At 71.9% G+C, this 55,478-nt stretch carries 52 protein-coding genes (1 of these 52 running past the window's edge); 16 read left to right on the plus strand and 36 right to left on the minus strand.

The features are described 5' to 3' along the window. From RBJ77_RS39690 to rimP, 4 genes are all read right to left on the minus strand, one after another. On the minus strand, positions 1–267 hold a 267-nt coding region (locus RBJ77_RS39690), incomplete at its 3' end, for a translation initiation factor IF-2 N-terminal domain-containing protein (protein ID WP_372349410.1). Between the two features lie 146 nt (positions 268–413). Continuing rightward, on the minus strand, positions 414–692 hold the full coding sequence (locus RBJ77_RS39695) for a YlxR family protein (protein ID WP_372349411.1): 279 nt from the start codon (positions 690–692) through the stop codon (positions 414–416). 100 nt (positions 693–792) lie between these two features. Beyond that, a complete protein-coding gene (gene nusA / locus RBJ77_RS39700; RefSeq protein ID WP_255981455.1) occupies positions 793–1,791 on the minus strand; it encodes a transcription termination factor NusA in 999 nt (332 codons plus the stop codon). 2 nt (positions 1,792–1,793) lie between these two features. Beyond that, a complete protein-coding gene (rimP, locus tag RBJ77_RS39705; RefSeq protein WP_372349412.1) occupies positions 1,794–2,303 on the minus strand; it encodes a ribosome maturation factor RimP in 510 nt (169 codons plus the stop codon). Between the two features lie 188 nt (positions 2,304–2,491). On the opposite strand from rimP, the gene RBJ77_RS39710 reads away from it, so the two are divergent. Genes RBJ77_RS39710 through RBJ77_RS39720 form a run of 3 tightly spaced genes read left to right on the plus strand, consistent with a single transcriptional unit; the run spans position 2,492 to position 4,419 of the window. Then, entirely contained in the window at positions 2,492–2,965 is a 474-nt protein-coding gene (locus tag RBJ77_RS39710; RefSeq protein ID WP_372349413.1) for a hypothetical protein, read from the plus strand. A 32-nt stretch (positions 2,966–2,997) separates the two neighbouring features. Continuing rightward, the gene (locus RBJ77_RS39715) at positions 2,998–3,489 is read left to right on the plus strand and encodes a ferritin-like domain-containing protein (RefSeq protein WP_372349414.1); all 492 of its coding nucleotides are present in this window, start codon (positions 2,998–3,000) and stop codon (positions 3,487–3,489) included. A 27-nt stretch (positions 3,490–3,516) separates the two neighbouring features. Beyond that, complete coding sequence (locus tag RBJ77_RS39720) at positions 3,517–4,419, plus strand: aminoglycoside phosphotransferase family protein (RefSeq protein ID WP_372349415.1); 903 nt, start codon at positions 3,517–3,519, stop codon at positions 4,417–4,419. Between the two features lie 138 nt (positions 4,420–4,557). Here the strand turns inward: RBJ77_RS39720 and RBJ77_RS39725 are convergent, their stop codons facing one another. The 13 genes from RBJ77_RS39725 to RBJ77_RS39785 form a co-directional block, all read right to left on the minus strand. Next, positions 4,558–6,258, minus strand: coding sequence for a proline--tRNA ligase (locus tag RBJ77_RS39725; RefSeq protein ID WP_372349416.1), 1,701 nt, complete (start codon positions 6,256–6,258; stop codon positions 4,558–4,560). Positions 6,259–6,331: 73 nt separating this feature from the next. Next, positions 6,332–6,895 carry a GNAT family N-acetyltransferase gene (locus RBJ77_RS39730; RefSeq protein WP_372349417.1) on the minus strand — a complete coding sequence of 188 codons (564 nt, stop codon included), beginning with the start codon at positions 6,893–6,895 and terminating at the stop codon, positions 6,332–6,334. 456 nt (positions 6,896–7,351) lie between these two features. Then, on the minus strand, positions 7,352–8,125 hold the full coding sequence (locus RBJ77_RS39735; protein ID WP_372349418.1) for an ABC transporter ATP-binding protein: 774 nt from the start codon (positions 8,123–8,125) through the stop codon (positions 7,352–7,354). After that, positions 8,122–8,934: an ATP-binding cassette domain-containing protein gene (locus RBJ77_RS39740; protein ID WP_372349419.1), complete on the minus strand. Its 813-nt coding sequence runs from the start codon at positions 8,932–8,934 to the stop codon at positions 8,122–8,124. Before RBJ77_RS39740 ends, RBJ77_RS39735 begins: the two co-directional genes overlap by 4 nt. After that, complete coding sequence (locus RBJ77_RS39745) at positions 8,931–9,758, minus strand: ABC transporter permease (RefSeq protein WP_372349420.1); 828 nt, start codon at positions 9,756–9,758, stop codon at positions 8,931–8,933. The genes RBJ77_RS39740 and RBJ77_RS39745 overlap by 4 nt, the downstream gene beginning before the upstream one ends. Continuing rightward, a complete protein-coding gene (locus tag RBJ77_RS39750; protein ID WP_372349421.1) occupies positions 9,755–10,723 on the minus strand; it encodes an ABC transporter permease in 969 nt (322 codons plus the stop codon). Before RBJ77_RS39750 ends, RBJ77_RS39745 begins: the two co-directional genes overlap by 4 nt. 10 nt (positions 10,724–10,733) lie before the next feature. Then, entirely contained in the window at positions 10,734–12,257 is a 1,524-nt protein-coding gene (locus RBJ77_RS39755; protein ID WP_372349422.1) for an ABC transporter substrate-binding protein, read from the minus strand. Positions 12,258–12,300: 43 nt separating this feature from the next. After that, entirely contained in the window at positions 12,301–13,014 is a 714-nt protein-coding gene (locus RBJ77_RS39760; RefSeq protein ID WP_372349423.1) for a DUF1684 domain-containing protein, read from the minus strand. A 123-nt stretch (positions 13,015–13,137) separates the two neighbouring features. Further along, the gene (locus tag RBJ77_RS39765) at positions 13,138–13,986 is read right to left on the minus strand and encodes a GNAT family N-acetyltransferase (protein WP_372349424.1); all 849 of its coding nucleotides are present in this window, start codon (positions 13,984–13,986) and stop codon (positions 13,138–13,140) included. Positions 13,987–14,311: 325 nt separating this feature from the next. Continuing rightward, complete coding sequence (ispG, locus tag RBJ77_RS39770; RefSeq protein WP_255981730.1) at positions 14,312–15,469, minus strand: flavodoxin-dependent (E)-4-hydroxy-3-methylbut-2-enyl-diphosphate synthase; 1,158 nt, start codon at positions 15,467–15,469, stop codon at positions 14,312–14,314. Positions 15,470–15,625: 156 nt separating this feature from the next. Further along, positions 15,626–16,927: an RIP metalloprotease gene (locus RBJ77_RS39775; protein WP_372349425.1), complete on the minus strand. Its 1,302-nt coding sequence runs from the start codon at positions 16,925–16,927 to the stop codon at positions 15,626–15,628. After that, a complete protein-coding gene (gene dxr, locus RBJ77_RS39780) occupies positions 16,924–18,210 on the minus strand; it encodes a 1-deoxy-D-xylulose-5-phosphate reductoisomerase (RefSeq protein WP_372349426.1) in 1,287 nt (428 codons plus the stop codon). Before dxr ends, RBJ77_RS39775 begins: the two co-directional genes overlap by 4 nt. Before the next feature lie 83 nt (positions 18,211–18,293). Next, on the minus strand, positions 18,294–19,178 hold the full coding sequence (locus RBJ77_RS39785) for an SDR family oxidoreductase (protein WP_372349427.1): 885 nt from the start codon (positions 19,176–19,178) through the stop codon (positions 18,294–18,296). 177 nt (positions 19,179–19,355) lie between these two features. On the opposite strand from RBJ77_RS39785, the gene RBJ77_RS39790 reads away from it, so the two are divergent. Next, on the plus strand, positions 19,356–20,282 hold the full coding sequence (locus tag RBJ77_RS39790) for a LysR family transcriptional regulator (protein WP_372349428.1): 927 nt from the start codon (positions 19,356–19,358) through the stop codon (positions 20,280–20,282). A 6-nt stretch (positions 20,283–20,288) separates the two neighbouring features. On the opposite strand, the gene RBJ77_RS39795 is transcribed toward RBJ77_RS39790, so the two are convergent. From RBJ77_RS39795 to RBJ77_RS39810, 4 genes are all read right to left on the minus strand, one after another. Continuing rightward, positions 20,289–22,238, minus strand: coding sequence for an acyl-CoA dehydrogenase family protein (locus RBJ77_RS39795; RefSeq protein ID WP_372349429.1), 1,950 nt, complete (start codon positions 22,236–22,238; stop codon positions 20,289–20,291). Positions 22,239–22,463: 225 nt separating this feature from the next. Then, positions 22,464–23,909 carry an aldehyde dehydrogenase family protein gene (locus tag RBJ77_RS39800; protein WP_372349430.1) on the minus strand — a complete coding sequence of 482 codons (1,446 nt, stop codon included), beginning with the start codon at positions 23,907–23,909 and terminating at the stop codon, positions 22,464–22,466. Between the two features lie 472 nt (positions 23,910–24,381). Beyond that, positions 24,382–26,040 carry a PucR family transcriptional regulator gene (locus RBJ77_RS39805; RefSeq protein ID WP_372349431.1) on the minus strand — a complete coding sequence of 553 codons (1,659 nt, stop codon included), beginning with the start codon at positions 26,038–26,040 and terminating at the stop codon, positions 24,382–24,384. Positions 26,041–26,210: 170 nt separating this feature from the next. Continuing rightward, complete coding sequence (locus RBJ77_RS39810) at positions 26,211–28,358, minus strand: ATP-binding protein (RefSeq protein ID WP_372349432.1); 2,148 nt, start codon at positions 28,356–28,358, stop codon at positions 26,211–26,213. Positions 28,359–28,624: 266 nt separating this feature from the next. Between RBJ77_RS39810 and gabT the strand changes: the two genes are divergently transcribed. Further along, entirely contained in the window at positions 28,625–29,959 is a 1,335-nt protein-coding gene (gabT, locus tag RBJ77_RS39815; RefSeq protein ID WP_372349433.1) for a 4-aminobutyrate--2-oxoglutarate transaminase, read from the plus strand. Positions 29,960–30,359: 400 nt separating this feature from the next. Next, positions 30,360–30,959, plus strand: coding sequence for a phosphatase PAP2 family protein (locus RBJ77_RS39820; RefSeq protein ID WP_372349434.1), 600 nt, complete (start codon positions 30,360–30,362; stop codon positions 30,957–30,959). On the opposite strand, the gene RBJ77_RS39825 is transcribed toward RBJ77_RS39820, so the two are convergent. From RBJ77_RS39825 to RBJ77_RS39860, 8 genes are all read right to left on the minus strand, one after another. Then, on the minus strand, positions 30,913–32,733 hold the full coding sequence (locus RBJ77_RS39825; protein ID WP_372349435.1) for a chitinase: 1,821 nt from the start codon (positions 32,731–32,733) through the stop codon (positions 30,913–30,915). The genes RBJ77_RS39820 and RBJ77_RS39825 overlap by 47 nt on opposite strands. 112 nt (positions 32,734–32,845) lie before the next feature. After that, the gene (locus RBJ77_RS39830) at positions 32,846–33,304 is read right to left on the minus strand and encodes a hypothetical protein (RefSeq protein ID WP_372349436.1); all 459 of its coding nucleotides are present in this window, start codon (positions 33,302–33,304) and stop codon (positions 32,846–32,848) included. 163 nt (positions 33,305–33,467) lie between these two features. After that, positions 33,468–34,886 (minus strand): NAD(P)/FAD-dependent oxidoreductase, encoded by a 1,419-nt coding sequence (locus RBJ77_RS39835; protein WP_372349437.1) that lies wholly within the window; start codon positions 34,884–34,886, stop codon positions 33,468–33,470. A gap of 13 nt (positions 34,887–34,899) precedes the next feature. Further along, positions 34,900–35,691: an ABC transporter permease gene (locus RBJ77_RS39840; protein ID WP_255975594.1), complete on the minus strand. Its 792-nt coding sequence runs from the start codon at positions 35,689–35,691 to the stop codon at positions 34,900–34,902. Then, complete coding sequence (locus tag RBJ77_RS39845; protein WP_372349438.1) at positions 35,691–36,626, minus strand: ABC transporter permease; 936 nt, start codon at positions 36,624–36,626, stop codon at positions 35,691–35,693. Before RBJ77_RS39845 ends, RBJ77_RS39840 begins: the two co-directional genes overlap by 1 nt. After that, complete coding sequence (locus RBJ77_RS39850; RefSeq protein ID WP_372349439.1) at positions 36,623–37,792, minus strand: ABC transporter ATP-binding protein; 1,170 nt, start codon at positions 37,790–37,792, stop codon at positions 36,623–36,625. The genes RBJ77_RS39845 and RBJ77_RS39850 overlap by 4 nt, the downstream gene beginning before the upstream one ends. A 49-nt stretch (positions 37,793–37,841) precedes the next feature. Continuing rightward, positions 37,842–39,101: a spermidine/putrescine ABC transporter substrate-binding protein gene (locus tag RBJ77_RS39855; protein WP_372349440.1), complete on the minus strand. Its 1,260-nt coding sequence runs from the start codon at positions 39,099–39,101 to the stop codon at positions 37,842–37,844. 57 nt (positions 39,102–39,158) lie between these two features. Next, entirely contained in the window at positions 39,159–40,664 is a 1,506-nt protein-coding gene (locus RBJ77_RS39860) for a gamma-aminobutyraldehyde dehydrogenase (RefSeq protein WP_372349441.1), read from the minus strand. Positions 40,665–40,882: 218 nt separating this feature from the next. Here RBJ77_RS39860 and RBJ77_RS39865 point away from each other — a divergent pair, with 218 nt between their 5' ends. Beyond that, positions 40,883–41,467 (plus strand): NADAR family protein, encoded by a 585-nt coding sequence (locus RBJ77_RS39865; RefSeq protein WP_372349442.1) that lies wholly within the window; start codon positions 40,883–40,885, stop codon positions 41,465–41,467. Positions 41,468–41,503: 36 nt separating this feature from the next. Here RBJ77_RS39865 and RBJ77_RS39870 read toward each other — a convergent pair whose 3' ends face one another. Next, positions 41,504–41,935, minus strand: coding sequence for a DUF4190 domain-containing protein (locus tag RBJ77_RS39870; RefSeq protein ID WP_372349443.1), 432 nt, complete (start codon positions 41,933–41,935; stop codon positions 41,504–41,506). 183 nt (positions 41,936–42,118) lie between these two features. Here RBJ77_RS39870 and RBJ77_RS39875 point away from each other — a divergent pair, with 183 nt between their 5' ends. Further along, positions 42,119–43,282, plus strand: a complete 1,164-nt coding sequence (locus RBJ77_RS39875; RefSeq protein ID WP_372349444.1) for an adenosine deaminase — start codon at positions 42,119–42,121, stop codon at positions 43,280–43,282. Positions 43,283–43,298: 16 nt separating this feature from the next. Continuing rightward, a complete protein-coding gene (locus RBJ77_RS39880; RefSeq protein ID WP_372349445.1) occupies positions 43,299–43,979 on the plus strand; it encodes a glycerophosphodiester phosphodiesterase in 681 nt (226 codons plus the stop codon). Here the strand turns inward: RBJ77_RS39880 and RBJ77_RS39885 are convergent. Next, positions 43,965–44,609: an NADPH-dependent F420 reductase gene (locus RBJ77_RS39885; RefSeq protein WP_372349446.1), complete on the minus strand. Its 645-nt coding sequence runs from the start codon at positions 44,607–44,609 to the stop codon at positions 43,965–43,967. The two genes, RBJ77_RS39880 and RBJ77_RS39885, sit on opposite strands and share 15 nt — an antisense overlap. A 40-nt stretch (positions 44,610–44,649) precedes the next feature. On the opposite strand from RBJ77_RS39885, the gene RBJ77_RS39890 reads away from it, so the two are divergent. Both RBJ77_RS39890 and RBJ77_RS39895 read left to right on the plus strand, forming a co-directional pair. Further along, complete coding sequence (locus RBJ77_RS39890) at positions 44,650–45,018, plus strand: winged helix-turn-helix transcriptional regulator (protein ID WP_372349447.1); 369 nt, start codon at positions 44,650–44,652, stop codon at positions 45,016–45,018. 156 nt (positions 45,019–45,174) lie between these two features. Beyond that, the gene (locus tag RBJ77_RS39895) at positions 45,175–46,335 is read left to right on the plus strand and encodes a serine hydrolase domain-containing protein (RefSeq protein ID WP_372349448.1); all 1,161 of its coding nucleotides are present in this window, start codon (positions 45,175–45,177) and stop codon (positions 46,333–46,335) included. Here RBJ77_RS39895 and RBJ77_RS39900 read toward each other — a convergent pair. From RBJ77_RS39900 to RBJ77_RS39910, 3 genes are all read right to left on the minus strand, one after another. Continuing rightward, positions 46,319–46,855: an HXXEE domain-containing protein gene (locus tag RBJ77_RS39900; RefSeq protein WP_372349449.1), complete on the minus strand. Its 537-nt coding sequence runs from the start codon at positions 46,853–46,855 to the stop codon at positions 46,319–46,321. The two genes, RBJ77_RS39895 and RBJ77_RS39900, sit on opposite strands and share 17 nt — an antisense overlap. 66 nt (positions 46,856–46,921) lie before the next feature. Beyond that, complete coding sequence (locus tag RBJ77_RS39905; protein WP_372349450.1) at positions 46,922–48,124, minus strand: spermidine/putrescine ABC transporter substrate-binding protein; 1,203 nt, start codon at positions 48,122–48,124, stop codon at positions 46,922–46,924. Positions 48,125–48,229: 105 nt separating this feature from the next. Beyond that, positions 48,230–49,171: a sensor histidine kinase gene (locus tag RBJ77_RS39910; RefSeq protein ID WP_372349451.1), complete on the minus strand. Its 942-nt coding sequence runs from the start codon at positions 49,169–49,171 to the stop codon at positions 48,230–48,232. Positions 49,172–49,205: 34 nt separating this feature from the next. Here RBJ77_RS39910 and RBJ77_RS39915 point away from each other — a divergent pair, with 34 nt between their 5' ends. Then, entirely contained in the window at positions 49,206–49,589 is a 384-nt protein-coding gene (locus RBJ77_RS39915) for a hypothetical protein (RefSeq protein WP_372349452.1), read from the plus strand. Between the two features lie 66 nt (positions 49,590–49,655). On the opposite strand, the gene RBJ77_RS39920 is transcribed toward RBJ77_RS39915, so the two are convergent. Beyond that, entirely contained in the window at positions 49,656–50,135 is a 480-nt protein-coding gene (locus RBJ77_RS39920) for a DUF1990 family protein (protein WP_372349453.1), read from the minus strand. Next, the gene (locus RBJ77_RS39925) at positions 50,132–51,574 is read right to left on the minus strand and encodes a gamma-aminobutyraldehyde dehydrogenase (RefSeq protein WP_372349454.1); all 1,443 of its coding nucleotides are present in this window, start codon (positions 51,572–51,574) and stop codon (positions 50,132–50,134) included. The genes RBJ77_RS39920 and RBJ77_RS39925 overlap by 4 nt, the downstream gene beginning before the upstream one ends. 162 nt (positions 51,575–51,736) lie before the next feature. Here RBJ77_RS39925 and RBJ77_RS39930 point away from each other — a divergent pair, with 162 nt between their 5' ends. From RBJ77_RS39930 to RBJ77_RS39945, 4 genes are all read left to right on the plus strand, one after another. Beyond that, a complete protein-coding gene (locus tag RBJ77_RS39930; protein WP_255975620.1) occupies positions 51,737–52,252 on the plus strand; it encodes an Lrp/AsnC family transcriptional regulator in 516 nt (171 codons plus the stop codon). Beyond that, positions 52,237–53,616: an aspartate aminotransferase family protein gene (locus RBJ77_RS39935; RefSeq protein WP_255975622.1), complete on the plus strand. Its 1,380-nt coding sequence runs from the start codon at positions 52,237–52,239 to the stop codon at positions 53,614–53,616. Before RBJ77_RS39930 ends, RBJ77_RS39935 begins: the two co-directional genes overlap by 16 nt. Before the next feature lie 184 nt (positions 53,617–53,800). Then, entirely contained in the window at positions 53,801–54,553 is a 753-nt protein-coding gene (locus tag RBJ77_RS39940; RefSeq protein ID WP_372349455.1) for an ABC transporter ATP-binding protein, read from the plus strand. Further along, positions 54,535–55,478, plus strand: partial view of a hypothetical protein gene (locus RBJ77_RS39945; protein WP_372349456.1) — the 5' portion only. 253 nt of this gene lie beyond the right edge of the window; 944 of the gene's 1,197 nt are visible here — the first part of the coding sequence; the start codon lies at positions 54,535–54,537; the stop codon falls past the right edge of the window. Before RBJ77_RS39940 ends, RBJ77_RS39945 begins: the two co-directional genes overlap by 19 nt.

Raw genomic sequence — 55,478 nt, forward strand, 5'->3', positions numbered from 1 at the left:
CGGCGGGCGCGGGGCGGCAGGCTTCGCGGCCTGCGCGGGGGAAGGGGTGGGGCGCGGCGCTGCGGGCTTCGCAGGCGCGGCCTTCTTCGCGGCGGACTTGCCGCCATTGCCCTGATTCAGGGCATCAGTCAACTTGCGTACAACCGGCGCCTCGATCGTCGAGGACGCCGAACGTACGAATTCACCGAGTTCTTGGAGCTTGGCCATGACGACCTTGCTCTCCACGCCGAACTCCTTGGCGAGTTCGTATACCCGGACCTTAGCCACTTCGCTCCTTTTAGGTCCGGGTTACGCCGGACCGTCGCTACTTCATGGGCGTACTCATCGCGTGCTCATCGAGTGCTCATCGCAATCTCGACCTACTTCCAACTCGCGGGGTACCAGGGCCGCACGGGGGTTCCGCACGGCGCTTCTTACGGTGTTGCCTGCTCGACTCGGTGGCGAAGCGCCTCCGTGTCGAACGGTCCAGGGGCCTTGAACGCCCGCTGGAACGCCCGGCGGCGGACCGCCAGGTCGAGACAGACCTGGGCGGGATGCACATAGGCACCCCGGCCGGGCAGCGTACCGCGATCATCGGGGACGCATTCGCCCTCGATCACCACGATCCGCAGCAGATCGCTCTTGGCCGCTCGCTCCCGGCAACCCACGCAGGTTCGCTCAGGGCAGGCGCGGGCGTGCGTCCGGCCAGACACGGTTTAGTCTACCTCCCCGCACCGACCTCACCCCTTTGGGGCAAAAATCGAACGGCCACTCGTTACATACTGTCGTGATCCAAGCGCACAGCGCCCGGATTTATTCCCCGGACCCGGACCCCGGCTGCTCGGTGTCCGGGCGGATGTCGATGCGCCAGCCGGTGAGGCGGGCGGCCAGGCGGGCGTTCTGCCCCTCCTTGCCGATGGCGAGCGACAGCTGGTAGTCGGGAACGGTCACGCGGGCGGACCGGGCACCGAGATCGACGATCTCGACCTTCGAGACGCGGGCCGGGGACAGCGCGTTCGCGACCATCTCCGCCGGGTCGTCCGACCAGTCGACGATGTCGATCTTCTCGCCGTTGAGCTCACCCATGACGTTGCGCACGCGCCCGCCCATGGGACCGATGCACGCGCCCTTGGCGTTGAGTCCGCTCCGGGTCGACCGGACCGCGATCTTGGTGCGGTGGCCGGCCTCGCGGGCGATGGCCGAGATCTCGACGCTGCCGTCGGCGATCTCCGGCACCTCGAGCGCGAAGAGCTTCTTCACCAGGTTCGGGTGGGTGCGGGACAGGGTCACGGACGGACCGCGGACGCCCTTGGCCACGCGCACCACGTACGAGCGCAGGCGCATCCCGTGCGGGTACTCCTCGCCCGGCACCTGCTCCTGCACCGGCAGGATGGCTTCCAGCTTGCCGATGTCGACCAGCACGTTCTTCGGGTCGCGGCCCTGCTGGACCACGCCCATGACGATGTCGCCCTCGCGGCCCGCGTACTCGCCGAGCGTCGCGTCGTCCTCGGCGTCGCGCAGCCGCTGCAGGATGACCTGCTTCGCGGTGGTGGCGGCGATCCGGCCGAAGTCGGACGGGGTGTCGTCGAACTCCTTGGGCTCCTGGCCCTCTTCGAGGTCCGCCGGGTCCTCCGTCGCCCACACCGTCACGTGGCCGCTCTCGCGGTCCAGCTTCACGCGGGCACGGCGGAAGCTGCCGTCGGTGCGGTGGTAGGCGATGAGGAGGGCCGACTCGATCGCCTCGACCAGCAGATCGAAGGAGATCTCCTTCTCCCGGACCAGACCCCGCAGGGCACTCATGTCGATGTCCACGGCTACGCCTCCTCTACTTCTTGAGCGTCGTTCTTGTTCTTGCGGTTGAACTCGACCTGGACGCGCGCCTTGGCGATGTCCGTGAAGTCGAGCCGGCGGGCGGTGGCCTTGCGGCCCTTCACGCCCGGTACTTCGAGGTCGAGACCGGCGTCGTCGACCGTGAGGATGCGCGCGACCAGCTCGGCGTCGTCCTTCAACGTGAACTTCACCAGGCGGTCGACGGCGCGGACGTAGTGGCGGTGCTCGCTCAGCGGGCGCTCGGCGCCCGGCGTGCCGACCTCCAGCTCGTACTCGCCGTCGCCCATGACGTCCGTCTCGTCGAGCTTCGCCGAGAGCGCGCGGCTCACATCGGCGATCGCGTCCAGGTCGGCACCCTCGTCGGAGTCCACGACGACACGCAGCACACGCTTGCGTCCTACCGAGGCCACTTCGATCTCTTCGAGATCGAGCCCCTGTGAGCTGACGAGCGGTTCCAGTAGTTCCCGCAGCCTCTCGTTCTGGGTGGTGCTCATCCGGGTGACTCCTCGGCCGCGTGTGCTGTTGTGGTTGCTGACTGTCCTTGCGCGTCAGGTCAAAGGGTATCCGGTCCAGGGGGGTGTTGCCGTCCACCCGGAAGGGGCCGACTGTACGGTGATCTTCGGTCACCCCCCGCTCATCCCGCTGAATCGTTTCCCGACCCTTTCTGCCGAGGACGTCCGCCGTGTCACTCACTTCCCGCAGGACCCTGCTCGCGTCGCTGGCCGGTGCCGCGCTCCTCACGGGCTGCTCGGGCGGCTCCGACGAGGGTGCCGAGGGCGGGCAGGGTGCGCCGTCCGTCTCCCAGGAGAAGCGGCTCAAGGCGCGGGAGGCGCGGGCGAGCGCGGATCTGCTCGGGCAGTACGACGAGGCGCTGGCGGCCGTGCCGTCCCTCGCGGCCCGGCTGAACCCGCTGCGGGACGAGGTCGAACGGCACGTGAAGGCGTTCGGCGGGGCGGCCAGGCCGTCCGCGTCGACGTCGCCCTCCACGCCGCCGGTGGCCGAGAAGGACGTGCTCAGGGCGCTGGCGGCGGCGGAGCGGACGCTGTCGGACCGGCGCATGACGACGCTGGTCGACGCGCCCGCCGAGGCGGCGCGGCTGCTCGCGTCGGTGGCGGCGGCCGGGGCCGGGCACGCGTATCTGCTGGCGGAGGACTGATCGAAGTGGCCGACAACATCGGTAGCACGGACATGACCAACATGGCTGACGGCACGGGCAACGCGCTGCTCGCCGCGGTGCAGGCGGCGCTGCGCGCCGAGCACGCGGCGGTCTACGGCTACGGGGTGGTCGGCGGCCGGATCCGCGAGGGCCGCAGGGACGAGGCGAAGACCGCCTACGACGCGCACCGGGCCCGCCGCGACGACCTGCGGCGCACCGTCCGCGACCTCGGCGGCACCCCGGAGGAGTCGGCGGGGGCGTACGCGCTGCCGTTCCCGGTGCCGGACTCGGCGGCGGCGGCGCGGCTCGCGGCCGACATCGAGGACAAGATCGGCGGGGCGTACTCGGATCTCGTGCGGGCGGCGAGCGGTGACCGGCGCCGGGCCGCGGCGGACGCGCTGCGGGAGGCCGCGGTGCGCGCGGTGCGGTGGCGCGGCGGCAGCGTAGCCTTCCCTGGGCTCACCGAACGGGCCGCGGTGCCGTCCGCATCGGCCTCGGCTTCCTCGGTGACGCCCCGCACGTAAGCAGTCTTCGGAAGGGAATCCTCGCGCATGGCTTTCGAACCGCCCACGCGTCTGGTGAACGCGCTCGGCGAGGTGCGCGACGACGGGGCGTCCGCGTGGCTCGGCCGGGTCGGTGCGCTGCTCGACGACGCGGCGGCCCGGCGCGAGGTGAGCGTCGAGCGGGTGCACGTGCCCGGCGGACGCAGCAGCCTGGTCGCCCACGTGCGGCGGGCGGACGGCTCCCCCGCGGTCCTGAAGCTGGCGCCCGAGCGGTTCCGGCCGGAGGCGGAGCGGGCGGCGCTGACGCACTGGGACGGGTTCGGGGCGGTCCGGCTGCTCGATCCGGGCGTGAACGACGGGGCGCTGCTCCTGGAGCGGCTGCACCCCGAGGTGTCCGTACGGACGCTGCCCGAGGCGAAGGCGCTCCTGGAGGCGGCGGGGACGCTGCGGCGGCTGTGGGTGGACCCGCCGGCCGGGCGCAACTGCGAGACGGTGCCGGAGCGGACGGGGCGGCAGGCCGTCGCCATGCGGGCGTCCGTCGAGTCCTTCCCCGACGTCGCGCCGCTGGTCGACGCGGCGCTCGAGGCGCGGGACGAGCTGGTGGCGGCGCCGCCCGAACTCCGGTTGCTGCACGGCACGTTCCGGCAGAGCAAGGTGCTGCAGGGCGAGCGGATGCCGTGGCTCGCGGTGGGGCCGGACCCGGTGGTGGGCGAGTGCGCGTTCGATCTGGCGCGGCTGGTGCGGGACCGGGTGGAGGATCTGATCGGGTCGCCGTCGGGGCCCGCGATCACGCGCAGGCGGGTCAAGCGGCTCGCGGAGTCGCTGGAGGTGGACCAGGCGCGGCTGCGGGGCTGGACGCTGTTCCGGGCCGTGGAGTCGGGGGTCAGGGCGCTGCGGGTGGGGCGTGAGCGGGACGGGGAGAACCTGCTGGAGTTCGCCGGCTGGCTGTAGCGGCGCCCCGGCGCGTCCCGTCGCGCGGAACCGGGCGAGAACCAGGCGCTAGGCCAGGCGAGAAAAGGGCGTCGCCCCGCAGCCGGGCTGCGGGGCGACCGTGAGAACCGTGAGCCGGCGGTGACGCCGGGACGGGCTCTAGGCGGTGAGGCGGGCCACGGCCTCCTCGACCGTGAGCTCCTCGCGCTCGCCGGTGCGGCGGTCCTTCAGTTCGAGGACGCGGTCGCCGCTGCGGCGGCCCGCCACCAGGATCTTCGGGACGCCGATCAGCTCGGAGTCGGTGAACTTCACGCCGGGCGAGATGCCCGGGCGGTCGTCGACCAGGACCCGGACGCCGGCCTCGGCCAGCAGGTCGGAGACCTCCAGGGCCAGCTCGGTCTGGAGGGCCTTGCCCGCGGCCACGACGTGGACGTCGGCGGGGGCGATCTCCTCGGGCCAGATCAGGCCCTTGTCGTCGGCGTGCTGCTCGGCGAGGGCGGCGACGGCGCGCGAGACGCCGATGCCGTACGAGCCCATGGTCACGCGGACCGGCTTGCCGTTCTGGCCGAGCACGTCGAGCTGGAAGGCGTCGGCGTACTTGCGGCCGAGCTGGAAGATGTGGCCGATCTCGATGGCGCGGTCCAGCTTGAGGCCGGTGCCGCAGTTCGGGCACGGGTCGCCCTCCTGGACGACGACGACGTCGACGTACGCGTCGACCTCGAAGTCGCGGCCCGCGACGACGTTCTTGGCGTGCAGGCCTTCCTTGTTGGCGCCGGTGATCCAGGCGGTGCCGGGGGCGACGCGCGGGTCGGCGATGTACTGGACCTTCTCCAGGCCCTGCGGACCGACGTAACCGCGGACCAGGTCGTCACGGCCCTCGAAGTCCTCGGCCGTCACCAGCTCGACGGCGGCCGGGGCGAAGTGGGCCTCGACCTTGTCCATGTCGACCTCGCGGTCGCCGGGGACGCCGACGGCGACGATCTCGCCGTCGACCTTCACAAGCAGGTTCTTCAGGGTCGCCGACGCCGGGACGTCGAGGTGCGCGGCGAGCGTCTCGATGGTCGGGGTGTCGGGGGTCGGGATCTCCTCGAGCGCGGGCACGTCCGTGGCGTCGACGGCCTTGAGCGCGAAGGAGACGGCCTCCGTGTTGGCGGCGTAGTCGCAGTTCGGGCAGTCGGCGAAGGTGTCCTCGCCGGCCGCGGCCGGGGCCAGGAACTCCTCGGACTTCGAGCCGCCCATGGCGCCCGCGGTGGCGGCGCAGATGCGGTAGTCGAGGCCGAGGCGGGCGAAGATCTTCTGGTACGCGGCGCGGTGCAGCGCGTAGGACTTGGCGAGGCCCTCGTCCTCCAGGTCGAAGGAGTACGAGTCCTTCATCAGGAACTCGCGGCCGCGCAGGATGCCGGCGCGGGGGCGGGCCTCGTCGCGGTACTTCGTCTGGATCTGGTAGAGGACGACCGGCAGGTCCTTGTAGGACGTGCACTGGTCCTTGACCAGGAGGGTGAAGATCTCCTCGTGGGTGGGGCCGAGGAGGTAGTCGCCGCCCTTGCGGTCGTTCAGGCGGAACAGCTCGGCGCCGTACTCGGTCCAGCGGTTGGTGGCCTCGTAGGGCTCCTTGGGCAGCAGGGCGGGGAGGGTGACCTCCTGGCCGCCCATCTCGTCCATCTCCTCGCGGACGATGCGCTCGACGTTGGCGAGGACCTTCTTGCCGAGCGGCAGCCAGGACCAGACGCCGGCGGCCGTGCGGCGCACGAAACCGGCGCGGACGAGGAGCTTGTGGCTGAGCACCTCGGCGTCCGCCGGGTCGTCGCGCAGCGTCTTCACCATCAAGCGGGACATGCGCTGGACCTGGACCTTGGCCATGATTGTTTGCTCCTGCTGCGAAAGGGTGATGTGCAGGAGGTTAGCCGGGTGGGCCGGGCGGCCGGAAATCGGTTCAGTGGTTGCGGCGCAGCGGGAGGGGTGCGCCCATCACCGCGTACGGCTTCGGGGCGCTGGGGAAGAGGACCTGGCGGGCCAGGTCGTCGTAGCCGAGGGAGCGGTACAGGCCGCGGGCCGGGCTCTCGAAGTCGATCGCGGAGAGGATCGAGCGGGGCTGGGCGGCGCCGTCGGTGATCGTGGTGATGAGGGTGCGGCCGATGCCGCGGTTCTGGTAGCCGGGGTGGACGTGCAGCTCCGTGATGACGAAGGAGTCGTCGAGCCAGTGGTCGGTGCCGCGGGCGCGCAGGTACGGCTCGACGACCGTGGACCACCAGTGGGTGCGGTCGTTCGGCATGCCGTAGACGAAGCCGACGAGGCGGCCGGTGTCGGTGGTGGCGCCCAGGGAGCGGGCTCCCGGGTAGGTGATGTGCCGCAGCACGATCTGCCGCCGTACCGCGATCTCGTCGTCACTGAGCCCGAAGGCGTACGCCTGGACGGCGAGGGCCTCGTCCACGCGGGTGCGCAGGTCGAGGGGGCCGATGGTGACGGCGTTGTCGTCCATCCGGTTCGGGTGCGGCATGCGGGGAGGGTACCCCGGGGCGCCCGGTCGGCTGTACGGGTGGCCGGGGCCGGGGTCAACGGTTCCCGTGGCGCTGGGCCGTGGGCCGGCCTGGGCCACCGGGGTGTGCGACCGCACTGTGGGGTGCGCGGGACCGGGCTCTCGCCACGGGTGCCGTGGCCGACGACGCATCGACGGTTGCGCGGCACCGGGGGCCGCCTTGCCCACCCTGCCGCCCCAGGCGGCAGATTGCCCAAGGCGGGGGCGGGGCGGGGGTCGGCCGCTGCTGGCGGGGGGCATGCCCGGCGGCAGGCGGCAGGGCGGTGTGGGATGCGCCGCGGTCCCGACGGGGTCGAGGGGGCGGAGTCTCCTCGGTCGGGAGGGGGCGGGCGGCGGGCACGGCGCGTCGTTCAGCGGGTGCCGACCGGCGCGGCGCGTCAGGTCGGTGGCCCCTGCGGGCCCGGCCCCGCCCGACGTTCAGGTCGCCGCGGGCAGTCTCGGGACGCTGGACAGCAGGCGGCGGGTGTACGGGTGGGCGGGGGCGCCCAGGACCTTCGGGGTGGGGCCCGATTCGACGACCCGGCCACGGTCCAGTACGGCGGTGCGTTCGCACAGGGCGGCGACGACCGACAGGTCGTGGGAGACCATCACGATGGTCAGGCCCGCCGTCTCCTTGAGTTCGGCGAGGAGGTCGACGACCTTGACGCGCGTCGTGACGTCGAGCGCCGAGACGGGTTCGTCGGCGAGCAGTACGCGCGGGTCGCACACGGTCGCCCGCGCGATGGCGATGCGCTGGCGCTGGCCGCCGGAGAACTCGTGCGGGTAGCGCTCCCCCGCGTCGGCCGGGAGCCCGACGCGTTCGAGGGCGTCGGCGACCCGCCGGCCGGCGTCGTCGCCGGTCGCGACGCCGAGCGAGCGCAGCGGTTCGGCGACGATCCGCCGCACCCGCTGGCGCGGGTCCAGCGAGGCGTACGGGTCCTGGAAGACGCACTGCACGCTCCGCCGGAACGCCTTCATCTGCGTACGGTCGCGCGGCCGCAGCTCGTCCCCGTCGAAGCGGACGGCGCCGGACGTCGGCCGGGCGAGCCCGAGCAGCATCCGCAGCAGCGTCGTCTTGCCCGCGCCGGACTCGCCGACGAGGGCCAGGCTCTGGCCGGTCCCGACCGCCACCGAGACGTCCGTGACGACGGGGGCGGCGGCGCCCCGGTACGCGTAGGACACGGTGTCCAGTTCCAGTACAGGGCTCGTCATCGCGCACCTCCGAGGTCCAGGTCGAGCGCCGCTTCCAGTTGCCGCGCGCTGTCCACCAGCGCCCGCGTGTACGCCTCGCGCGGCGCCCGTACGACGTCGGTGACGGCGCCGGACTCGACGGCGCGGCCGTCCTTCATGACGAGCACCCGGTCGGTCACCCGGGCCACCACGGCCAGGTCGTGGCTGACGAAGAGCACGGCCATGCCGCGTTCGCGCACCAGCCCGTCGATGAGTTCGAGCATCTCGGCCTGCACCGTGACGTCGAGCGCCGTCGTCGGCTCGTCGGCGACGAGCAGCGCCGGGTCGCAGGCGAGGGCCATGGCGAGGGCGACGCGCTGGCGCTGCCCGCCGGAGATCTCGTGCGGGAAGGCGCGGGCGATACGGCCCGGGTCGGGCAGCCTGACCTGTTCCAGCAGGTCCGCCACCGCCGCCTTGAGGGCCGCGCCCTTCAGGTCCCGCCGTCTGCGCAGCGGTTCGGCGATCTGCCTGCCCACCCGCATCAGCGGGTCGAGGGCCGTCAGCGGCTCCTGGAAGACGACGGCCGCGCTCCGGCCGCGCACGCCCACGAGGGTCTTCTCGCTCGCGCCGACGATCTGGGTGCCGTCGAGCCGTACGCTGCCGGTCACCGTCATCCCGGCGGGCAGCAGGCCGAGCACGGCCAGGGTCGTCAGGGACTTGCCGGAGCCGGATTCGCCGATCAGGCCGAGGCGTTCGCCGGGCGCGATCTCGAAGCCGAGGCCGGACACCAGCTCGCGTCCGGCGCCGGTGCGGACGGTCAGGCCGTCCACGGTGAGCAGTGGTCCGGTCATGCGGCGGCCCTGTCCTTCCGTGCCGTCGGGTCGAGCACGTCGCGCAGGCCGTCCGCGACCAGGTTGACGCCGATCACCAGCAGGACGAGCAGCACGCCGGGGGCGAGCGCGCCCGCGGGTGCCGTCGTGAACGTCGCCTGGGCCTCCTGGAGCATCCGGCCCCACGAGGCGTTCGGCGGCGGGGCGCCGAGGCCGAGGTAGGACAGTCCCGCCTCGGCCAGCACGGCGAGGCCGAACTGGAGCGCCAGGTTCACGGCGAGCGTCGGCCAGATGTTGGGCAGGACGTGGCCGGCCACGATCCGCGGCCAGGTCGTGCCGGACGTGCGGGACGCCGTGATGTAGTCCTGCGCCAGGACGCGCTTGACGAGGATCCGGGTCAGCCGGGCGACGACGGCGCTCTGGGCGAGCCCGATCGCGAGGATCGCGGAGCCGAGCGTGGCCGAGCGCGCGGCGACGATCAGCATGGCGAGCAGCAGCGTCGGGAACGCGATGAGGATGTCGAGCAGCGCGGAGAGCGTGTCGTCGAACCAGCCCTGCGCGAACGCGGCGAGCAGGCCGAGCGTGACGCCGAGCAGGGCCGCCACCGCGACCGAGCCGAGGCCCGCCTGGAGGGCGATCCGGGAGCCGGTCATGAGCTGGGTGAACAGGTCGCGGCCCAGCTTGTCGGTGCCGAGCAGGTGGCCGCCGCCGGGACCGGCGAGCCGGCCGCCGGACGTGTCGTCGCTGTCGTAGGGCAGCCAGAACAGGGAGACGAGGGCGAGCAGCACGACGAGTCCGGCGAACACCGCGCCGGTCCACAGCGTCAGGGAGGAGCGACGCTTCATCGCGCACCTCCGCCCGAGAGCCGCCCGCGCAGTCGCGGGTCGACGAGCCGCTGGACGAGGTCGGCCACGAACCCGATGATCAGCACTCCGAACGTCGACACGAACAGCACGCCCTGGATCACCGGGTAGTCGTGCTGGGCGATCCCGGTGGCGAGCAGGGAGCCGAGCCCCGGCAGCGCGAACACGGACTCGACGACGACGGCGCCGAGCAGGGTGGAGGCCAGTTCGATGCCGAGGATCGAGATGACCGGCACGGACGCGTTGCGCAGGCCGTGCCGCCACATGGCCCGTCCGAACGACGAGCCGAGCGCCCGCGCGGTGCGCAGGTACTCGCTGTCGAGGACGTCGAGCGTCGCCGACCGTACGTAGCGGATGAGGGACGCCGACATCACGAGCGCCACGGTGACCACCGGCAGGACGAGGGCTCTGATCGCCTCGCCGGGGGTGTCCCAGCCGTCCTGCGGGAAGCCGCCCGAGGGCAGCCAGCCGGCGTTCAGCGCGAAGACGGCGATGAGGATCATGCCGAGCCAGAACACCGGGACGGCGATGCCGAGTTGGGAGACGCCGCTGAGCAGCGCCCCGTACCAGGTGCGTCGCTTGTACGCGGCCACGAATCCGGCCGGTACGGCGACGAGGACGGCGAGCACGAACGCGGACAGGGTCAGCGGCACCGTCACGTTCAGGCGCTGCGACACCTCCGGCCCGACCGGCAGCGACGACACGAAGGACGTGCCGAGGTCACCGCTCGCCAGCTGCCCGATCCAGTGGGTGAACTGCTCGGGCAGCGGCTTGTCGGAGCCGATGGAGTGCCGGGCCGCGGCGATCTGCTCCGGCGAGGCGCCCACCGAGGTGAGCGCGTTCGCCGGGTCGCCGGGCAGCATCCTCAGCAGCACGAACAGCACGATGCTCGCGAGGACGAGGGAGACCAGCAGGAACACCAGCCTCCGCAGGAGGTATCTGAGCATGGCCGGGGCGTCAGCTGCTCTTCTTGATGTCGTACGCGAAGAACTGCGAGTTGAGGCCGTTGAGCGGGTAGCCCGACAGCTTCGTGTTCGCGACGACGATCTGCGGATACAGGTAGAGCCAGTCGCTGGCCGCGTCCTCGGCGGTCTTGCGGTTGACCTTCTTCAGGAGGTCGGTCTGCTCCTTGGTGGTGGCGGCCTCCTCGGCCTGCTCGACCCACTGGGTGACCTGCTTGTCGTCGTAGCCCCAGTAGAAGTCGGGGTTGCCGTACCAGACGAGGTCGCGGTCGTTGACGTGCTCCTGGAGCGTGGCCGAGAAGTCGTGGTTCTTGTAGACCTTCGTGTACCACTCGTCGGGCGTGATCGTGTTGATCTTGACGGTGATGCCGACCTTGGCGAGCTGCGACTTGATGAAGGTGGCGGCGGTGGGGTGCGGGTCGTAGTTCGGGGTGTCGAGCGTGAACGCGAACCCCTTCGCGTAGCCCGCTTCCTTCAGCAGCTTCTTGGCCTTGGCGGTGTCGTACGCGTTGACGTCCGTCAGGTCCTCGTACCAGGGGTCGGTGGGCGGCACCATCGACCCGATCTCCTTGCCGTAGCCGCCCCAGACGGATTCGAGGAGCTTCTTGTCGTCGATGGCGGCGGAGACGGCCCGGCGGACCTTGACGTCCGTGAAGGGCTTGGCCTTGTCGTTGAAGGCGAGGAGCAGCTTGGTGGTGGAGTCGCCGTCGTTGACCTTGTAGTTCTGGTTGGACTTGAACTGGTCGAGGGCGTCCGGGGACTGCTCGCTGGTGACGATGTCGACGGCGTTCGTCAGGAGCGCGTTGTTGAGGGCGGTCGCGTCCTTGTAGTAGTGGAAGACGACCTGCTTGTTCTTGGCGGCGGAGCCCCAGTAGCCGGCGAACCGGTCGAGACTGAGGGCGGAGCCGCGGGTCCACTTGTCCAGCTGGTACGGGCCGGTGCCGTCCTCGGTCGTCTTCAGGTTCTTCGCGTCGGCGTTGATGATCCAGACGTACGAGAGGTTGTAGACGAAGGAGATCGACTTCTTCGACAGCGTGACCTTGACGGTCTTCGCGTCGGGGGTGGCGATGTCCTTGATGACCTCGAGGTTGGCCTTGCGCGCGGACTGGGAGTCCTTCGCGAGCACCTTCTCCAGGCTGTACTTGACGTCCTTGCTGCTGAGCGCCTTGCCGCTGTGGAACTTCACCCCGTCGCGGAGGGTGAAGGTGTAGGTGAGGCCGTCGCCGCTGACCTTGTAGTCGTCGGCGAGGAGCTTCTCGACCTTGCCGTCGTCGGTGAGCTTGAAGAGGCCCTCGTAGACGTTGCCGTTGAGGGCCTCGGTGACGCCCTGGCCGCCGCCGCCGGTGTTGTCGAGGTTCTGCGGCTCGTAGAGGGAGCCGACGCCGACGGTGGCGTCCTTGTCGTAGCTGCCGCTGCCGGAGCCGGAGGCCGAGCCGCCGCCACCGCCGCAGGCGGCGAGCGTCACGGCGAGGGCGACGGTGAGCACACCGGCGGACAGGGGCTTCTTGGGGAAGTTCATGAGGGGGCCTTACGTCGTGCGCAGGAGGGTGCGGGGAGACTGATCAGTGGGCGGTGCTGCCGGCGGCGCCACCGCGGAGGACCGGGAGCTTCTCGCCCGCCTCGACGGGCAGGTGGAAGCGGTTCTGCCGCGGCGGCATCGGACAGTTGTACTGATCGGAGAAGCCGCACGGGGGCACGAAGGCCCGGTTGAAGTCGAGGCGTACGCGCCCCTCCCCCGTGTGTTCCACGAAGAGGAAGCGGCCGGCGCCGTACGTGGTGTCGCCGTTCGTCGGGTCACCGAAGACGAGCAGCAGCGTGCCGTCGTCGTCGAACGCGGAGAGCGTGTAGTCGGTGCCGTCGACGGTCAGGGCGATGTCACCGGGGACGACCTTCTCGCGGGTGCCGCCGTTGTCCCGCAGGTGCTCGAAGGAGACCGTGCGGGCGCCCTCGACGGGCGTGTACGTGGCGTCGAGGACCCAGGCCGGGTCGTACGGGAAGACGTCGATGCGCTCGAAGTCCCGGACGGCCTGGGAGTCCGCGTCCCAGAAGCGCAGGCCGTGCTCGGGGGCGCCGGTGATCATGTCGGTGCGTTCGAGGGTGGTGACCGTGACGGTGCCGGGCTGTCCCGCGCGGGCGGCGTCGAGGTCGGGCGTCTCGCCCGGCGGCAGCCAGCGGGTCTCGACGAGGGCGAGGTTGCCGGTGGGAGCGGTGACGGACCGGTGCCGGTCGGCACGCCAGTCCTGCCAGGCGGCTATGCCGGAACCGGAATCAGACATCGTGTGGCACCTACAGTCAGTGAACCTTGAACCAAAGCAGTACCTTTATGGTTCATAAGACTCACTAATGTCAAACCCCGTTAAAGAGATGAGACGGGCACCACACGAAACGGGCGGAGCGTCCTAGAACAGGACGCTCATGAACGCGCCGACTTCCTGGAACCCCACGCGCCGGTACGCGGCGCGGGCCGGGGTGTTGAAGTCGTTGACGTAGAGGCTGACGACGGGGGCGACGTCGGCGAGCGCATAGCGCAGGACGGCCGCCATGCCGGGGGCGGCGAGGCCGCGGCCGCGGTACTCGGGCGCCACCCACACCCCCTGGATCTGGCAGGCGTGCTCGGTCGCGGCGCCGATCTCCGCCTTGAAGACGACCTTGCCGTGCTCGTCGAGGCGGGCGAACGAGCGCCCCGAGCCGACCAGTTCGGCCACCCGCGCCTGGTACAGCAGTCCGCCGTCCCCGGCCATCGGCGAGACGCCGACCTCCTCGGTGAACATCGCCACGCACGCCGGCATGATCGTGTCCATCTCGTCCTTGCGGATCCGGCGCACGTACGGGTCGGGGGCGACGTCGGCGGAGAGCCGGTCGGTGACCATCAGGGGCTGGTGGGCGCGGACCTCGCGGGCCGGGCCCCAGCTCGGTTCGAGCAGCCGCCACAGCTGGGCGGTGGGCTCGGCCGGGCCGACGATGGACGAGCAGCGGCGGCCGGCCCTGCGGGCGCGGTCGGCGAAGCCGCGGACGGCGCGGTCGGTGGCGCAGATCGGGACGAGGTTGGCGCCCGCGTAGCAGAGCGACTGCAGCATGCCGTCCTCGTACCAGCCCCACATCTCGCCGCCGAGCCGCCACGGGTCGAGGCCCGCGAGGCTGACGCGGGCCGTCACGAAGGCATTGGCGACCGGCTCGCGGTCGAGTACGGCGAGCGCTGCGTCGAGGTCACTCGGTTCGAGGACCCGGGTGGTGGTCTGAGTCAACACGTGCGGGGCCTTTTTGGCTGGGCTGCTGATCTCCGCACTGTACCTGCCGGTGCTTTGCGCCGCCCCGCCTCCGGGTCTGCCGTGCTCTGTGGGGTGGGCGGGTGCGGGTCCGGTGGGGGCTGGTCGCGCCCCGCGGCGGAGCCGCCCATGACACAGCCCCGAGCCCCTGAGAGGCACGCCCTCCGGGCGGCATCTCCCCGGCGGGGGAAGGCTGCGCGCAGCGCATGCCTTCAGGGGCGCGGGGAACTACGCGACCGGCCACAACGAGACGCGCGCCCGCCCACCGGGCAGAACCCGGCGGACGAGCGCGCGCGAAACCTGCGGATCAGCCCGCCACGGCCACAGAAGGCTCGCCGGAGGCCACCCCGTCCTTCTCCATCTGCTCGGCGATCTTCATCGCCTCCTCGATCAGCGTCTCCACGATCTTCGACTCGGGCACGGTCTTGATGACCTCGCCCTTGACGAAGATCTGGCCCTTGCCGTTGCCGGACGCGACGCCGAGGTCGGCCTCGCGGGCCTCGCCCGGACCGTTCACGACACAGCCCATGACGGCCACGCGCAGCGGGACCTCCATGCCGTCGAGGCCCGCCGTGACCTCCTCGGCCAGCTTGTACACGTCGACCTGGGCGCGGCCGCAGGACGGGCAGGAGACGATCTCCAGGCGGCGGGGCTTGAGGTTCAGCGACTCCAGGATCTGGTTGCCGACCTTGATCTCCTCGACCGGCGGGGCCGACAGGGAGACGCGGATCGTGTCGCCGATGCCCTCGGAGAGCAGCGCGCCGAAGGCGACGGCCGACTTGATCGTGCCCTGGAAGGCGGGGCCGGCCTCGGTGACGCCGAGGTGGAGGGGGTAGTCGCACTTCTCGGCGAGCAGCCGGTAGGCGTTGACCATGACCACCGGGTCGTTGTGCTTCACCGAGATCTTGATGTCGCGGAAGTCGTGCTCCTCGAAGAGCGACGCCTCCCAGAGGGCCGACTCGACGAGGGCCTCGGGGGTCGCCTTGCCGTACTTCTGGAGCAGCCGGCGGTCCAGGGAGCCCGCGTTCACGCCGATGCGGATCGGGGTGCCGTGGTCCTTCGCCGCCTTGGCGATCTCCTTGACCTTGTCGTCGAACTGCTTGATGTTGCCCGGGTTCACCCGGACCGCGGCGCAGCCCGCCTCGATGGCGGCGAAGACGTACTTCGGCTGGAAGTGGATGTCGGCGATCACCGGGATCTGCGACTTCCTGGCGATGACGGGCAGCGCGTCGGCGTCATCCTGCGTGGGGCACGCCACACGCACGATCTGACAGCCGGACGCGGTCAGCTCGGCGATCTGCTGGAGCGTGGCGCCGATGTCCGAGGTGCGCGTCGTCGTCATCGACTGCACCGAGACCGGGGCGTCACCGCCCACGGCGACCGTGCCGACCTGGATCTGCCGGCTCTTGCGCCGCTCGGCGAGCTTGGTCGGTACGTCCGGCATGCCGAGTGAAATCGCAGTCATCTGCTGTGCAACCCCAAGGTGTGGATCGAGGATCGAGTCCAGAGGCTTCCGAGATTACGTCACCGGCGCGCGCCCCAGCACATCGCGCCCCGCAACTCCACTCAAAGGTGGACGGCCGGACACACAGGGTGTCCGGCCGCCGTGAATGCCGTGCGATCAGGAGATTCTCACCGGGTTAACAACGTCGGCGATCAGTACCAGAATCGTGAAGCAGACGAAGATTCCCGCCACCACGTAGGCGACCGGCATGAGCTTCGCGACGTCGAACGGGCCCGGGTCGGGACGCCGGAAGACGCGCGCCACGTTCCGCCGCAGCGACTCCCACAGGGCGCCGGCGATGTGCCCGCCGTCGAGCGGGAGCAGCGGCAGCATGTTGAACAGGAACAGCGACAGGTTGAAGCCCGCGACCAGCATCAGCGACATCGCCAGCTTCTGGGTGGCGGGGATGTCGAGCGCGGCGATGTCGCCGCCGACCCGGGCCGCGCCGACCACGCCCATCGGGGAGTCCTGCTCGCGCGGGCCGTCGCCGAACGCCGCGTCCCAGAGCGCGGGGATCTTCGCCGGGAGCGCGACGATGGAGTCGACCGCGTCGCCGACCCGGTCGGTCATCCAGGTCACGGAGTCGCCGAAGTCCTGGCGCACCACGCCGGTGGCGGCGGTGAAGCCGAGCCAGCCGGCCGTGGTGTACCCGTCGACGATCTGCCCGCTCGCGTCCTTCTTGGGCACCTGGTTCGTGGCGATCTTCGCGGTGAGGGTCTTCTGCTGACCGTCCCGCTCCACCACGATCGGGACCGTCTTGCCCGCGCTCCTGCGGATCTCGTCGGACAGGGTGTTCCACTTGTCCGTGCCGACCCCGGCGAACGAGACGATCTTGTCCTTGGCCTGCAGGCCCGCGGCCTTCGCCGGGGACTCGTCGTCCGTCTTCTTGCAGGTGTCGCGGTGCTCGCTGGCCTTGATGATGCACGGCGAGATGGAGCTGACCACGTTGGTCTGCTGGGTCACGCCGAAGCCCATCAGGACCGTGAGGAACAGCCCGACCGCCAGGACCAGGTTCATGAACGGTCCGGCGAACATGACGATGACGCGCTTCCACGGCTTGCGCGTGTAGAAGAGCCGGGTCTCGTCGCCGGGCTTGACCTCCTCGAAGGCCGCGGCCCTCGCGTCCTCCACCATCGAGCGGAACGGCGAGGTCGAGCGGGCCTCGATCCTGCCGTCGGCGCCGGGCGGGAACATGCCGATCATCCGGATGTAGCCGCCGAGCGGGATCGCCTTGACGCCGTACTCGGTCTCGCCCTTCTTGCGCGACCAGATGGTCGGGCCGAAGCCGACCATGTACTGCGGGACGCGGATGCCGAAGAGCTTCGCCGTCGACAGGTGGCCCAGCTCGTGCCAGGCGATGGAGACGAGCAGGCCCACCACGAAGACGACTATGCCGAGGATCATCATCAAGGTCGTCATGCACGAGCCTCCGCGGCTGCCTTGTCCGTCAGCGTCAGTTCACGGGCCCGGGCGCGTGCCCAGGTCTCCGCTTCGAGGACGTCCGCGACGGTCAGGGAAGTTCCCGATCCCGGTGTGCCGTGTTCCTCGACGACCCGGGTGACGGTCTCCATGATGCCGTTGAACGGCAGGGCGCCCTTCAGGAAGGCGTCCACGCACTCCTCGTTGGCGGCATTGAACACCGCCGGAGCCGTGCCCGCGAGCTCCCCCACGTGCCGGGCGAGCCCCACCGAAGGAAACGCGTCGTTGTCGAGCGGGAAGAACTCCCAGCTCGACGCCTTCGACCAGTCGAAAGCCGGGGCCGCGTCGGGAATCCGTTCGGGCCAGCCGAGGCCGATGGCGATCGGGCCGCGCATGTCGGGCGGCGTCGCCTGGAGGATGGAGGACCCGTCGACGTACTCGACCATGGAGTGCACGTACGACTGCGGGTGGACGACCACCTCGATGCGGTCGAACGGGATGTCGTAGAGGAGGTGCGCCTCGATGACCTCCAGGCCCTTGTTGACCAGGGTCGCCGAGTTGATGGTGATGACCGGGCCCATCGCCCAGGTGGGGTGCGCGAGGGCGTCCTCGACGGTGACGTCCGCCAGGTCCGCCTTGGTCCGGCCGCGGAACGGGCCGCCGGACGCGGTGACGACGAGCTTGCGGACGTCGGCGCGGGTGCCCGCGGCGAGCGCCTGGAAGAGCGCCGCGTGCTCCGAGTCGACCGGAATGATCTGGCCCGGCTTCGCGATCGCCTTGACGAGCGGGCCGCCGACGATCAGCGACTCCTTGTTGGCCAGGGCGAGCGTGCGGCCCGCGCGCAGGGCGGCGAGCGTGGGCGCCAGGCCGATGGAACCGGTGATGCCGTTGAGCACGGTGTGGCAGTCGCCACGGCCCGCGACCTCGGTGGCGGCGTCCGGCCCCGCGAGGATCTCGGGGAGCGCCTCGCCGGGGCCGTACTGCTCGGCGAGGGCCTCGCGCAGCGCGGGTACGACGTCCTCGCGGGCCACGGCGACGGTCCGGACGCGCAGCCGGTGCGCCTGCTCGGCCAGGAGAGCGACGCGGCCGCCCGCCGCGCTCAGCGCCGTGACCCGGAACCGGGTCGGATTGCGCAGGACGAGGTCGATCGCCTGCGTACCGATGGAACCCGTGCTGCCGAGGACGACGATGTCCCGGGGCGCGGTGTCGGGGGCCGGGTCGAAGACGAGGTGCGGGTCCGCGAGGGGGGATGGGCTGGCAGGACTGGCGGGGCTGTCGGTCATTCCCCCATTCTTGCGTGCGGTCGCCGTGCGGCGGACAGGTGTCCCGCCCGATCGCCTGTTCGCCGTCGGGCGGGTGGCCCGCCTCACGGTGCGAAGTAGTGGTCCTCCGCCAGGTCGGCCAGGAGCGTCGTCCCCGTGGGCCGCCAGTCCAGGAGCGCGCGGGTCCGGTCGCTCGACGCCTGGACGTCGAGCGCGACGAAGGGGGCGATCCAGCCGAAGTGGGCGGGCGCCTGCTCCGCGGTGAGCTCCACGAACGGGACGTCCAGCCCGCGGGCGACGGCCTCGGTGACGGCGCGCAGCGGCACGCCCCGTTCGGCGACGGCGTGCAGCCGGGTGCCCGCCGGGGCCGCGTCGAGGGCCAGGCGGTACAGACGGGCCGCGTCCGAGACGTGCACCGCGGGCCAGGTGTTGGCGCCGTCCCCGATCACCGCCGCGGCGCCCCGCTCCCGGGCGATCTCGATCAGCCGGGGTACGAAGCCGTGGTCGCCGCGGCCGTGCACGGACGCCGCGAGCCGGAGCACCACGGAGCGCACGCCGCGGCCGGCGAGGGCCAGCGTGGCGTCCTCGGTGGCGCCGCGGGAGGCGCCGGACTTCATCGGGTCGTCCTCGGTGCCGAGGCGGCCGGGCGCCAGCTGGAGGGCGGAGGTGACGACGAACGGCTTGTCCGTCCCTTCGAGCGCCGCGCCCATGGACTCGACGACCCGCAGGTCGGCGACGGCCGCGGCGGCGTGGTCGGTGAAGCTGTGGTCGAACGCGAGGTGGAGGACGCCGTCGCTGTCCTTCGCCGCGGCGGCGAGGCCGTCCGGGTCGTCGAGCGAGCCCCGGTACGGCTCCACGCCGGCGGCCGTCAGCGCGGTGACGGCCCGGTCGGACCGGGCCAGGCCGACGACCCGGTGCCCGGCCCCGAGGAGTTCGCGGGCCACGGCCGACCCGACGAATCCGGTGGCCCCTGTGACGAATACACGCATGGTGCGCTCCTGTCGGTGCGGTGTGCTCGATGCGGTCGTTTTCCTGCCTCCATCGTTCGGAGCGGGCCCCGGCGCGTCCAAAGCCTGTTCCGCATCGCGCAATACGGTTCAGGCATCACTCCAGGTCACACATACATTCACCGCTCGCCTCCTGACGAGTGGGCATACGCTGGCCGTATGCCCGAGCCCGCCGCTCCCCCTGCTCTCCCCGCGCTTCCAGCCCCGCCCGACCTCGACCTGCGGCTGGTGCGCTACTTCACCGTGGTCGCGGAGCACGGGCACTTCGGGCGGGCCGCCGACGCCCTGCACACCACGCAGCCGTCCCTGAGCCGGCAGATCCGGCGCCTTGAACAGCAGTTGGGGGCGCGGCTGCTCGACCGGACGCCGCAGGGCAGCCGGCTGACCGGGGCCGGGGAGGTCTTCCTGCCCCGCGCGAAGGCGCTGCTGCGGTCCGCCGCGCAGGCCGCGGCGCAGACCAGGGCGGCCGCCGAACCGAGCCGCCTCACGGTCGGGTTCATCACGGGGGCCATCGTGACCCCGGTGGTGCGCGAGCTGCGCCGGCGCCATCCCGACGCCGACGTACAGGCGGTGCACCTGGCGTGGAACGAGACGCGGGCCGCGCTGCTCGACCATCGCGTGGACGTGGCGGTGGCCCGACTGCCGTTCCCCACCGACGGGTTGGACGTGGCGGTGCTCTACGACGAACCGCGGGTGCTGCTCGTCCCGGCCGGGCACCGGCTCGCGGGCCGGGAGTCCGTCACCGTCGACGACATCGCGGGCGAGCCGCTGCCGCGGATGGCGGGCAACCCGGAGTGGGACGCGTTCTGGCGCATCGATCCGCGGCCCGACGGGTCGCGGGCACCGGACGGGCCGGTCATCGACGTGATCGAGGACAAGCTCGAACTCGTCGCGGACGGGCGGGCGCTGGCGATCGCGGCGGTGGGGGCGCTGTCCCACACCATGCGGCCCGACGTCGTCCCCGTCCCGCTGGCGGGCGTCGAACCGAGCCATGTCGTGCTGGCGTCCCGGGCGGGCGACCGGGGGCGCCTCGTGGCGGACTTCCGGAGCTGCGCCCGGGCCCGGCTGACCGGGCCCGGGCGGTAGCCGGGGTCAGCGGATGGGGCGGTGCACGTTCTCCCGCTTCGAGGGTCCTGGGGACGCGTCGGCGATCCAGGGGCCTTCGCCGCTCGGGTCGACGACGCCCTGCTCCAGCCAGGTGTAGGCGCCGCCGAGCACGCCCTTGACGACCTTGTGGTCGACGTCGTCCGTGTTCGTCCACAGCCGGTCGAAGAGTTCGTCGGCGCGGATCCTGGCCTGGCGGCAGAAGACGTCGGCGAGCTGGTAGGCCTCGCGGCCGTGGTCCTCGGTGGTGCGCAGGAGTTCGGCGCGCACGCAGGCCGCGCTCATCGCGAACAGTTCGGCGCCGATGTCGACGATGCGGCCGAGGAAGCCCTGCTTGGTCTCCATCCGGCCCTGCCAGCGGGACATGGCGTAGAAGGTGGAGCGGGCGAGTTTGCGCGCCGACCGCTCCACGTAGCGCAGGTGCGGGGACAGGTCGCGGTGGCCTTCCGGGTGGAACTCGGCGTAGGAGCGCGGGAGTTGGCCGGGGCCCGCGACCAGCTTCGGCAGCCAGCGCGCGTAGAAGCCGCCCGCTTTGGCGCCCGCCTTCGCCTTGTCCGTCAGGGACTTGTCGGGGTCGATCAGGTCGCCCGCCACGGACAGGTGGGCGTCGACGGCCTCGCGGGCGATCAGCAGGTGCATGATCTCCGTCGAGCCCTCGAAGATCCGGTTGATGCGCAGGTCGCGCAGGACCTGCTCGGCGGGGACGGCGCGCTCGCCGCGGGCGGCCAGCGACTCGGCCGTCTCGAAGCCGCGGCCGCCGCGGATCTGGACGAGTTCGTCGGCCATCAGACAGCCCATCTCGGAGCCGTAGAGCTTGGCGAGGGCGGCCTCGATGCGGATGTCGTTGCGGTCCTCGTCCGCCATCTGGCTGGACAGGTCGACGACCGCCTCCAGGGCGAACGTGGTCGCCGCGATGAAGGAGATCTTCGCGCCGACCGCCTCGTGGAACGCGACCGGCTTGCCCCACTGCTCGCGCTCCGCCGACCACTCGCGGGCGATCTTCAGAGACCACTTGCCCGCGCCCACGCACATGGCGGGCAGCGAGAGGCGGCCGGTGTTCAGCGTGGTGAGCGCGATCTTGAGGCCGGCGCCCTCGGGTCCGATGCGGTTCGCGGCGGGGACCCGGACCTGGTGGAAGCGGGTGACGCCGTTCTCCAGGCCGCGCAGGCCCATGAAGGCGTTGCGGTTCTCGACGGTGATGCCCTCGGCGGCCGCCTCCACCACGAACGCGGTGATGCCGCCCCTGTGGCCCTCGGACCTCGGGACCCGCGCCATGACGACGAGGAGGTCGGCGACCACGCCGTTCGTCGTCCACAGCTTCACGCCGTCCAGGACGTAGTCGTCGCCGTCGGGCACGGCGGTGGTGGCCAGGCGCGCCGGGTCGGAGCCGACGTCGGGTTCGGTCAGCAGGAACGCGCTGATGTCGGTACGGGCGCAGCGCGGCAGGAACTCGTCCCGCTGCTCCTGCGTGCCGAACAGCTTCAACGGCTGCGGTACGCCGATCGACTGATGCGCCGACAGGAGCGCGCCGAGGGCCGGGCTCGCCGAACCGACCAGCGCGAGCGACTTGTTGTAGTAGACCTGCGTCAGGCCCAGGCCGCCGTACTTCGTATCGATCTTCATGCCGAGCGCGCCGAGCTCCTTGAGCCCGTTGATCGTCTCGTCGGGGATGCGTGCCTCGCGCTCGATGCGGGCCGAGTCGATCTCCGTCTCGCAGAAGTCGCGCAGTTTCGCCAGGAACTCCTCGCCGCGCTGCGCGTCCTCGTCGGCGGGCAGCGGGTGCGGGTGGATCAGATCGATCCGGAACCGGCCCAGGAAGAGTTCCTTGGCGAAGCTGGGCTTGCGCCAGTCCTGCTCTCGGGCGGCCTCGGCGACCTGCCTGGCCTCCCGTTCGGAGACCTTCGCCTGGTGCTGTGGTGCGGGGGATGGTGCGGACATGAGGTTCACCTCGCCGCGCGTCGGGTCCACCGGCCCGGCTCATTACCGACCGGTGCTACTCGATCGTATGTACCCGATAACGGGCATGTCGACCAGCCCTCGTGCGCGGACCCGCGCCGGATCCGGTCCGCGTACGAGAACGGCCTGAGCCCCCGCACAGTGGGCTCAGGCCGTCGTTTCGGACCGGCGCGCGGGACGGGCCGCGCGCCGGTGTGCGGGGATCCGTCAGAGGGCGAGGCCCGTCAGGACGAGGACCCGCTCGTAGGTGTAGTCGTCCATCGCGTACCGCACGCCCTCACGGCCGACGCCGGACTGCTTGGCGCCGCCGTACGGCATCTGGTCGGCGCGGTAGGACGGCACGTCGCCGACCACGACGCCGCCGACCTCGAGGGCGCGGTGGGCACGGAAGGCGGTCTGCAGGTCGTGCGTGAACACGCCCGCCTGGAGGCCGTACTTGGAGTCGTTGACGGCGGCGAACGCCTCGGCCTCGCCGTCCACCTTCTTCACGGTGAGGACGGGGCCGAACACCTCCTCGCAGGAGATGGTGACGTCGGCCGGCACGTCGGCGAGGACGGTCGGCGCGTAGGTGGCGCCGTCCCGCTTGCCGCCCGCGAGGAGCGTGGCGCCGGCGTCGACGGCCTCGGTCACCCACGCCTCGACGCGCTTGGCGGCGTCCTCGCTGACCAGCGGGCCGACGTCGGTGGCGTCGTCGGCCGGGTCACCGGTGACCTGCGCCTCGACGGCGGCGACGACCTTCGGCAGCAGCCGGTCGTAGACGGCGGCGTCGGCGATGACGCGCTGCACCGAGATGCAGGACTGGCCGCCCTGGTAGTTGGAGAAGGTGGCGATGCGGGTCGCCGCCCAGTCGAGGTCCTTGTCGGAGGCGTAGTCGGCGAGGACGACCGCCGCGCCGTTGCCGCCGAGCTCCAGGGTGCAGTGCTTGCGCGGGACGCTGTCCATGATCGCGTAGCCGACCGGGCCCGAACCGGTGAAGGAGATGACCGGGAGGCGCTCGTCCTGGACGAGGGCGGGCATCCGGTCGTTCGGCACGGTGAGGACGGACCACGAGCCGGCCGGGAGGTCGGTCTCGGCGAGCAGCTCGCCCAGGATCAGGGAGGAGATCGGGGTCGCCGGGGCCGGCTTGAGGATGATCGGGGCGCCGACGGCGATGGCCGGGGCGACCTTGTGGGCGCTCAGGTTCAGCGGGAAGTTGAACGGCGCGATGCCGAGGACGACGCCCTTGGGGATGCGGCGGGTGAGCGCGAGACGGCCCTGGCCGCCGGCGTCGGTGTCGAGGCGCTGGGCGTCACCGCTGTTCCAGCGGCGGGCCTCCTCGGCGGCGAACCGGAACACGGAGACCGCGCGGCCGACCTCGCCGCGGGCCCACTTGATCGGCTTGCCGTTCTCGGCGGAGATCAGCTGGGCGATCTCCTCGGTGCGCTCGGTGAGGCGGTCGGCGACGTGGTTCAGCGCCTTGGCCCGTACGTGGGCCGGGGTCGCGGCGAACTCGTCGACCACGGCGTGGGCGGCGGCGACGGCCTCCTCGACCTGGGCCTCGGTCGGGACGGCGACGGTGCCGACGAGTCGGCCGTCGTAGGAGTTGTGGACGTCGAACGTCTCGTCCCCGGTGGCCTGGCGGCCGGCGAGCCAGAAAGCGTGGGTGGCGGTCATGTCGGTCTACCGGCCTCTCCGTGTACGTGGGCTTCTACGAGGACCACGGTAGGGCTCCGCCGGGTGGGGGCGGTTTGGCCGGGGTGGAGTGATTCCCCGCTCCCGCTTCGACGCTATGGCGTACGCGCGGCGCGCCGGTGGGGCTTCTCGCGCCCCCAGGTACTGCCGGGCGGAGCTCTCGTCGTGTTCTGCGGCCCGGTGGGGCTTCTCGCGCAGTTCCCCGCGCCCCTGGAAGGCATGCGCTGCGCGCAGCCTTCCCCCGCCGGGGAGATGCCGCACCGCAGGTGCGCATCTCAGGGGCGCGGGGAACTGCGCGACCAGCCACGACGAGACCCGCAGTCGCGCCTTCCCCCGGCGGGGAGATGCCGCACCGCAGGTGCGCATCTCAGGGGCGCGGGGAACTGCGCGAGCAACCACGACGAGGCCCGCGGTCGCCCACCACAGAACAACCCGGTCCCCCGCCGGTAAGGCGTTACGCGCCAGTTGCCTTGAGGGCCAGCCACAGTTCCATCCGGACGTCCGGGTCGTCCAGGGAGCGGCCCAGGATCTCCTCGACCCTGCGCATCCGGTACCGCAACGTGTGCCGGTGCACGCCCAGATCCGCGGCAGCGGCGTCCCACTGCCCGTGCCGCGACAACCACGCCCGCAGCGAAGCGACCAGGTCACCCCGCCCCGTGGCGTCGTGATCGCGCAGCGCCCGCAGCAACCCGTCCGCGAAGGCCCGCACCGCGTCGTCGCCGAGCAGCGGCAGCACGGACCCCGCCGCCACGTCCTCGTGCTCGACGAGGATCCGCCCCCGCCGCCGGGCCACCGACAGCGCCTGCTCGGCCTGCTTGAAGGCGCTCGCCGCGGCGATGGGCCCGGCCGGCGCCGAGAAGCCGATGACGAGTTCGTCGCCGGCCACCGCGGACCCGGCGGAGCCGTCCGCCCGGGTCGACTCCAGCGCCTCCGCGTACTGCCCGCACGCGTCGACGGCCGCACCCCCGTCGACGACGAGCAGCACGACCCGCTCCCCGTCGGGCACGACGAGCACGGCCTCGCCCGCGCGGGCCGCGGCGGACTCGACGACGTCCACGAGGACGGACACCGGGTCGCTGCCCGGCCCCGCCCCGGTCACCACTTCGGCGAGCAGCAGCGCGGTCCCGGCCGACGACGCCCCGCCCTGCACCGCGACCCCGCTCGGCGGCGGTGCCACGGCCTCCGCGAGGACCATCCGGAACGGCGCGTCGAGCAGCGCCCCGTACAGGTCGCCGGCCACGGCCCGCGCGTGGTCGGGCTCGCCGGCCAGCAGCATCCGCAGCACCGCGGCGCCGATCCGCTGCTCGGCGGCGTACAGCGCCCGGGACCGCTCGGTGGTCAGGGTGAGCAGGGCGATCGCGGAGTGCAGGGCGTACCGCTCGGCGGTGCCGAGGGCCGCGGCCGTGCCGACGGCGAGGGCCGCGCGGGGGCGGCGCCCGGTGCCGATGGAGTGCAGTTCGACCCGGTCGTCCGCGCCGCCGGCCACCACGGAGCTCGCGGGCGCGGGCCGTTCCCGCAGTCGTTCGACGTCGGGGGTCAGCCGGGCGGCGCGGCGGCCCGCCCACTCCGGCGCGGTCGCGACGACCGCTCCGGACGCGTCGTAGAGCGCGGCCCACCCGTCGACCTGTCCGGCGAGGACGGAGAGGAGTCCTTCGGGTCCTTCGCTGAGGGCCTGCTTGGTCAGCTCGCGCTGCGCCGCGAACCCCGACGTCACGGCCCGGTACTGGTCGGCCGCGATGGCGGCGGACACCGCCTTGCTGATCGCGATGAAGGGGGTGCGGGGAGGTACTTCGAGGAGCGGGAGGCCCTCGTCCTGCGCGGCCTGCACCAGGGCGTCCGGCACGGCGTCGTAGTTGACGCCGACCGCGAAGCCGAGGCCGACGACGCCCGCGCCGACCAGCCGCTTCACGTACCGGCGCATCGCGTCGGGGTCGTCGGCGTCCAGTTTCAGGGCGGTGATGAGGAGGAGCTCGCCGCCTTCCATGTAGGGGACGGGGTCGGCGAGCTCGCTCACATGGGCCCAGCGGACAGGGGTGTCCAGCCGTTCCTCGCCCGCACGCACGGTGAGCTTGAGCGCCGAGTGGTGGACGAGCGAGGCGAGCGTGGGCGGCATGGGGCCTTCAGGTGTGCTGGGGGTACAGGCGGGACCGGTGGGGCGGTCGGAACGAGCGGGACTTGTGAAGCTTTTGGCCGCTCCGTATGAACGCCCCGTGCCGATTCTGCCTCACCGTACGTACCCCTGGGTCCCGGCCCCACGATCCTCAGCTGTTCTTCAGGCCCCGCTCAGGCCCGCAGGTCCACCAGAAGCGGAGGCGCGTGTTCCCCCCGCACGGTCGTCAGGGAGAGCACGGCGTGGCCCGGCGGGACAGCGTGTGCCAGGTCGGACGCGGACCAGCGCTCGCGCTCGACCTGGCGGACGGTGACCGCGCGGGCGGTCGGGGCGCGCCCGGTGATCACCCGGCGCACGGCGTGCAGCGCCTTGCCCGCGGGGGTCTCGGCGATGATCTGGCGGTCGGTGACGTCGCGGGCCTCGGTCCACTCCTTGCCCCACACCTCGGCGAAGTCCTGGCCGTCCCACGGGGTGAGCCCGGACAGCGCCATCCGGCAGCCGACGGCGCCGAGCAGCGGGGAGCGCAGCGGCCGGGGCACGTCGTCGAGGGTGCGCAGGGTCAGCACGGCGCCCGCGTTCGCCGAGCGCAGCCGCTGGATGCCGCGCACGGACTGCGGGGTGACCACCCCGGTCGCGTCGTCGAGCACCAGACAGGCGAAGAGCGAGCGGTCCTCGCGCGTGACCACGCTCGTCATGAACTGGGCGAGCACCAGTCTGGCCAGGATCCGGGAGGCGTCCGCGTGCCCGCGCTCCGGCAGGTCGATCCGGACGCGGACGGGGTGGTCGAGGGCGCGGAGGGAGAACGGGCGGGTGCTGCCCGACGTGTCGAAGAACGAGGCGAAGGCGGGGCGGTCGAGCAGCGCGATCCGGTCGGCGAGCACCGCTCCGACGTCGCCGGGGTGCGCCAGCTGCCGCTCGCGCGCGTCGAGTTCGCGCAGCATCGCCTCGTGGCCCGCCTCGGTGAGCGACTTGCGCAGTGCGCCGAGCGCGACCGGTGAGCCGTCGAGCAGCTGCCGCAGTTCGGGGACGGAGGGGAAGCGTCCGTGGACGGCGGCGTAGGGGCCGAGGAGCTGGGCGAGGACGGTCGTGGAGCGCCGGCTGTCGCCGCTCGGGTGCGGGTCGGCGAGGTCGCCGACGAGGGCCTCGGCGAGCACGGCGGCGGCCTCGTCCGGGTCCTGGCTGCCGCCGTAGAGGTCGAGGTCGTAGACGGAGTCGGGCGCCCCGATCCGGACGACGACGTCGTAGGTGTCCGGCGAGCCGAGCCCGGCGCCGGCCGCGCCGACGACGACCACGGCGGCCCGCCCGGCGAGGGCGCCCAGGCAGAGCGACTCGGCGAGCGGCCACACGACGCTGCCGGTCTTGCCCGCGCCGGGCGGCCCCACGGCGAGCAGGGAGGTGCCGAGCAGATCGGGGCCGATGCCGAGGCCGACGCCCCGGTACGCGTACGGGTTGCGCTCGTCGTCGGCGGCCGCGCCGATCCTGACCTGCGCGGTCGCGAGGTCGTGGCGGGCGGAGCGGGCGGGCAGGTCGCGCGTTCCCGAGGGGTGCGGGCAGGCGGCGGCGCCGTCCTTGACGACGGCGGCGGTGAAGGCGCCCAGGCTGTGCCGGCCGCGCTTCACGCCCTGCCAGGCGCGGGCGATCCGGGCGTGGTCGACGTCCCGCATCAGCCCGCCGCGCGCGTCGGCGCCGAGCCGCTCGGCGGCCTCGGCGGCCCCGGCCTCCCGGAGCTGCGGCCACTGCACGGGGTCCTTCTCCGGGGCGACGGGCCGTGCGGCCTGCACCGGTGCCGCGGCGACCCGCCAGGCCGGGTAGCCGAAGCGCCGCCAGAGCTCGCCCCAGCGGCCGAGGCGGCCGACGCCGACCATGATCCCGACGGCGAACACGGCGTAGTACAGGTACACGACGACGACGGAGGCGATCGAGTGCGGCGACGCCCAGGAGTCCGGGACCATCGCGTACAGCGGCAGCAGCCACCAGCCGCCCAGGTAGCCGTTCCACAGCAGCGACCAGACGAGCCAGCCCACCAGGAACGCGATGAGCGCGCCGCTGACCAGCTGCCGGGTCGGTGTCCGCTCCGGCGCCACGTCCGGCCGGGGCAGGTGCCCGAACCGCCAGACGCCGGGTGCGGCCGAGGGCCGGGGGGTCCGCAGCCAGGTCAGGAACTCCGCGTTGCCGCCGGGCGCGGCCCCCGGCGCGTGGGCGGGCCGGGGCGGGGGTGTGACGGGGCGGGCCGGGTGCGGCACTGCCGCGCCGCGCGATCCCACGCTCCCCGAGGAAACGTCCCGTTCCTCGGCGGAGCCGCTCGTGCCCTCGGTCTCCATGGCCCTTGCCCCCTGCTCAGCGGTCGATCCGGCCTCAATCTAGTGCCCGTACCAAGGGAGTTCACCGATTACGCGCCCCGCTGGCCCGTACGGGGCGTCGTACCCATGTGTCCAACTCGGACAACATGCCACCACAATCCCACCCCGATGGAGCATGACCGCCCCGCCGCGGCGCACCTAACCTGCGAGGAAACCCCCGTACATCCCGGCGAAACCGGACGACGACCAGCCCGGCCCAGCCGCCCCACCTGAACCAGGAGCCCCGCATGAGCGACATCCCGCAGGAGCGCCGCGTCGTCACCGCCATCCCCGGCCCGAAGTCGCAGGAGCTGCAGCAGCGCCGCCTCGCCGCCGTCGCCGCGGGCGTGGGCTCCACGCTGCCGGTGTTCACCGCCCGGGTGGACCGCGGCATCATCGAGGACGTCGACGGCAACCGTCTGATCGACTTCGGCTCCGGCATCGCCGTGACGTCGGTCGGCGCGTCCGCCGAGGCCGTGGTCCGCCGCGCCTCCGCCCAGCTCCAGGAGTTCACCCACACCTGCTTCATGGTGACGCCGTACGAGGGGTACGTGGAGGTCGCCGAGGCGCTGGCCGAGCTGACGCCGGGCGACCACGCGAAGAAGTCGGCCCTGTTCAACTCCGGCGCCGAGGCCGTCGAGAACGCCGTCAAGATCGCCCGCGCCTACACCAAGCGCCAGGCCGTCATCGTCTTCGACCACGGCTACCACGGCCGTACGAACCTGACGATGGCGCTGACCAGCAAGAACATGCCGTACAAGCAGGGCTTCGGCCCGTTCGCGCCCGAGGTCTACCGGGTCCCGGTCGCCTACGGCTACCGCTGGCCGACCGGCGCCGAGAACGCCGGTCCGGAGGCCGCCGCCCAGGCGATCGACCAGATCACCAAGCAGGTCGGCGCGGACAACGTCGCCGCGATCATCATCGAGCCGGTGCTCGGCGAGGGCGGCTTCATCGAGCCGGCCAAGGGCTTCCTCCCGGCGATCCGCCAGTTCGCCGCCGACAACGGCATCGTGTTCGTCGCGGACGAGATCCAGTCCGGCTTCTGCCGCACCGGCCAGTGGTTCGCGTGCGAGGACGAGGGCATCGTCCCGGACCTGATCACGACCGCCAAGGGCATCGCGGGCGGTCTCCCGCTCGCCGCCGTGACCGGCAAGGCCGAGATCATGGACGCCGCGCACGCGGGCGGCCTCGGCGGCACCTACGGCGGCAACCCGGTGGCCTGCGCCGGTGCGCTCGGCGCCATCGAGACGATGAAGGAGCTCGACCTCAACGCCAAGGCGAAGGAGATCGAGTCGACGATGAAGGCCCGCCTGACGGCGATGCAGGAGAAGTTCCCGGCCATCGGCGAGATCCGCGGCCGTGGCGCGATGATCGCCATCGAGCTGGTCACGGACCCCGCCACCAAGGAGCCGGACCCGGCGGCGGCCGCCGCGCTCGCCAAGGCCTGCCACGCCGAGGGCCTGCTCGTCCTCACCTGTGGCACCTACGGCAACGTGCTGCGCTTCCTGCCTCCGCTGGTCATCGGTCAGGACCTGCTCAACGAGGGTCTCGACATCATCGAGAACGCCTTCGCGGCGCTCTGAGCACTGCTTTCACACGGCCCGATCCGCGGCGGCCGAACCGGTGACCATTCCGTGACCTGCGGTAACGGTCGGGCCGTGTGAAGAACGTGTGCGGGCCCCATGGCAGCTTGGCCAACCGGCTGTCGCGCCCGGGACCCCTGACGTACGGTTTCTGCAGATGAGAGAAACACCTCGCCCACGGGGGACTGTGGGCGACACCGGGTCGGAGCCTCCCCAGCCCCGCCCTGGTCGTGCCCTCGCGCACACACCCGGAGCTTCCGGCTCCGGAACTCCTCACCGATCGGACGGTCGCCCGCCCCAAACCCCCCGGGGCGTGCGGTTCGCCGGTCAGTTCGGCCGGCTCGGAACTACCCCCCCTGTTCCGGGCCGGCCGACCATTTTTCCCACGCTGCTCACCCTGGTGGCCGCACTCCTCTTCGCGGCCCTGACGTGGCAGGTGGCAACGGACGGCCCGCTCCTGTCTCCCGACGAACGCCTCGGCGACGCGATCCGGACGAGCGCGATCCCGTCGGGCCCGGCGGAGTTCTTCGCCGACCTCGGCAACCTGTCTGTGGCCCTGCCGGTCCTCGCCGTGGTCCTCGCCGGTGTCACCTGGCTGACCCGCGCCTGGCGCCCGGCCGTCGCCGCGCTCGTGACCATGGCCCTGGTCCCCGCCCTGGTCGCCCCGCTCCAGTCGGCGATCGCCCGCCCCGGCCCGCCGCCGATGGCCCCGGGGACGGGCTTCTACCCGTCGGGCCACGCGGCAACGGCGGCGGTCGCGTACGGCCTGTGCGTCCTGCTGCTGGGCGGCGTCCTGCGCTCACGCGCGACGGCCTACGGCTGCGTCCTGCTGAACGCGGCCGTAGGCCTGGGTCTCGTGCGGCAGGGCTACCACTGGCCGGTGGACGTCATCGGCAGCTGGTGCCTGTCGGTGGTGCTGCTCTGCGCGACGGCGTACGTGCTGAGCCGGTGGGTCAGCCGAAGTACGCGTCGAAGTTCTTCTGGAACTCCCAGTTGTTGAAGCGGTCCCAGTTCACCGACCACGTCATCAGGCCGCGCAGCCCGGGCCAGGTGCCGTGGGTGGTGTACGAGCCGCAGTTGGTCTTCTTGGTGAGGCAGTCCAGGGCCTTGTTCACCTCGGCGGGCGCCACGTAGCCGTTGCCCGCGTTCGTCGAGGCGGGCATGCCGATGGCGATCTGGTCGGGGCGCAGCGGCGGGAAGACGTTGTTGGCGTCGCCCGCGACCGGGAAGCCGGTGAGCAGCATGTCGGTCATCGCGATGTGGAAGTCGGCGCCGCCCATGGAGTGGTACTGGTTGTCGAGGCCCATGATCGGGCCGGAGTTGTAGTCCTGGACGTGGAGCAGGGTGAGGTCGTCGCGCAGGGCGTGGATGACCGGGAGGTAGGCGCCGCAGCGCGGGTCCTGGCCGCCCCATTTGCCGGTGCCGTAGAACTGGTAGCCGTTCTGCACGAAGAAGGTCTCGGGCGCCATCGAGAGCACGAACGTGTCGCCGTACTTGGCCTTCAGGGTCTTCAGGGCCGAGATCAGGTTCACGATCACGGGGGTCTTCGGGTTCTTGAAGTCCGTGTCGTCGGTGTTCAGGGAGAGGGAGTGGCCCTCGAAGTCGACGTCGAGGCCGTCGAGCCCGTAGGTGTCGATGATCTTGGAGACCGAGGAGACGAAGGTGTCCCGGGCGGCCGTGGTGGTCAGCTGGACCTGGCCGTTCTGGCCGCCGATCGAGATCAGGACCTTCTTGCCCGCCGCCTGCTTGGCCTTGATCGCGGCCTTGAAGTCGGCGTCCGACTCGACGCCGGGGCATTCGGCGGCCGGACAGCGGTTGAAGCGGATGTCGCCGGAGGTCGTCGACGTGGGTTCGCCGAAGGCCAGGTCGATGACGTCCCAGCTGTCGGGGACGTCGGCGAGGCGGGTGTAGCCGGCGCCGTTGGCGAAGCTCGCGTGGAGGTAGCCGACCAGGGCGTGGGTGGGCAGGTCTCCGCCGGTGCCGCCGCCCGGGGTGCCCTCGGTCGTCATGGCCGTCACCGGGGACGACTTCGGGGACTCGCCGGCGTCGTTGACCGCGGCGACCTGGAAGCTGTACGCCGTCGCGGGGGTGAGGCCGGTGAGCGTGGCCGACGTGCCGGTCACCGTGCGGGACTTGGTGCCGTTGGCGTAGATGGCGTAGCTCGTCGCGCCGGCGACCGGGGTCCAGGACAGGGGGACGGTGGTGGCGGTGGGCGTGCCCGCGGTGAGGCCCGTGGGGGCGGTCGGCGGCGCCGGGGTCTCGCCGCCGGGCCCGACGAGGGTGATGTCGTCGGCGGTGTAGGCCGGGGTGCCGTACCAGCCGTGCGTGTAGATCGTGACCTTGGTGGTGGCCGGGCCGGTGCGGAACGTCGTCGTCAACTGCTGCCAGTCCGGGGCCGACTGGGTCCACGTCGACACGTCCGTGGTGCCGGTGCCGCTCGCGCCGAGGTAGACGTAGCTGCCGCGGACCTGGCCCGTCAGGGTGTAGGCGGAGTCCGGTTTCACGGTGACCGTCTGGGAGCACTGGGCGTTGTCGGCGGCCGTCGGGGTCGCCTGGAGCGCCGACGTACCGCTGTGCACCGGTGAGGTGACGGTCTTTCCGGTGCCCGCCGTGCAGGTCCAGCCGTCCAGGCCCGACTCGAAGCCGCCGTTGCGGGCCAGGTCGGTGTCGGCCGCGCGGGCGGGGGTGGGCGCGGACAGGACGGTGAGGCCGGTCGCGGCGAGCGCGGCGGCCGTGAGGGTGGTGAGGAGTCTGCCGGGTCTGGATCGGGTCATGGGGGTCTCCGGGCGTGGCGGGGAAGGGGCACGGTGGAGCGCGCCCAACTTGGTCCAGACCAATTGAGTTGTCAAGGGTTCGCGCCGTCTCCTTCCCGTCGCCCGCGGCGCCCTACTCCCCCGCCTCCCTGGCCAGTTGGGCCGCCGCCTCGTGCATCGCGAGTTCCAGGACGCCGGGGTCGGTGAGCGTGCCGGAGCCGTCCGGCGGCACCAGCCAGCGCACGCCGCCCGTCGCGCGGCCCGGGTACGGCACCACGATCCAGGTGCCGCGCCCCGCGCCCCGCACACCGGTGCCGAGCCAGCGGGCCGCCGTGCCCGCGGGCACGAAGAAGCCCATCCTGGCCTCGCCGAAGTCCGCGAGGACCGGTCCCGGCCGGTCGATGACGCGGGTCAGGACGTCGAGCGTGGGGTAGCCGAGATCTCCCGGCAGGATCAGCACGTCCCACTGGCGTCCCGCGGGCAGCAGCGCCACCCCGTGCGGATTGCGCTCCCACTCCCAGCGGCACGCCTCCGGATCCGGCGCCACCGACACCAGCCACTCGACCGCCGATTTGGCCCCCGAGCCAGTCATGGCGGGACCTCCCTCTTCCTCGCTCCGACAGCGTTGGTCACGAGCGAGAGGGCCAGGAGGTCCCGGCATTACGCGAGTTCGGGTTACTTCTTGGTAGTGGACCGGGTCACGCCGCGCCACCAGGGCGTACGCCGGTCGATCAAGCCCGGCGTGACGGGCGGGCTCAGCTGTCGAAGCCGAGGCCCACGGTGTCCATCGCCTTCAGCCACAGGTTGCGCCGGCCGCCGTTGTCGTCGGCGCGGGCCAGCGACCACTTGGTGAGGGCGATGCCGGTGTACGCGAACGGCTCGGGCGGGAACGGCAGCGGCTTCGTGCGCACCATCTCCAGCTCCGTGCGCTCCGTGCGCTCGCCCGACAGCAGGTCGAGCATCACGTCCGCGCCGAACCGGGTCGCGCCGACACCCAGGCCCGTGTACCCGGCGGCGTAGGCGACGCGGCCGCCGTGGGCCGTGCCGAAGAACGCCGAGAAGCGCGAGCAGGTGTCGATGGCGCCGCCCCACGCGTGCGAGAAGCGCAGGCCCTCCAACTGCGGGAAGCAGGTGAAGAAGTGGCCGGCGAGCTTCGCGTACGTCTCCGGGCGGTGGTCGTACTCGGCCCGGACCCGACCGCCGTACGGATAGATCGCGTCGTAGCCGCCCCACAGGATCCGGTTGTCCGCGGACAGCCGGAAGTAGTGGAACTGGTTGGCCGAGTCGCCCAGGCCCTGGCGGTTCTTCCAGCCGATGGAGGCGAGCTGGTCGGCGGTCAGCGGCTCCGTCATCAGCGCGTAGTCGTAGACCGGCACCGTGTAGGAGCGGGTCCGCTTGACCAGCGACGGGAAGACGTTCGTGCCGAGCGCCGCGTGCCGGGCGAAGACCCGGCCGTACGGGGTGCGGACCGCCACCCCGCCGCCGTTCGAGGCGAGTCGGGTCGCGGGCGTGTTCTCGTAGATGCGCACGCCCAGGCCGAGGCAGGCCTGCTTGAGGCCCCAGGCGAGCTTCGCCGGGTGGAGCATGGCGACGCCGTCGCGGTCGTACAGGGCGCCGAGGAAGGTGGGCGACGCGACCTGCTCGCGGGTCTGCCCGGCGTCCAGCAGCTCCAGGCCGTCCGCGAGCCCCGCCTCGGTCAACTCCTGGTGGAATTCGCGGAGTTCGGCGGCCTGGTGGGGCTGGGTCGCGACGTCCAGTTCGCCGGTGCGCTCGAAGTCGCAGTCGATGGCGTAGCGGGCGACCGCCGCCTCGATGGCGTCGAGGTTCTCGGCGCCCAGCTCCTCAAGGCGTTTGATCTCCTTGGGCCAGCGGGCGAGGCCGTTGGCCGTGCCGTGCGTGAGGGAGGCGGCACAGAATCCGCCGTTGCGCCCGGAGGCGGCCCAGCCGATCTCGCGGCCCTCGACGAGGACCACGTCACGGGCCGGGTCGCGCTCCTTGGCGATGAGTGCGGTCCACAGTCCGCTGTAGCCGCCGCCGACGACGAGCAGATCGCAGTGCTCGTCGCCGGTGAGGGCGGGCCGGGCCTCGGGCCTGCCGGGGTCGTCCAGCCAGTACGAGACCGGCCGGGCGTCGGAAAGAGACGTGGTCCAGCGATTCATGGCGCTTGCGGCCATGATTTCAACTCCCTCAGGAAACAGTTTTGTTCTTTCGCCTGCCGACCATCATTCCGGCAAGGACGCACAGGACGGCGATCAGGAACATGGCCGTACCGATGACATTGATCTGAACGGGCGTACCGCGCTGCGCCGATCCCCAGACGAACATGGGGAAGGTCACGGTCGAGCCCGCGTTGAAATTCGTGATGATGAAGTCGTCGAAGGAGAGCGCGAAGGCGAGCAGCGCGCCCGCCGCGATGCCGGGCGCCGCGATCGGCAGCGTCACGCGCACGAAGGTCTGCACGGGACCGGCGTAGAGGTCCTGCGCCGCCTGTTCCAGACGCGGGTCCATCGACATGACGCGGGCCTTGACGGCCGTCACCACGAAGCTGAGGCAGAACATGATGTGGGCGATCAGGATCGTCCAGAAGCCCAGCTGGGCGCCCATGTTCAGGAAGAGCGTGAGCAGCGAGGCCGCCATCACGACCTCCGGCATCGCCATCGGCAGGAAGATCAGCGAGTTCACCGCGCCACGTGCCCGGAAGCGGTAGCGGACGAGCGCGAAGGCGATCATCGTGCCGAGCGCGGTCGCGCCGAGCGTCGCCCAGAAGGCGATCTGCAGGCTCAGCGACAGCGAGCCGCACATGTCGGCGACGCCGCACGGATTCTTCCAGGCGTCCAGCGAGAACTGCTGCCACTCGTAATTGAAGCGGCCCTTCGGTTTGTTGAAGGAGAAGACCGTGACGACGACGTTCGGCAGCAGGAGATAGGCGAGCGTGATCAGGCCCGCGATGACCACCAGGTTCTTTCGCAGCCAGCGCATCAGACGAGATCCTCCGTTCCGGCACGGCGAATGTAGACGGTGACCATGACGAGGATCGCGGCCATCAGGATGAAGGAGAGCGCGGCGGCCGTCGGATAGTCGAGGATGCGCAGGAACTGCGTCTGGATGACGTTGCCGACCATGCGGGTGTCGGTGGAGCCGAGCAGGTCCGCGTTCACGTAGTCGCCGGCCGCCGGGATGAAGGTCAGCAGCGTGCCGGACACGACGCCCGGCATCGACAGCGGGAACGTGACCCGGCGGAAGGTGGTGGCCGGGGACGCGTAGAGGTCGCCCGCCGCCTCGTGCAGCCGGCCGTCGATCCGCTCCAGCGAGGTGTAGAGCGGCAGGATCATGAACGGCAGGAAGTTGTACGTGAGTCCGCACACCACGGCGAGCGGGGTGGCGAGGACGCGGTCGCCCTCGGTCATGCCCAGCCAGGTCGTGACGTCCAGGACGTGCAGCGTGTTGAGGGCGCCGACGACCGGGCCGCCGTCCGCGAGGATCGTCTTCCAGGCGAGCGTGCGGATCAGGAAGCTGGTGAAGAACGGCGCGATGACCAGGATCAGGACGACGTTGCGCCAGCGGCCCGCGCGGAACGCGATCAGGTAGGCCAGCGGGTAGCCGAGCAGCAGGCACAGGATCGTGGCGCAGCCCGCGTACAGGACCGAGCGCAGGAACTGCGGGTAGTAGTCGGACAGCGCGTCCCAGTAGGTGGCGAAGTGCCAGGTGACCTTGAAGCCGTCCTCCAGCGAACCCTGCTGGACGGACGTCGAGGCCTGGTAGACCATCGGCAGGGCGAAGAAGACGACCAGCCAGAGGATGCCCGGCAGCAGCAGCCAGTACGGGACGAGGCGGCCACGCTTGCGTACCTTGCGGGGCTTCTCGGCCGGGGCCGGGGCCGGGGGCGCCGGTGGCGCGTCGGTGACGGTGCTCATGCGGCCGTGTCCTCCGAGACCTTCTCCACGCCCGCTTCGATGTCCTGGGCGGCGTCCAGGCCGAAGGTGTGCGCGGGGTTCCAGTGCAGGACGACCTCGGCGCCGGGCACGAGGCGGACGTCGCGCTCGACGTTCTGCACGTAGACCTCGAAGGCGTCGCAGACGGGGCTGTCGACGACGAACTGCGTGGAGACGCCGATGAAGCTGGACTCGGCGATCCGGCCCGTGATGCGGTTGCGGCCGTCGGCTATCTCGGCGGCGTCGTCGGCGTGGGTGAGGGAGATCTTCTCCGGCCGTACGCCGACCAGGACCTTGCCGCCCGTGGCGGTGGCGGCCGAACACCGGTCGGCGGGCAGCGTGAGCTTGCCGTCACCGGCCCGCAGGGTCAGCGCGTCGCCCGCCCGGCCCATGATCTCGGCCTCGACGAAGTTCGAGGTGCCCAGGAAGTTGGCGACGAAGGTGGAACCGGGGTTCTCGTACAGGTCGGTGGGGGCGCCGAGCTGCTCGACGCGGCCCTGGTTCATCACGGCGACGGTGTCGGCCATCGTCATGGCCTCCTCCTGGTCGTGCGTGACGTGGACGAAGGTGATGCCGACCTCGGTCTGGATGCGCTTGAGCTCCAGCTGCATCTGGCGGCGCAGCTTGAGGTCGAGGGCGCCGAGCGGCTCGTCGAGGAGCAGCACCTTGGGGTGGTTGATGAGCGCGCGGGCCACCGCGACGCGCTGCTGCTGGCCGCCGGAGAGCTGGTGCGGCTTCTTGCGCTTGTGCTCGCCGAGCTGCACCAGGTCGAGCATCTCCTCGACCTGCTTCTTCACGGACTTGATGCCGCGCCGGCGCAGGCCGAACGCGACGTTCTCGAAGATGTCGAGGTGCGGGAAGAGCGCGTACGACTGGAAGACGGTGTTGACCGGGCGCTTGTACGGGGGCAGTCCCGTGACGTCCTGGTCGCCGAGGTGAACCGTTCCTGTCGTCGGCTCCTCCAGACCCGCGATCATGCGCAGCGTCGTCGTCTTGCCGCAGCCGGAGGCGCCGAGCAGCGCGAAGAACGAGCCCTGCGGCACGGTGAGGTCGAGCGGCCGCACGGCCGTGAACCCGTTGTCGTACGTCTTGCTGATGCCGGTGAGACGGACGTCGCCGCCGTGGTCGCTCTGCTGCAGAGTCGTCATGGTGAGTCCAGGGAGTCGGGGGCGGATGTGCGGGGCGGGAGGTGTCGGCTCAGCCGCCGGTGAGCTGGGCGAACTTCTCCTCGAACGACGTCTCTTCCTTCGCGGTGAGCGAGCGGAAGCCGTGCGCCTTGGCCGCCTGTGCCTTGTCGGGAACGATCAGCGGGTCGTTCGCGACGTCCTTGTCGATCTTGGCGAGTTCCGGCTTGATGATCGTGCTCTCGAGCGGGGTGACGTAGTTGATCCAGGCCGACGTCTTCGCGGCGACCGCCGGCTCGTAGTAGTAGTCCATGAGCTTCTCGGCGTTCGTCTTGTGACGGGCCTTGTTCGGGATCAGCATGTTGTCGGTCGACGAGATGTAACCGGCGTCCGGGATCGCGAACTTGACGTGCGGATTGTCCGCCTGGAGCTGGACGACGTCACCGGCCCAGGCGAGGCAGGCCGCGAGGTCGCCCTTGCTGAGGTCGGCTATGTAGTCGTTGCCGGTGAAGCGGCGGATCTGCTTGCTGTCGACGGCTTTCTGCAGGCGCGCGATCGCCGCGTCGAAGTCGTCGGCCTTGAAGTCGCGGGGGTCCTTGCCCAGGTCGAGCAGGGTCATGCCGATGGTGTCGCGCATCTCGGAGAGCAGTCCGACCCGGCCCTTGAGCTTGGGGTCGTCGAGCAGCTGCGAGACGGACGTGATCTCTTTTCCGCCGGTGGCCTTCGTGTTGTACGCGATGACCGTGGCGATGCCCTGCCAGGGGTAGGAGTAGGCGCGGCCCGGGTCCCAGTCGGGGTTGCGGAACTGGGTGGCCAGGTTGGTGTAGGCGTGCGGCAGGTTCGACGCGTCGAGCTTCTGCACCCAGCCGTAGCGGATGAGGCGCGCGGCCAGCCAGTCGGTGAGGATCATGATGTCGCGCCCGGTGTCCTGGCCGGCCGCCAGCTGGGGCTTGATCTTGCCGAAGAACTCGACGTTGTCGTTGATGTCCTCGGTGTACTTGACCTTGATCCCGGTGCGCCGGGTGAACGCGTCGAGCGTGGGGCGGTGCTTCTCGTCGTCGCTCATGTCGATGTACTCGGTCCAGTTGGAGAAGTTGATCTCCTTCTCCTTGGCCGAGTGGTCCTCGGACGAGATGCCGCCCTGGGACTTGCTCGCCGCCGGGATGCCGCAGCCGGTCAGCGCGCCGAGTCCACCGACGGCGAGCGCGCCGCCGGTCGAGGCGCGCAGCAGGGACCGGCGGCTCAGCGAGGTTCTCGCCCCGCCGTTCCTGAGGCCGCGGTGCATGGCGGCCAGTTGGGCCGGGGACAGGCGGTCGGGCTCGTACTGCTCCATGCGCGTGGTTGCCCTTTCGGGAGAGGGGGACGGCCCCGCCAGGGGCCGCCCGAACGACTATCGGTCCCCGAAGATCGTGCGGTGCCAGTCCTTGCGGACCACCGCGGTGTTGTCGAACATGACGTGCTTGACCTGCGTGTACTCCTCGAAGGAGTAGGCGGACATGTCCTTGCCGAAGCCGGACGCCTTGTAGCCGCCGTGGGGCATCTCGCTGAGGATCGGGATGTGGTCGTTGACCCATACGCAGCCCGCCTTGATCTCGCGGGTGGCGCGGTTCGCCCGGAAGACGTTGGTCGACCAGGCGGAGGCGGCGAGTCCGTACGGGGTGTCGTTCGCCAGCCGGATGCCCTCGTCGTCGCTGTCGAAGGGCAGCACGACCAGGACCGGGCCGAAGATCTCGGACTGCACGATCTCGCTGTCCTGCGCGGCGTCGGCGATCAGCGTCGGCCGGTAGAAGGCGCCGGGGTGGTCGAGGGCCTCGCCGCCGGTGACCACGCGCGCGTAGCCGCGGGCGCGGTCCACGAAGGCGGCGACGCGGTCGCGCTGGGCGTGCGAGATGAGCGGGCCGAGGTCGGTGTCGTCGGCGAACGGGTCACCGAGCCTGACGGTCTCCATCAGGGCGGCCGTCCGCTCGACGAACGCCTCGTAGAGCGGGCGCTGCACGTACGCGCGCGTGGCGGCGGTGCAGTCCTGCCCGGTGTTGATGAGGGCGCCCGCGACGGCGCCGTGCACGGCGGCGTCGAGGTCGGCGTCGTCGAAGACCACGAACGGCGCCTTGCCGCCGAGCTCCAGGTGCAGCCGCTTGACGGTCGCGGTGGCGATCTCGGCGACCCGCTTGCCGACGCCGGTGGAACCGGTGAAGGACGTCATGGCGACGTCGGGGTGGCCCACGAGGTGCTCGCCCGCGTCCCGGCCGGCGCCGGTGACGACGTTCACGACCCCGTCGGGGATGCCGGCCTCGGTGGCGGCCTGCGCGAACAGCAGCGAGGTGAGCGGGGTCAGCTCGGCGGGCTTGAGGACGATGGTGTTCCCGGCGGCGATGGCCGGCAGCACCTTCCAGGCGGCCATCTGGAGGGGATAGTTCCAGGGGGCGATGGAGCCGACGACACCGATCGGCTCGCGGCGTACGTACGAGGTGTGGTCGCCGCTGTACTCGCCCGCGGACTGGCCCTGCAGGTGCCGGGCGGCGCCGGCGAAGAAGGCGGTGTTGTCGACGGTGCCCGGCACGTCGAACTCACGGCTCAGCTTGATCGGCTTGCCGCACTGCAGCGACTCGGCCTGCGCGAGCTCCTCGGCCCGCTCGGCCAGCACCCCCGCGAACGCGTGCATCGCGTCGGACCGCTCGCCCGGCGTCGCGCCCGCCCAGCCGGGGAAGGCGTCACGGGCCGCGGCGACGGCGGCGTCCACGTCGTCGGTGCCCGCGAGTTCGTACGTGTACACGTCCTTGCCGGTGGCCGGGTCGACGACCGCGTGGGTGCGCCCCGAGGTGCCCCGGGTCAGCCGGCCCGCGATGAAGTTCGCGCCGTCGGCGAACCGGTCCTGCGCGGGGAAGGGGTTGTGCATCAGGTTCTCGCTCTCGCTCTCCTCCGCCGGCCTCCCGTCCTGCGGGTGCCGGCGTGGCTCCAGCTCGATTTGAGTGCCGATCCTGACAGAGGACCCCCAGGCCAACAAGTGATTCCGTTGTTGCCTTTTGGTTACGCGACGGAATCTGTCGACCGACTGTCGAGTCCCCCTGGAAAACCCAGGACGGGTTGTCAGTGGTGCGTGCCAGACTCGCGTGCATGGGGAAGATCGACGGGACCGGCGGGGGCGAAGTGTCCATCGACAGCACGGAATCGCTGGTCCGGGCGCTGGAGTCCGGGCGGCGCGTGAAGTATCTGCACTTCTGGGGGCACGCGCCGCGCAAGGACGGTTCGCTCGGCGCCAGTTGCCTCAGTCAGTGGTGGCCGTCGCCGTTCACCGTGGCCGGGGTGGAGTACGCGACGGCGGAGCACTGGATGATGGCGGGCAAGGCCCGGGTCTTCGGCGACGCGGAGGCGGAGCGGCGCGCGATCGGGGCGGGGCACCCGTCGCAGGCCAAGCAGGCCGGGCGGCTGGTGCGGGGCTTCGACGAGGCGGTGTGGCGCCGGGAGCGGTTCGCGGTCGTCGTCGAGGGCAGCGTCCACAAGTTCGGCTCGGACCCGGCGCTGCGGGACTTCCTGCTCGGCACGGGTGAGCGGGTCCTGGTGGAGGCCAGCCCGGTCGACCGGGTCTGGGGCATCGGGCTGGCGGCGGACGACCCGGCGGCCCAGGACCCGCGGCGCTGGCGGGGCCCCAATCTGCTGGGCTTCGCGCTGATGGCGGCCCGGGAGCGGCTGCGCGGCTAGGGCGACCGGTCCTGTCCGGTCCTGTCCGGCGGGGCGTCAGCGCAGGACGACCGCGTATCCGGGCTCGTCCGAGCCGCCGTCCGGTCCGGGCGGGGGCTCCTCGTCGTCGAGTGCGCTCACCACGAACACCACGGCGAGCAGCAGCGCGAGGATCAGTCCGCCGATTCCGCAGATGAGCCCGGCGAGCGCCTGCCCGCCGTTGGTCGCCGTGCCGCGCCGCACCCGGCCCCGCCCCAGTACGCCGAACACCACGGCGAGGACGCCCGTCACGATCGCCGCCGGCCACGCCACGAATCCGACCGCCGTGATGATGCCGAGCACCAGCGCGGCGACCCCCATGCCGTTGGCCGGTCCCGCGGGCACGCCGCCCCAGCCGTAGGCCGGGTACGGGAAGACTCCGGGGCCCTCGGGGCCGACGGGCGGCGGGGGCACGGGTTCACCGGGCGGCGCGTACGGGTTCGCGTGCACAGGGTGTCCAGGTTGTCCCGGTCGTCCTGGATTTCCCGGATACACCGGAGTCCCTTGGTATCCCGGGTGTCCCGGGTGCCCTTGGTGTCCCGGGTGGGGCGTGGGCGCCGGGTGTTGTCCCGCGTACCCCTGGGGCTCGTACGGCCCAGGGGCCCCGTAGGAGGACTGCTCGGTCATCCGGCCATGCTAAGCCGCCCCGGATCCGCCCGGACGCCCGGAAACCGGCCCGGATCGGGCCCCGCTTACGATGACCGGGACCCCGATCAGCCGATCAAAGAAGTTCCTGGGGAGGAACCCGTGAGCCAGAGCCTGCAGACCTTCATCGCCGGACTGCCGAAGGCAGAACTGCACGTCCACCACGTGGGCTCGGCCTCCCCCAGGATCGTCTCGGCGCTCGCCGCCCGGCACGCCGACTCGAAGGTGCCGACCGACCCCGAGGCGCTCGCGGACTTCTTCACGTTCACGGACTTCGCGCACTTCATCGACGTGTACCTGTCGGTGGTCGACCTGATCCGCACGCCGGAGGACGTCCGCCTCCTCACGTACGAGGTGGCCCGCGACCTGGCCCGGCAGAACGTGCGCTACGCCGAGCTGACCATCACCCCGTACTCCTCCACCCGGCGCGGCATCGACGACCGGGCGTTCATGGACGCCATCGAGGACGCCCGCAAGGCGGCCGAGACGGAGTTCGGCACGGTGCTGCGCTGGTGCTTCGACATTCCGGGCGAGGCGGGCCTGGAGTCGGCGGAGGAGACGGCGCGGCTCGCCACGGACGACAAGCTGCGGCCGGAGGGCCTGGTGTCGTTCGGGCTCGGCGGGCCCGAGATCGGGGTGCCGCGCCCGCAGTTCAAGCCGTACTTCGACCGGGCGATCGCGGCGGGCCTGCACTCGGTGCCGCACGCGGGCGAGACGACGGGTCCCGGGACGGTGTGGGACGCGCTGACCGAGCTGCGCGCCGAGCGCATCGGGCACGGCACGTCGTCGGCGCAGGACCCGAAGCTCCTCGCGCACCTGGCCGAGCACGGCATCGCGCTGGAGGTGTGCCCGACGTCGAACATCGCGACCCGCGCCGTGCGCACCCTGGAGGAGCACCCGCTGAAGCAGTTCGTGGACGCGGGGGTGACCGTCACGATCAACTCGGACGACCCGCCGATGTTCTCCACCGACCTGAACACCGAGTACGCGGTCGCGGCCCGGCTGCTCGGCCTCGACGAGCGCGGCGTCGCCGAGCTCGCCAAGAACGCGGTGCGCGTCTCCTTCCTCGACGACGCGGGCAAGTCCCGGATCGCCGCGGAGATCGACGCGTACACGGAGCGCTGGCTGACGTCCGTCCGAGGACTTCGCTGACGCCACAATGGTGGCCATGCGCACCGTGACTGCCGTGGCCCACCGAGGCGACCCCTACCGCGTCCGCGAGAACACCCTCCCGTCCCTGCGCTCCGCGCTCGAACGGGGCGCGGACGCGGTGGAGATCGACGTACGACTGACCCGGGACGGCGTGCCCGTGCTGCTGCACGACGCGTCGCTGAAGCGGCTGTGGGAGCAGGACCGGCCGCTGTCCGCGCTCTCCTCGGACGAGGTGCGCGGGCTGACGGGCGGGGGCGTGCCCACCCTCGCCGAGGCGCTCGACGTGCTCGCCGACGCCCGGGTGATGGTGGACCTGCCCGGCGCGAACGCCCGGGCGGTCCGCTCGATCGTCGGCACGATCCGGGACTGCGGCGCCGAGGAGCGCGTCTACTACTGCGCGGGCGCCGAGACGATGCTCCGGGTCCGCGCCGCGGATCCGGCCGCCGAGATCGCCCTGACCTGGACGTCCCTCGCCCCGCCGCGCCCCGTCCTGCTCGACGCGGTCCGCCCGCGCTGGCTCAACTACCGCTTCCCCCTGGTGAACCGGGACCTCGCGGCCCGGGTGCACCGCGACGGCTACCTCGTCTCGGCGTGGACCCCGGACACGAAGGGCTCGATGCGCCGGCTGCTCGACGCGGGCGTGGACTCGGTCACGACGAACCGGATCGACGTCCTGACCGGGCTACGCGGGGCCTGACGCGTACGCGAGGGGCGGCAGCATCGCCCGTGCGTCCGCCCCCTCCCCCACCCACAGCCCGATGACGAGGGCGGCCGTGGCCTCCACGAGCCCGGCCCGGTCGAGCCCGCCCGCGGTCACCGGCGCACAGCCGACGTCCCGCACCAGTTCCCGTACGACGTCCAGGGCCCGCTCGTCGTCACCGCAGAGCGGGACGGCGAGCGGCTGCCCGTCGAAGACCGGCGGCGTCATCCGCCACACGTCCTCGTGGCAGAGGTTGAACGCCTTGACCACGCGGGCGTCGGGCGCGGCCGCGGCGAGGCGCCCTGCGGCGGCGGGCCCGCCCTCCGTGAGCAGCCGGAAGCCCGCGCCCACCGGGTTCGAGCAGTCGACCAGCACCTTCCCGGCCAGCTCGCCCCGGAGTCCGGCGACGACCACCTCCCCCGCCTCGTGGGGCAGCGCGAGCAGGACGGCGTCGGCCGCCCGCGCCGCCGCCCGCAGACTGCCGTGGCCCGCCGCCCCGATCCGTGCGGCGAGCCGCGCCGCCTTCTCCTCGTCCCGTCCGCCGACGGTGACCTCGTGGCCCGCCCGCACCCAGTGCGCGCCGAGCGCGTCCGCCATGTTGCCCGTTCCCAGGATTCCGATCCGCATGAGGAGGACGCTAGGCAGCCGGTCGGGCACCATTCGGTACATGACGTCCGACCAGGGATTCCTCGCCGACTGCCGGGCCCGGCTCGCCTTCGACCTGCTGTCCAACACGTGGAACGCCGTGGTGCTGTGGGCGCTGCGCGAACGCCCTTACCGGCCGGGCGAGTTGCGCGGGCGGATCGGCGGCATCAGCCCCAAGGTGCTCACCGAGACGCTGCGCCGCCTGGAGTTCAACGGGCTGGTGACCCGCCAGGTGTACGAGGAGGTGCCGCCGCGCGTCGAGTACGAACTGACCGCGCTGGGGCGGACGTTGCTCGGCCCGATCGACGCCTTCGGGGCGTGGGCGTTCACGCACGGGGACGAGGTGATGGCGGCGCAGGACCGGCACGAGGCGGACGGCGGCGCCCCCTAGGGGGCGGCACGAGGCGGACGGCGGCGCCCCTAAGGGGCCGGTGGGCGCACACACCAGGGTCCGGATCATCCGCTGCGACGACCTGCCGCGGGCGGCCGCCGCCCAGGATGGTCGACATCGGCCCGCTCGGGCCAACTCCCCTTCCTGGAGGCTTCCTTGAAGCGTCGTGTCGTCCTCGCCCTGTCCGCCGCCCTCGCGCTCGGCGCCGTCACCGCACCGCTCGCCACCGCCGCCCCCGCGCCGCCCGGGCCCGGCGTGGTGGCGCCCGCCACCGGCGCGCCCGACGCGCGGGCCCTCGCCGAGTCGCTCACCGGGCTGCCGGACGCCGATGCGACGGCGGCCCTCGTCCGGGTCGGCGGCAGCGGCGGCTCCTGGCACGGGTCGGCGGGCGTACGGGACCTGCGGACGGGCCGGAAGGCGCTGGAGAACGCCGAGTTCCGGGCGGGTTCCACGACGAAGGTGGTGACGGCGGCCGTGGTGCTGCGCCTCGCCGCCGCCGGGAAGGTCGACCTGGACGCGCCCGTACAGCGCTACCTCCCCGACCTGTTCGCCCCGAACGCGGACGCCTTCCGCGCCCCCGTCTCCGTACGCCAACTCCTCAACCACACGTCGGGGTTGCGGCCCGGCACGGCGTTCGGGCCGACCTTCGAGGAGGCGTACGCGCACCGCTTCGAGACGCTCACCCCGCGCCAGGTCGTGGCCGGTTCGGTGGCCGAGGGGCCCGCGCACGCGCCCGGCGAGGTGCAGGAGTACCTCGGCATCAACTACACGTTCCTCGGCCTGCTGATCGAGCGGGTCACGGGCCGCTCCTACGCGGCGGAGGCCGAGCGGCTCGTGCTGCGCCCGGCGGGGATGCGGCACACGTACTTCCCGGGCACCGACCCCCGCATCCGGGGCCCGCACAACCACGGCTACCAGCTGTCGGGCGGGAAGCTGCTCGACGTGACCGAGTGGAACCAGTACGACCGCCTCGCGGGCGGCGACATGATCTCCACCACCGCCGACCTGGAACGCCTGGTCACGGCCCTGTTCAAGGGCCGGATCGTCCCTCAGCCGCAGCTCAAGGAGATGTTCACCGTGCCGTCCGGCGTCGAGGGCGCGACGATGAGCGCGGGACTGCAGCGCTACGAGACGCCCGACGGGCACGTCATCTGGCTGAAGACGGGCAGCCGGTACGGCTACAACTCGGTGGTCGGCGCCACCCGCGACCTGTCCAGGACGCTCGTCTACTCGGTCAACTCCACGGACGCGAAGGGCAGGGACATGAACCCCACGGCCGAGCGCATCGTGATGGCCGCGCTCAGGAACCTGGCCTGACGATCCGCCGCGCCACCCCGTGCGAGACGACGGTCGCCGCGGCCGCCCAGGCGACCCCGGCGACGACGTCCCGGCCGCGGGTGGGCCGCAGCACCCCGGCCCGCCGCAGGCGTCGCCGCGCCCACAGGGTGAACGGCACGACGAGCGTCGGCGAGGTCGCCACGCCCGGCGTGTAGCCGCGCACGGCGGCGGCCTGCCCCAGGTGCAGCAGCCCGTGCAGTCCGAATCCGTTCAGCATGGCCTGGTACGTGGCGCTGCGCCCGCCGCTCGCCCAGCCCGCGACGGCTCCCGCGCCGACGATCCCGGCCATGACGCCGACGGCGACGGCGAACTCCCGCTCGTCGACGCCCTCCATGACCCGCCACACCCGCTCGGGCACGTCCGGCCACCGCTCGCGCAGCTCAGGCAACCGGGTGCGGACCCAGCCCGGCGCGGTGAGCACTTCTTCGGTGTCGTGCAGGGCCCAGGCCGCGAACAGCCCCAGCGTCGCCGCCGCCCCCGCGGTCGTCTCATCGGTCATCACCGCACCCTATGCGGGGCCCCGACTGAGCTGCGGGGCAGCCCCGTTGCACGGAGGACCCACGCCCTACAACCCCGCGATCGCGTTCCACCGCTTCGCGAACTCGGTGCGTTCGGACGGGCGGATGTCGCGGGCGATGGCGAGGCGGGAGCGCATCTCGTCGTCGGGGAAGATCAGCGGGTCCTCGGCGAGTTCGGCGGTCTCCTTGTCCTTCGAGGAGGCGAGGACCTCGCGGGCGGCCGGGACCGGGCAGACGTAGTTGACCCAGGCGGCGAGGTCGGCGGCGACCTCCGGCTGGTAGTAGTAGTCGATCAGGCGCTCGGCGTTGGCCTTGTGGTCGGCGAGGTTGGGGATCATGAGGGACTCGGCCCACAGTTCGGCGCCCTCCTCGGGGACGACGAACTCGATGTCCGGGTCGTCGGCCTGGAGCTGGATCACGTCGCCGCTGTAGGCCTGGCAGGCGAGGACGTCGCCGCTGGAGAGGTCCTTGATGTAGTCGTTGCCGGTGAAGCGGCGGATGTGCTTGGTCCGCACGAGCTTCTCGACCTGGTCGCAGACCCGATGGAAGTCGTCGGCCGTCCACTTCGTGATGTCGACGCCGTTGCCCTGCATGAGGAGCGCGAAGGACTCGTCGAGGCCGGAGAGCAGGGTGACGCGGCCCTTGAGGTCGGCGGCCCACAGGTCGGAGACGTGCTTGATCTCGCGGCCGAGCCGGCGCTTGTTGTAGGCGATGCCGGTGATGCCGGACTGCCACGGCACGGTGTACTTGCGGCCGGGGTCGAAGGCGGGCGAGCGCAGCAGCGGGTCGAGGTACTTGGTGACGTTCGGCTGGTGGGCCCGGTCCATCTCCTGGACCCAGCCGAGGCGCACGAAGCGCGAGCACATCCAGTCGGAGATGACGATGAGGTCCCGGCCGGTCTTCTGGTGGTTCATCAGGGACGGGCTGATCTTGCCGAAGAACTCGTCGTTGTCGTTGATCTCCTCGGTGTACTTGACCTGGATCCCGGTCCGCTTCTCGAACGCGTCGAGGGTGGGCCGCTTCGACGGGTCGTCGTCGTCGACGTCGATGTAGAGCGGCCAGTTCGCCCAGGTGAGCCGCTGTTCGGCGGAGGACAGGTCCTGCGCGGCGCGGTCGCCCGGCTTCACGTAGGCGGCGGGCACCCCGCAGCCCGTGGCGAGCGCGCCGACCGCCGCGGCCGTGGCACCACCGCCCAGGGCGCGCAGCAGGGAACGACGGGTGACCTGGGAGGTGACGTGGTTGGCTCGCACGCACGCAGGATGCCGGGGCGGGGCGGGTGGGGACAATGGACGCTGCGTCGAGCGGGACGGGCGGCAGCCGACACCCTGTCGATCCGGCCGGCCCGGCGCGGTTCCTCAGTGCGGCCACGCCGCGGGGAACGCGGCCGCGACGACGAGGCCGCCCTCCGGTCCCGGCCAGGCCCGGACGGCGCCGTCGTGGGCGTGGGCCACGGCGACCACGATGGACAGGCCGAGGCCGAGACCGTCGCGGTGCCGGGTGCGCTGGGCGCCGAGCCGGCGGAACGGTTCGAAGAGGCCCGCGATCTGCTCGGCGGGCACCGGCGGGCCGCTGTTGGTGACGCGCAGGGTGGGCACGCCGTGTGCCGTACCGGTCCACAGCGACACCCAACTGCCCTGACCCTGTGGGTGGTTGTGGGTTACGGCGTTGTCGACGAGGTTGACCACGAGGCGCTCGATCAGCCGCCGGTCGCCGAGCAGCGGCGCCGCCCCGAGCTCGGCGCGGACGGCCGGCCCGGCGGCGTCGGACGGCGGCAGCACCGCGCGGACGACGTCCGCGAGATCCACCGGCTCCTTGCTCTGCGGACCCTGCTGGCCGCGGGCCAGCGTCAGCAGCGCCTCGATGAGCCGCTCCTGTTCCTGTCCGGCGGCGCGTACGCGCAGGCAGGCGGCGCGCAGCGTGTCCGCGGACGCGTCGGGGTCGTCGAGCGCCACGTCCACGACGGCCTGCTGCAGGGTCAGCGGGGTGCGCAGCTCGTGCGAGGCGTCGGCGACGAACCGGCGCTGCGCGGCGAAGGCGCCTTCGAGGCGGGCCAGCAGTCCGTTGAACTGGGCCGCCAGATCGTGGAGTTCGTCGCGCGGGCGGTCCGTCGCCAGTCGTTCGTGCAGGTCGTCGGCGGAGATCCGGCGGGCCGCGTCCGCCATGGTGCGCAGCGGCGCGAGGACCCGTCCCGCGACGATCCAGCCGAGCGCGAGCGAGGGCACGGTCACCGCGTCCCAGGCCGCGGCCACGGACGGCCACCGGTCGCCCGCGCCGCCGAAGGACGCGGCCCCGCCCATCGGTTACCGGCCGACCGACGACGCCCCGGACGACGTGAACGAGGCGAACGACGCGTTCGCCGCGTGCATGCGCGAGCACGGGCAGCACACCTTCCCGTCCTTCCACGCCACGAAGGACGCCGACGGCGGCATCAGCTTCGTGGTGAAGATGAGCGTCAAGAAGGGCAAGGCCGCCGACCTGGCGTCCGACGCGTTCAGGAAGGCGTTCAAGAAGGCGTTCGACGCGTGCAAGGGGCCGCTGGAGGACGCCGGCGTCTCCTTCCCGGCGAACGGCCTGCCGTTCCCGGACGGCGACCTCCCCGCACCGCCGAAGCACCCGGGCGAGCATCACGGGTTCCCCGGCCCGGGTCTGCACAGCGTGCACGCCGCCGACGGCGGCAAGGAGCTCGGCAGGGGGCTGTCGTCCCGGTCCGCGTGAACCGGCCGCCCGGAGGGGGTGGCGGGGGCGGCCGACGGGCCGCCCCCTTTCCGGTACCCGCCGCCGTCAGCGAGCCAGGGCCCGCAGATAGCGCCGGGTGACCGCGAGCTGCACGGCGCGGGCGAGCGGTCCGGCGAGTCGCGCGTACCAGCGGCCGGGGCGCGAGAACGCCCGGATCCGCAGCCATACGGAGTCGTCGGCCTCGCGCGTCACGAGGAACGCCTCCTCGCCGCACTCCGGATGGCCGGGCAGCGTCCCGTAGGCGAACCCGGTGCGGGCGTCGTCGCGCACCACCCGCACCACCCGGCAGGGGATCCGCAGCCACAGGGCGCGCAGCACGACGTCCGCGCCCTCGCGGACGTCGGGCTCCGCCGCGACCCGCAGTCCGGCGCCGCGCTGCACCTGCCACGACAGGACCGCCGCACCGGCCCGCTCGAAGCAGTCGCGCCCCGAGCCGAGCCGGACACGGCGGTCCAGATGGGCGTACCCCGGCGGCAGTTCGCCGTCCGCCAGGGTCGCGCCGACCTCGCGGTAGGTGAGGGTCACGCGTCCAACGACGTCATCACGTGCTTGATGCGCGTGTAGTCGTCGAAGCCGTACGCCGAGAGGTCCTTGCCGTAGCCCGACTTCTTGAAGCCGCCGTGCGGCATCTCGGCGACGAGCGGGATGTGCGTGTTGATCCAGACGCAGCCGAAGTCGAGGACCTTGGACATCCGCATGGCGCGCGAGTGGTCCTTCGTCCAGACCGAGGAGGCGAGGGCGTAGTCCACGCCGTTCGCCCACTCGGTGGCCTGCGCCTCGTCCGTGAAGGACTGGACGGTGATGACCGGGCCGAAGACCTCGTTCTGGATGATCTCGTCGTCCTGCTTCAGGCCGGAGACGACGGTCGGGGCGTAGAAGTAGCCCTTGTCGCCGACCCGGTGGCCACCGGCCTCGACCTTGGCGTGGGCCGGGAGGCGCTCGATGAAGCCGGAGACCTGCTTCAGCTGGTTCGGGTTGTTGAGCGGGCCGTAGAGCACGTCCTCGTCGTCCGGCATGCCGGTCTTCGTCTCGGCGGCGGCCTTGGCGAGCGCGGCCACGAACTCGTCGTGGATGGACTCCTGGACGAGCACGCGGGTGGCCGCGGTGCAGTCCTGCCCGGCGTTGAAGAAGCCCGCCACCGAGATGTCCTCGACGGCCTTGGCGATGTCGGTGTCCTCGAAGACGACGACCGGGGCCTTGCCGCCGAGCTCCAGGTGGACCCGCTTGAGGTCCTTGGCGGCGGACTCGGCGACCTGCATGCCGGCGCGCACGGAACCGGTGATGGAGGCCATCGCCGGGGTGTCGTGCTCGACCATCAGGCGGCCGGTGTCGCGGTCGCCGCACACCACGTTGAAGACGCCCTTGGGCACGATCGAGCCGATGATCTCGGCCATCAGGACCGTGGAGGCGGGGGTGGTGTCGGACGGCTTGAGGACCACCGTGTTGCCCGCGGCGAGCGCCGGGGCGAACTTCCACACGCCCATCATCATCGGGTAGTTCCACGGCGCGACCTGGGCGCAGACGCCGATCGGCTCGCGCCGGACGATGGAGGTCAGGCCCTCCATGTACTCACCGGCGGAGCGGCCCTCGAGCATGCGCGCGGCGCCCGCGAAGAAGCGGATCTGGTCCACCATCGGCGGGATCTCTTCGCTGCGGGTCAGGCCGATCGGCTTGCCGGTGTTCTCCACCTCGGCCGCGATGAGCTCCTCGGCCCGCTCCTCGAAGGCGTCGGCGATCTTGAGGAGGGCCTTCTGCCGCTCGGCGGGGGTCAGGTCGCGCCAGGCCGGGAACGCGGCCTCGGCGGCGGCCATCGCCGCGTCGACGTCCGACTGCCCGGACAGTGGCGCGGTCGCGTACGCCTCGCCCGTGGCGGGGTTGACCACCTCGGTGGTCCGTCCGTCGGCGGCGTCCCGGAACTCACCGTCGATGTAGTTACGCAGACGACGCAGCTCACTGGTGCTCACTGCCGGCCTCCCTCTCGCTGTCCACTGCTTGAGACACCCACCCTAATCCGTGCACCGACGTTTTCGACACCCCCCACTCCCTCGCACCTACGAAATCCGTGAGTATGGGAGACCCAAACAACGAATTTCATCGATCTGGGGTTGCGGAACAGACGAGGCCTCATGCACAGTGAGGTCGTGGCCAGTCGCAGCGCAGACCCCAAGGGACCCAGTTCGAAGCACGGTGGATCGCCGTCGCTGGACGCCGTCTCCCTCGCCATCATCGAACAGCTCCAAGAAGACGGCAGGCGCCCGTACGCCGCCATCGGAAAGGCCGTCGGCCTGTCCGAGGCAGCCGTGCGCCAGCGCGTCCAGAAGCTGCTCGACCAGGGCGTGATGCAGATCGTCGCCGTCACCGACCCGCTCACCGTGGGCTTCCGGCGGCAGGCGATGGTCGGGATCAACGCCGAGGGCGACCTGGATCCCGTGGCGGATGCGCTGACGGCCATGCCGGAGTGCGAGTACGTCGTGATGACGGCAGGCTCGTTCGACCTGATGGTGGAGGTCGTCTGCGAGGACGACGACCACCTTCTGGACGTGATCAACAAACGCATCCGGGCCCTGCCCGGCGTGCGCTCCACCGAGAGCTTCGTCTACCTCAAGCTCAAGAAGCAGACCTATATGTGGGGAACCCGATAGCCGTGAGCAAGGACCTCAGCCAGAGCGCGTACGACCACCTGTGGATGCACTTCACCCGCATGTCGTCGTACGAGAACGCGCCCGTTCCCACCATCGTGCGTGGCGAGGGCACCTACATCTACGACGACAAGGGCAAGAAGTACCTCGACGGCCTCGCCGGCCTGTTCGTGGTCCAGGCCGGCCACGGCCGCCAGGAGCTCGCCGAGGTCGCCGCCAAGCAGGCGGCCGAGCTGGCCTTCTTCCCGATCTGGTCGTACGCCCACCCCAAGGCCGTGGAGCTGGCCGAGCGCCTGGCCCACTACGCGCCGGGCGACCTCAACAAGGTCTTCTTCACCACCGGTGGCGGCGAGGCCGTCGAGACCGCGTGGAAGCTGGCGAAGCAGTACCACAAGCTCACCGGCAACCACACGAAGTACAAGGTCATCTCGCGCGCGGTCGCCTACCACGGCACCCCGCAGGGCGCCCTGTCGATCACCGGCCTGCCGGCCCTGAAGGCCCCCTTCGAGCCGCTCGTGCCCGGTGCCCACAAGGTCCCGAACACGAACATCTACCGCGCCCCGATCCACGGCGACGACCCGGAGGCCTTCGGCCGCTGGTGCGCCGACCAGATCGAGCAGGAGATCCTCTTCGAGGGCCCGGAGACGGTCGCGGCCGTCTTCCTGGAGCCCGTGCAGAACGCCGGTGGCTGCTTCCCGCCGCCGCCCGGCTACTTCCAGCGCGTGCGCGAGATCTGCGACCAGTACGACGTGCTGCTCGTCTCGGACGAGGTCATCTGCGCCTTCGGCCGCCTCGGCACGATGTTCGCCTGTGACAAGTTCGGCTACGTGCCCGACATCATCACCTGCGCCAAGGGCATGACGTCCGGCTACTCCCCGATCGGTGCGGCCATCGTCTCCGACCGGATCGCCGAGCCGTTCTACAAGGGCGACAACACCTTCCTGCACGGCTACACCTTCGGTGGACACCCGGTGTCGGCCGCGGTGGGCCTGGCGAACCTCGACATCTTCGAGCGCGAGGGCCTCAACCAGCACGTGCTGGACAACGAGGCGAACTTCCTCAACACGCTGCAGAAGCTGAACGACCTGCCGATCGTCGGCGACGTCCGGGGCAACGGCTTCTTCTACGGCATCGAGCTCGTCAAGGACAAGGCCACCAAGGAGTCCTTCACCGACGAGGAGTCCGAGCGCATCCTGTACGGCTACGTCTCGAAGAAGCTCTTCGAGTACGGCCTGTACTGCCGCGCCGACGACCGTGGCGACCCGGTCATCCAGCTGTCGCCGCCGCTGATCTCGGACCAGTCCACGTTCGACGAGATCGAGGGCATCATCCGCCAGGTGCTCACGGAGGCCTGGACGAAGATCTGATCCCCGCCGCGGGAACGGCCCGGTTGCGCCCATCCGAGTGAGATGGGCGGGACCGGGCCGCGTCCTTTGTCCGGCTCCGCCACCGGATACCTACCGTGCCCAGTGACCGATCGGCCCTGCCTTCGTTCCCCCGGAAGGGGGACGGGAACTTCCCGGCAATCTGATCTGAACCGAGGTGTACGCCATGGTGGCCCCGCCGGACAACGACGTGCTCTGGGCACGCGCCCTGCACTTCTCCCACAACGGCTCGCCCGCGCTCACCGGCGTCTCGCTCGGTGTCCGTGAGGGCGAGATCCTCGCCGTCACCGGCCCGCGCGGCGCCGGCAAGACGACGCTCCTGCAGTGTCTCTCCGGTCAGCTGCTGCCCGACAAGGGCGGCGAGGTGTGGTTCAACAGCACCCCCGTCCACACGATGGGCCCGCTGGTCCGCGAGCGGCTGCGCCGGGACCGCTTCGGCTGGATCGACCCGGAGCCCGCCCTCGTGCCGGAACTGAACGTCTGGGAGAACACGGCGCTCCCCCTGATGCTGCGCGGCACGGCCCGCCGCGAGGCCAAGACCGCCGCCCACGAGTGGCTCGACCGGCTCGACGTCGGCCGGCTCGCCCGCAAGCGCCCGCGCGCCCTGTCGATGGCCGAGCGGCAGCGCGTCGCCATCGCCCGCGCCCTGGCGCACGCCCCGAACGTGGTCTTCGCCGACGAGCCGACCGCGACGCTGCACCGGGCCGACCGCGCCCACGTACTCCGCACGCTGACGGCGGCGGCCCGCTCGCACGCCATCACCGTCGTCCTGGCCACGCACGACTCCGAGGTCAGCGCGCTCGCCGACCGCACGGTGTCGCTGCTCGACGGCCGCCGGGTGAACACCGTGCACCTGCCCGCCGCGCCCGCGGACCCCGACAGCACGGAAGGCCGGGCCGCGTGCTCGCTCTCCGTCTAGCCCGCGGCGCCCATCCCCTCGTCCAGCTCCGCAGACTCCTGGTGGCCGCCGCGTCCGCGGGCACCGGCTTCCTCCTGCTGTGCACGCTGGGCTACGCGATGGGCCACCCCGACGCCTCCGCGAACGCCGTCCTGCGCCTCGCCTGGTGCGCGATCCCGCTCGCCGCCACCGTCTACCTCGCGGTCTCCGTGGCCCGCTCCGACCCCGGTACGAAGCCGCGCACGGGGCTCTCCGCGGTGGGGCTCGGCCCGGCCCGCCTCACCCTCCTCGCCTCCGTCTCCACGGCCGTGGCCTGCACCCTCGGCTCGATGCTGGCGCTGCTGTTCTTCCTGCACCTGCGCGGCGACCTGTCGGGCCTGCCCTTCGACGGCGCGGCGCGCCGACTCCTCGCCGCCGACCGGCCGTTGCCGCTCGCCGCGGCCCTCACCCTGCTCACGTTCGTGCCGGTCGCGGCGTCCGGCGCCAGCGCCCTCGTGCTGCGCCCGCGGAAGGCCAAGGCGGGCACGGCGGGCTACACCGACACCACGGGCCCGGCCCCCGACGAGGCACAGGACCCGGCCCCCGCGCCGACCGGACTGCCGTGGGGCGTGGCCCTGCTGGCCGCCGGGCTCGCCGTGGAGACCTACGCCTCGCACGCGCCGGGCGGCGTCGGCTTCCCGATGCCGGGCGGTCTGGCCGGCAGCTCCTCCGGCGTCCTCGCGGGCTGGGCGCTGACCGCGTTCGGTCTGGCGCTCGCCGGACCCGGCCTCACCCACCTGTGCGGACGCGCCCTCCAGGCCGTGCGTCCCGGCGCGGTACGGCTGCTCGCCGGCCGGGTCCTCCAGGAGGAGGCGCGGCGCATCGGCCGCCCGCTGGGCGTCGTCTGCGCCGTGGTCTCCGGGGCGTACGCGGCGAGCGTGCTGTACGGGGCCGCGGGGAAGGCCGC

Source organism: Streptomyces sp. KL116D, assembly GCF_030766975.1.
Lineage (GTDB): Bacteria > Actinomycetota > Actinomycetes > Streptomycetales > Streptomycetaceae > Streptomyces > Streptomyces longispororuber_A.

Excerpts from the sequence above, each read along its gene's own strand:
- rimP (WP_372349412.1), bottom strand. The coding sequence starts at position 2,303 with ATGAGCACCACCCAGAACGAGAGGCTGCGGGAACTACTGGAACCGCTC.
- RBJ77_RS39715 (WP_372349414.1), top strand. The coding sequence starts at position 2,998 with ATGACCAACATGGCTGACGGCACGGGCAACGCGCTGCTCGCCGCGGTG.
- RBJ77_RS39720 (WP_372349415.1), top strand. The coding sequence starts at position 3,517 with ATGGCTTTCGAACCGCCCACGCGTCTGGTGAACGCGCTCGGCGAGGTG.
- RBJ77_RS39725 (WP_372349416.1), bottom strand. The coding sequence starts at position 6,258 with ATGGCCAAGGTCCAGGTCCAGCGCATGTCCCGCTTGATGGTGAAGACG.
- RBJ77_RS39730 (WP_372349417.1), bottom strand. The coding sequence starts at position 6,895 with ATGCCGCACCCGAACCGGATGGACGACAACGCCGTCACCATCGGCCCC.
- RBJ77_RS39735 (WP_372349418.1), bottom strand. The coding sequence starts at position 8,125 with ATGACGAGCCCTGTACTGGAACTGGACACCGTGTCCTACGCGTACCGG.
- RBJ77_RS39740 (WP_372349419.1), bottom strand. The coding sequence starts at position 8,934 with ATGACCGGACCACTGCTCACCGTGGACGGCCTGACCGTCCGCACCGGC.
- RBJ77_RS39745 (WP_372349420.1), bottom strand. The coding sequence starts at position 9,758 with ATGAAGCGTCGCTCCTCCCTGACGCTGTGGACCGGCGCGGTGTTCGCC.
- RBJ77_RS39750 (WP_372349421.1), bottom strand. The coding sequence starts at position 10,723 with ATGCTCAGATACCTCCTGCGGAGGCTGGTGTTCCTGCTGGTCTCCCTC.
- RBJ77_RS39755 (WP_372349422.1), bottom strand. The coding sequence starts at position 12,257 with ATGAACTTCCCCAAGAAGCCCCTGTCCGCCGGTGTGCTCACCGTCGCC.
- RBJ77_RS39760 (WP_372349423.1), bottom strand. The coding sequence starts at position 13,014 with ATGTCTGATTCCGGTTCCGGCATAGCCGCCTGGCAGGACTGGCGTGCC.
- ispG (WP_255981730.1), bottom strand. The coding sequence starts at position 15,469 with ATGACTGCGATTTCACTCGGCATGCCGGACGTACCGACCAAGCTCGCC.
- RBJ77_RS39775 (WP_372349425.1), bottom strand. The coding sequence starts at position 16,927 with ATGACGACCTTGATGATGATCCTCGGCATAGTCGTCTTCGTGGTGGGC.
- dxr (WP_372349426.1), bottom strand. The coding sequence starts at position 18,210 with ATGACCGACAGCCCCGCCAGTCCTGCCAGCCCATCCCCCCTCGCGGAC.
- RBJ77_RS39785 (WP_372349427.1), bottom strand. The coding sequence starts at position 19,178 with ATGCGTGTATTCGTCACAGGGGCCACCGGATTCGTCGGGTCGGCCGTG.
- RBJ77_RS39790 (WP_372349428.1), top strand. The coding sequence starts at position 19,356 with ATGCCCGAGCCCGCCGCTCCCCCTGCTCTCCCCGCGCTTCCAGCCCCG.
- RBJ77_RS39795 (WP_372349429.1), bottom strand. The coding sequence starts at position 22,238 with ATGTCCGCACCATCCCCCGCACCACAGCACCAGGCGAAGGTCTCCGAA.
- RBJ77_RS39800 (WP_372349430.1), bottom strand. The coding sequence starts at position 23,909 with ATGACCGCCACCCACGCTTTCTGGCTCGCCGGCCGCCAGGCCACCGGG.
- RBJ77_RS39805 (WP_372349431.1), bottom strand. The coding sequence starts at position 26,040 with ATGCCGCCCACGCTCGCCTCGCTCGTCCACCACTCGGCGCTCAAGCTC.
- RBJ77_RS39810 (WP_372349432.1), bottom strand. The coding sequence starts at position 28,358 with ATGGAGACCGAGGGCACGAGCGGCTCCGCCGAGGAACGGGACGTTTCC.
- gabT (WP_372349433.1), top strand. The coding sequence starts at position 28,625 with ATGAGCGACATCCCGCAGGAGCGCCGCGTCGTCACCGCCATCCCCGGC.
- RBJ77_RS39825 (WP_372349435.1), bottom strand. The coding sequence starts at position 32,733 with ATGACCCGATCCAGACCCGGCAGACTCCTCACCACCCTCACGGCCGCC.
- RBJ77_RS39830 (WP_372349436.1), bottom strand. The coding sequence starts at position 33,304 with ATGACTGGCTCGGGGGCCAAATCGGCGGTCGAGTGGCTGGTGTCGGTG.
- RBJ77_RS39835 (WP_372349437.1), bottom strand. The coding sequence starts at position 34,886 with ATGGCCGCAAGCGCCATGAATCGCTGGACCACGTCTCTTTCCGACGCC.
- RBJ77_RS39840 (WP_255975594.1), bottom strand. The coding sequence starts at position 35,691 with ATGCGCTGGCTGCGAAAGAACCTGGTGGTCATCGCGGGCCTGATCACG.
- RBJ77_RS39845 (WP_372349438.1), bottom strand. The coding sequence starts at position 36,626 with ATGAGCACCGTCACCGACGCGCCACCGGCGCCCCCGGCCCCGGCCCCG.
- RBJ77_RS39850 (WP_372349439.1), bottom strand. The coding sequence starts at position 37,792 with ATGACGACTCTGCAGCAGAGCGACCACGGCGGCGACGTCCGTCTCACC.
- RBJ77_RS39855 (WP_372349440.1), bottom strand. The coding sequence starts at position 39,101 with ATGGAGCAGTACGAGCCCGACCGCCTGTCCCCGGCCCAACTGGCCGCC.
- RBJ77_RS39860 (WP_372349441.1), bottom strand. The coding sequence starts at position 40,664 with ATGCACAACCCCTTCCCCGCGCAGGACCGGTTCGCCGACGGCGCGAAC.
- RBJ77_RS39865 (WP_372349442.1), top strand. The coding sequence starts at position 40,883 with ATGGGGAAGATCGACGGGACCGGCGGGGGCGAAGTGTCCATCGACAGC.
- RBJ77_RS39875 (WP_372349444.1), top strand. The coding sequence starts at position 42,119 with ATGCTAAGCCGCCCCGGATCCGCCCGGACGCCCGGAAACCGGCCCGGA.
- RBJ77_RS39880 (WP_372349445.1), top strand. The coding sequence starts at position 43,299 with ATGCGCACCGTGACTGCCGTGGCCCACCGAGGCGACCCCTACCGCGTC.
- RBJ77_RS39885 (WP_372349446.1), bottom strand. The coding sequence starts at position 44,609 with ATGCGGATCGGAATCCTGGGAACGGGCAACATGGCGGACGCGCTCGGC.
- RBJ77_RS39890 (WP_372349447.1), top strand. The coding sequence starts at position 44,650 with ATGACGTCCGACCAGGGATTCCTCGCCGACTGCCGGGCCCGGCTCGCC.
- RBJ77_RS39900 (WP_372349449.1), bottom strand. The coding sequence starts at position 46,855 with ATGACCGATGAGACGACCGCGGGGGCGGCGGCGACGCTGGGGCTGTTC.
- RBJ77_RS39910 (WP_372349451.1), bottom strand. The coding sequence starts at position 49,171 with ATGGGCGGGGCCGCGTCCTTCGGCGGCGCGGGCGACCGGTGGCCGTCC.
- RBJ77_RS39930 (WP_255975620.1), top strand. The coding sequence starts at position 51,737 with ATGCACAGTGAGGTCGTGGCCAGTCGCAGCGCAGACCCCAAGGGACCC.
- RBJ77_RS39940 (WP_372349455.1), top strand. The coding sequence starts at position 53,801 with ATGGTGGCCCCGCCGGACAACGACGTGCTCTGGGCACGCGCCCTGCAC.